This is a genomic window from Ruegeria sp. YTSA219, from assembly GCF_059609985.1.
Genome location: NZ_JBXWMT010000015.1, coordinates 55,763 through 96,292, shown reverse-complemented (window position 1 = coordinate 96,292; position 40,530 = coordinate 55,763). Strand labels below are relative to the sequence as shown.

Sequence of the window (40,530 nt, the reverse complement as noted above, 5' to 3'; positions counted from 1 at the left end):
TCCAGCCGCAGGCTGTCGCGCGCGCCCAGGCCCGCCGCCTCGCAATCCTCATGCGCCAGGAAGGCCTTGGTGATTTCTATCGCACGGTCCTCGGGGATCGAGATCTCGTACCCGTCCTCGCCGGTATAGCCCAGACGCGAGATCCGGCATTCGGCCCCCAGGATGTCGGCAACAACAGTTTCCATGAACTTCAGATCCCGCGCCGCAGGGCAAAGCGCACCCACCACATCCTCGGCCTTCGGTCCCTGCACCGCAACAAGCGCGCGGTCAAAGATCTCGATCACCTCAACCCCGTCCAGATTGGCGCGCATATGCGGAATATCCTGATGACGCAGCGCCGCGTTCACCACCACAAAGAAGTGATCCCCCGCATTCGACACGATCAGATCATCCATGATCCCGCCATCCGAATTGGTGAAAAATCCATACCGCGCCTTGCCAGGCTTCAGTGTCGCATAGGCCTGCGGGCACAGAGCCTCAAGCTTGGCACCAACATCCTCACCCCGCAGGATCACCTGACCCATATGAGACACATCAAACACCGCCGCCTTCTCACGACACTGCGCATGCTCACCCATAATCCCCAAAGGATACTGAACAGGCATCTCCCAGCCCGCAAAATCAACCAACTTCCCACCCAACTCAACATGCAAACCATGCAAAGGCGTGCGCTTAATATCCGTCATTTCAGGTACCTTTCGATCAGCGGGACTGGTCACGAACAACCATGACGGTGCAATGCGCATTGCGCACCACGCGTGCCAGGTTCGGACCAATTTCATAATTCGGGAAATCGCCCTTGGTCGACGCCATGACGATCATGTCGAAGCCCTCTTGATGAGCAAGCTTCAGAATTTCGCGATAGACGCTGCCCTCTTGGACATGGACAGCAACGCCCGCGGCGTCACCATTATCCAAGATGGCCTGAACCGCGTTGCGCACATGCTCTTTGGCACCGGCGCCATAATTGGCGGGCAGGTTCGGAAGCTGGATGATCTCGGGGATGACGGCGACCGCGTGCAGTTCGGCACCGTAGAATTTCGCCTGTTCCAATGCGACCGGCAATGCCTGTTTCCAGGAACGGTCGTCAGAGTGATCAATCGGCAGCAGGATTTTCGTGGCCATCACGCCTCTCCTCGAGATAGGAATTCTGTTTCAAGTCGGGGGGCCGGAATGGCCCCCCGTAGGTTTTCAGTGCCCGGATTATTCGGCAGGCGTGCCGCCCGGCTCTTCGGACTTACCACCGGAGGCAAAGAACTCTTTCGTCAATTTGAAGACGATTGGGCTCAGCAATGCCAAGGCGATTAGGTTCGGGATAGCCATCATGGCGTTCAGCGTATCTGCAAGCAGCCAGATAAAGCCCAGATCCGCGGTTGCGCCGAAGTAGATCATGATAATCCACAGAATGCGGTACGGCATCAGGGATTTGACACCCAGCAGGAATTCGACGCATTTCTCTCCGTAGAATGACCAGCCGAGGATGGTGGTGAAGGCGAAGATCGACAGCGCGATGGCGATCAAGTAGCCACCAATGCCCGGCAACGACATTTCGAAGGCGGCCGAAGTCAACGCGGCACCGGATTCACCCGTGGTCCATGCACCTGAGGCGATGATTGCCAAACCGGTGATCGAGCAGACGATGATAGTGTCGATGAACGTTCCCAGCATCGCGATCAGGCCCTGGTTTACCGGACCTTTGGTTTCGGCTGCTGCGTGCGCGATCGGGGCGGAACCCAGACCGGCTTCGTTCGAGAAGACACCGCGCGCCACACCAAAGCGGATGGCGGCCCAAACGGCTGCGCCCGCAAAACCACCTTCGGCGGCCGAGGGTGTGAAGGCGTAGGTGAAGACCAACGACACAGCATTGCCGATTTCACCGATATTGATCCGCAGAACCAGCAGACCCGCGATGATATAGGCAATCGCCATGAACGGAACCAGTTTACCGGCAACGGCACCGATACGCGTGATACCGCCCAGGATTACGGCTGCGGTCAGGACCATCAGCACCACACCGGTGACCGAGGTATTCAGGCCGAAATTGGCTTCGAGAACCTGTGCAACACCATTGGCTTGAACACCGTTGCCGATACCAAAGGCTGCAACTGCGCCGAACAGGGCAAATGCAACACCCAGCCAAGCCCATTTCGCACCCAGACCGTTCTTGATGTAGTACATCGGACCACCGACAAAGTTGCCCAGCTCGTCCTTCTCACGGTATTTCACCGCCAGAACAGCCTCGGCATATTTGGTGGCCATGCCCACCAGGGCGGTCATCCACATCCAGAACAAAGCGCCCGGACCGCCCAGGAAGACAGCAGTAGCCACACCGGCGATGTTACCCGTACCGATGGTCGCCGACAGCGACGTCATCAGAGCGTTAAACGGGCTGATCTGCCCATCGCCCTGACTTTCTCGACCGGCGAACAGCAGCTTAAAGCCCGTGCCGATACGCAGGATCGGCATGAATTTCAGCCCCACCTGCAGGAAGAAGCCAACGCCAAGAATGAGGACCAGCATCAGCGGCCCCCACACGACGCCATTGATGGCCCCTACGATTGAATTTAACGCTTCCATGGTATTCCTCCCTAGCGCGTTTGGATTATGCCCCGGCAGCAATCGCCCGTTGGCGAGCTTGCTTGAGGGCGGCAAAGTCTTCGTCCGCGTGGAACGACGAACGGGTCAGCGGCGTGGCTGACACGTGCAGAAAGCCCTTTGAGCGTGCGATCTGCTCAAGCTGGGCGAATTCTTCCGGTGTCCAGAACCGGTCAATCGGGTGATGTTTTGCGGTCGGCTGCAGATATTGCCCCACTGTCAGAAAATCGACATTCGCGGCGCGCAGGTCATCCATCACCTGCCGCACATCGCCAAGGCTTTCACCCAGCCCGACCATCAGGCCGGATTTGGTAAAGATCTCGGGGTTGGCGCGCTTGGCATCGTCCAACAGACGCAGCGAAGTGTAATACCGCGCGCCCGGACGCACTGTAGGATACAGATGCGGAACCGTTTCGAGATTGTGATTGAATACGTCGGGGGCGGCCGCAAATACCAGATCGGCCGCGTCCCCTTTGCCCAGAAAGTCGGGGGTCAGAACTTCTACCGTTGTGCCGGGATTCTGGTGGCGCACAGCACGGATGGTTTGGGCAATATGTTCAGCGCCGCCATCAGCCAGATCATCCCGGTCAACCGAAGTGATCACGACATGACGCAGGCCCAGCTTTTTCACCGCAACGGCCACACGGCCGGGTTCGAACTGGTCCAGAGCGTCGGGGCGGCCAGTGGCAACGTTGCAGAAGGAACAGCCGCGGGTACAGACCTCGCCCATGATCATCATGGTGGCGTGGCGCTTGGACCAGCATTCGCCGATATTTGGGCAAGCCGCCTCTTCGCAAACGGTAGCCAGATTATGGTCACGCATCAGGCGGCGGGTTTCGTAATACTCTGCGCTTTCAACCCGTTTCTTCCGAATCCATTTCGGTTTACGCGGAATGACACTGTCAGCCTTTTGGGCTTTTTCCGGGTGACGAGGTCGAAGCTGGATGGTCATCTGGCTGATCCTCGTTAAGCGTGAATCGCACGGCCCAGGGCGTCAAGGCAGGCCTCTTTGACCGCCTCGCCCATGGCAGGGTGCGCATGACAGGTTGCGGCAACTTCAGCAACTGTTGCGCCTTTGGTCATGGCCAGAACCAGCTCGGCAATCAGGTCGCCGCCATGCGCACCGCAGATATGCGCGCCCAGAATTTGACCGTCATCGCCAGCCAGAACCTTGACCGCACCATCCGTTTCACCGGTCGAACGCGCGCGCGAATTTGCCATGAAGGCGAACTTGCCGACCGCGTAGTCAGTGCCAGCCTCTTTCAGCGCCTCCTCGGTCAAACCGACCGAGGCGACCTCGGGGTCGGTGTAAACCACGCCCGGAACGGTGTTGTAATCCACATGCCCGGCCTGACCGGCCAGGATTTCGACACAGGCGACGCCGTCTTCTTCGGCCTTATGCGCCAGCATAGGTCCGGGCACACAGTCACCGATTGCATAGATGCCGGGGACCGAGGTTTGGAATGTGCCATCAACCTCGATGAAGCCGCGCGCGCTCAGGGCAACGCCAAGCGCGTCCAACCCCAGTCCGCGCGTCACAGGGCGGCGGCCTACAGCGATCAGGACCTTGTCGGCCTCGATCACTTCTTCCTTGTCCTTGCCAACTCGGTCCACGATCAGGGACAGGCCCACGTCGGTTTTCCCGACCGATTTCAGCGCCCTGCCCAGTTGGAATTTCAGCCCGCGCTTTGACAGGGCGCGCTGTGCCAGCTTGGCGATCTCTCCATCAATGCCGGGCAGAACACGGTCGAGATATTCAACCACCGTGACTTTGGCACCCAGACGCGCCCAGACCTGACCCAGTTCCAATCCGATGACACCGGCACCGATCACCACCAGATGATCCGGCACGGTGTCCAGCGCAATCGCCCCGGTCGAGCTGAGGATATCTTGCTCGTCAATCTCAATCCCCGGCAGCGAGGTCGGCTCGGATCCGGTGGCGATCAGGATGTTCTTTGCCTCATGGATCGTGTCGCCGACCTGAACCTGCCCTGCAGCCGGAATACTGGCCCAACCTTCGATCAGGTCGATACCGTTCTTTTTGAACAGGAATCCGATCCCTTTGGTCAGGTCACCAACGATCTTGTCCTTGCGCCCCATCATCGCGCCGATGTCGATGCTGGCCCCCTCGACCTCTATGCCATGGGAGGAGAGATGGCTGATCTCGGCATATTTGGCCGAGGAGGTCAGCAACGCTTTGGAGGGTATGCACCCCACATTCAGACAGGTCCCGCCAAGAGCACCCCGCCCCTCGACGCAAGCGACATTCATGCCCAGCTGAGCGGCACGAATGGCCGCTACATATCCGCCGGGGCCACCGCCAATAACGATCAGGTCATAGGTGCTCATGATTTAACCTCAGTAGATCGGATGGCTCGCGCAAAGGGCGCGGACTTTTTCACGAGTTTCTTTTTCGACGGTCGCATCCCCGTCAGACGACTGAGCCAAAGCGTCCAGCACGTTGCCAATCAGATGACCGATCGTTGTAAACTCTTCGGGGCCAAATCCACGGCTGCATCCGGCAGCGGTGCCCAGACGAATACCACTGGTAATCGTTGGCTTTTGCGGATCGCCGGGAACACTGTTTTTGTTGCAAGTAAAACCTGCACGCTCAAGCGCGGCCTCGGCATCTTTGCCAGTCACGCCGATGGGGCGCAGATCGACCAACATCAGATGGTTCTCAGTTCCGCCGGAAACGATGTCACAGCCTCGCGCCATCATCACATTCGCCAAAGCCGCCGCGCTGTCGACTACGCGCTGCATGTAGGTTTTGAACTCAGGCTTCAAAGCTTCACCAAAGGCTACAGCCTTGCCCGCGATCACATGCATCAGCGGGCCACCTTGCAGACCCGGAAACACTGCCGAGTTGATCTTTTTGGCGAGTGTTTCATCATTGGTCAGGATGATCCCACCGCGTGGTCCACGTAGGGTCTTATGAGTGGTCGACGTCACCACATGAGCGTGCCCAATAGGCGACGGATGCAGCCCAGTCGCCACCAGCCCCGCGATATGCGCCATATCTGCCAGCAGCCAGGCCCCAACCTTGTCAGCGATTGCCCGAAAGCGCGCAAAGTCGATTTTTTGCGAATAGGCCGATGCGCCCGCGATGATCAGCTTGGGCTTCTCAGCTTCTGCCAATGCCTCGACCTGATCATAATCAATCAGCCCGGCATCGTTCAGACCGTATTGCACCGGACGGAACCATTTGCCCGATTGCGCGGGTTTCGCGCCGTGGGTCAGGTGCCCGCCAGCATCCAGCGACATTCCCAATATCGTGTCACCGGGGCTAAGCAGCGCCAGCTTGACCGCTCCATTCGCCTGAGCGCCGGAATGAGGTTGAACGTTTGCGTATTCGCACCCAAACAGTTTCTTCAACCGCTCGATAGCTTCGGATTCGACCTCGTCGACATATTCGCAGCCACCGTAATACCGGCGACCGGGATACCCTTCGGCGTATTTGTTGGTCAGCACAGACCCCTGCGCATCAATCACCGCCTGCGAGACGGTGTTTTCAGATGCGATCAGTTCGATCTGATCCGCCTGACGGGCACCCTCACGGGAAATCGACGCAGAGATTACCGGATCGGCCTCAGCCAGCGACGTTTTAAACATGGTCTCCTCCCAAGGTTTCGAATCCAATTCGCGAAACTTTGTTTCCTATAGTGGAATTTTCATCCTTAAGGCAACATTTTTCTTACAATGGTGAATTTGATTTTGATTGGAAATTATGCAAGCATCGATAAAACAGGGGGATTTCACGTGGCAGAAGAGAATTTAACGGATGTTTCCGGAATGGACGAACAGGACGAGGGTATGGCTCTGGGCCGCTCGATCCGCGACGCGCGCCGTGCAAAAGGCTGGACTTTGGAAGAAGCCGGTCGTGCTGCCGGGATCGGTCGATCAACCCTGTCAAAAATCGAAAACAACCAGACAAAGCCCAGCTTTGATATTGTTCGGCGGCTCACACAGGCGCTTGACCTCAGCACACCGCAGCTGTTTCTACAGTCCGGTCAATCGGGTATATCAGGCCGTCGCGATTATACGCCCAAGGGCGACGGTGACATCAAGGACACCTCCACATATATCCATGAATTGCTGTGTTCAGAGCTGACCAGCAAACGGATGCTGCCCTATATCGCGACAATCAAGGCGCGCGACATTTCCGAATTTGAAAACTGGATTCGCCATTCTGGAGAAGAGTTCATGTTTGTCCTCAGCGGAGAGCTGACTTTTGTGTCGGAACACTACCGACCGCTGCCGATGAAAGCCGGGGACTCGCTCTATTATGACAGTGGAATGGGGCACGGCTGTATTTCAACCAGTACCGAAGATGCCCGTGTGCTTTGGGTATCGCTGGAATAGCCCACTAATAGAGTGACGTCACCCAACTTGCGAAAACCTGTACCTCGATGCGGTCTTCAGCGCCTTTGCGCTTAACCAGATAGTGCGAAGGTTGAATGGGCAGGCGGTAATCAAAAGGTGCCACCAGCAAACCCTGCTTAATGTACTCATGGGCAAAGCTTTCTAATACCATGGCCGCGCCCTGCCCCGCCGTGACGGCCTGCAAGGCCAAAAATGACGAATCCATTCGAAGCGTTCTGGAGGGCGCGCCCAAATTGAGCGTGTATTGATCAGACAATCTCATCCAGTCATTCTCGGACCCTTTGATTGCGACGACCCGGCCCTGGGCCAGATTTTGAATGCTCAGATCTGCGCCAAAAGATGCCGCATAATCGGGATGGCAGACCGGCACCGCACATTCATGGCCCAGATGCGAGACGATCCCGTCATCCCAGTCACCATAGCCGAACCGGATATCAATATCGCTTTCTTCCTCTCCAAACCGGTTCGCCCAGACGAAGGTGGAGAGGTCCACTTTGATGTCGGGGTGCAGGTTTTCAAACTCAACCAGTCTTGGTGCGATTACCAGCCCCGCACATGAGATGGAGGCCCGTATTTTGACCACCCGCCTGCGGGAATTGGTGAAAAGGCCGCTGGTTGCGTCTCTTAACTCGGAAAACGTCTTTTGAACCGGCATCGCATAGGCCCGCCCGATTTCGGTCAGGGCAACCCCGCGCGGCAAGCGTTCGAACAGGGATACGTTTAGGTGCTTCTCTAACAACCGTATCTGCTGACTGACGGCGGCTGATGTCAGCCCCAGCTCCTCTGCTGCCGCAGAGAAACTGTTGTGACGCGCGGCAACTTCAAAAGCCCGCAACCAGGTGACATGGGGCAGTTTCGCCATTTCTTACCTTCAATGAAAATTATGCCTAATGGGTAATATACATTGTTTGAATTGACAATCTTTGCGTGCAAATCATGGGGCCTATTACCCAAAACGGTTCGAGATGACGCAGACCTTCGACTATATCATCGTGGGCGCCGGATCTGCCGGCTGCGTGCTGGCAAACAAGCTGAGCGCGTGTGGCAGCCATAAAGTGTTGCTGATAGAAGCCGGTGGAACCGATCGCCGTTTCTGGATCAATGTACCGCTGGGATACGGCAAAACCTTCAACGATCCCAAGGTGAACTGGTGTTACTCTGCCCAGGCTGATCCCGGGTTGAACAACCGTCAGGCCTATTGGCCGCGCGGGCGGGTTATTGGCGGATCAAGCTCGATCAACGCCATGGCATATTTGCGAGGCCTCTCGCATGATTTTGATGACTGGGCCAAGGCAGGCGCAGAGGGTTGGAACTGGGAAACGGTTCGCCAGACATATGAGGCGATCGAGACCCATGTCGAAAGAGGCCAAACACCTTCGTCAACGGACGGACCCCTTGTGGTCAGTGATGTCAGTGAGGGCATGCACCCGTTTTCGCGCCACTTTCTGGAGGCCTCACGGCAGATGGGCTGGCATGTTTCGGACAATCTGAACGGTCAGGACGCCGAAGGGATGATGAACCTGCGCAGCACCGTCAAAAACGGCCGCCGCTGGTCATCAGCAGCCGCGTTCCTGCGCCCTGCGCTGAAACGCAGCAATCTGCGGGTGGTATCCAATGCTCTGGTGCAGAACGTCATTCTGGATCAGGGCAAAGCCACCGGTGTCCGCTATCACGTTGGAGGTCAGGTGGTTACGTCCTTCGCGATCCGTGAAGTCATCCTGTCTGCGGGAGCCGTAAACTCGCCACAGCTCTTGCAGCTTTCGGGGATCGGGCCTGCGAACCTGTTGAAAAGGCACGGCATCAAAGTGCGCCATAACCTGTCGCAGGTTGGACAGGGATTGCAGGATCATCTTGGCATATCCCATTTCTTTCATGCGACCGAGCCGACATTGAATAATACGCTTGGCAATCGGTTGGGACAGATGTTGTCCGGTATTCGTTATCTGCTGACCCGCAGCGGGCCACTCAGCGTCCCCGTCAACCAGGTCAGCGGCTTTGTGCGTTCGGACGAAACCGCCGAATTTGCTGATATGCAAATCTATTGCAATCCGATGTCCTATAAGACCGACACCAAAGGACAGCCGGGCGTTGATACCGAAGCAGGCTTTCTTCTGTGCGCCCAGCCCTGCAGGCCGACAAGCAGAGGGGAGATCAACATCCGTTCGGCAGATCCCATGGATGCACCCGCCATCCAACCGAATTCTCTCTCCACAAACCATGACTGCGACATGGCTATCAAAGCGGGTCGGGTGTTACAGAAGCTGGCGCAGACTGAGGCGATCCGCAGTGTTACGCGGACCCGGATAGAACCAGATGTTACGCGGATGAATGACGACCAGATGTTAGAGAATTTCCGCGCCAACGCCGGAACTATATTTCATCCAAGCTGTACATGTCGCATGGGGACATCGGAACAGGATTCAGTTCTGGATTCTCGACTGCGGGTGCATGGGGTGGCAGGCCTTAGGGTGGTCGACGCGTCCTCGTTTCCAAGCATCACCTCAGGCAACACAAATGCGCCTGTGATGATGCTGGCCGCGCGCGGCGCGGACCTCATTCTGGAAGATGCCACAAAGCGCATGAACGCTTGAAGCAGAGGGAAAGAAGACCGTCTTACAGAATATTTGGTCTGGAAAGGGGCCTCATTCCCTGATCAGGAAAAGTGCAACGCATAGACGTTGTTCAAATACTTCTGATCGTCGATCTGAAAGTGGGTCTCTCCAATGAACTCAAAACCCTTGGCCAGATAGAACTTGATGGCCGAGGTGTTCTCAGCATTGGTCATCAGCCAGACCACATCTGCCCCCTGATCCCGGCAATGTTCCAGCGCAGCTGCCAAAAGACGCCTTCCGATACCTTTTCCGTGATGGCGCGGCTGGACGTAGAATGTCGATATCTCCATGCCCCACCACCCGGAAACAGGGGCGATGCGTGCAGGGGAAACACGGATGAACCCGTCAATCCCCTGATTATTGTCGGACACCAGAATGAATTCATCCGGGTTTTGAATCTGTTCTAATACTTTGCTTGTTGTGAATTCCGACAAGGCGAAATCTGCAAAAATCCCACTGACACCATGTTTGAGGTAGGTTCCGATCCATACTTCAATCGAGATGGCAGCGATACTGGACGCATCTGACTTTTCTGCAGTTCGCAATGCCAAGGCGCTTAGGTATTAAACAAGAAGTGCATCACATCGCCATCCTTGACGACATAGCCCTTGCCTTCGGCGCGCATCTTGCCTGCCTCTTTGGCGCCTTGCTCTCCGTTTGCCGAAACATAGTCGTCATAGGCGATCGTTTCAGCACGGATGAAACCCTTTTCGAAATCGCCATGGATGACGCCAGCAGCCTGCGGCGCGGCGGTGCCGGTGCGGATGGTCCAGGCGCGGGCCTCTTTCGGGCCGACGGTGAAATAGGTTTCCAGCTTCAGCAGGTCGTAGCCTGCGCGGATCAGACGGTCGAGACCTGGCTCTTCCAGCCCCATTTCCTCGAGGAACATCTGCGCTTCGTCCTCTTCCAGCAGGCTAATCTCTTCTTCGATCTTGGCACTGATAATGACGTGCGAGTTGCCTTGCGCTGCGGCCATTTCAGCCACACGGGCTGAATATTCATTGCCCTCGGCAGCCTCTTCTTCCGAGACGTTACAGACATAGAGAACCGGTTTGGTGGTCAGCAGTTGCAGCATTTTCCACGCCTTGTCGTCTTCGTCGCTAACTTCGACCAGACGCGCGGGTTTGCCATCTTCCAGCATGGCCTGCGCTTCGGCAAGCAAACGTTCCTGTTGCTGTGCCTCTTTGTCGTTGCCCTTCAGCTTGCGCACCAGATTGGCACGGCGCTTTTCGATGCTTTCCAGATCGGCCAGCATCAGTTCGGTCTCAATCGTATCGGCATCCGCCACGGGATCGACGCGGCCATCGACATGGGTCACATCACCATCTTCGAAGCAGCGCAACACATGAGCGATGGCGTCAGTCTCACGGATGTTGGCCAGAAACTGGTTGCCCAACCCCTCGCCCTTTGACGCGCCCTTTACCAGGCCCGCGATATCCACAAACGTCATTCGCGTCGGGATGATCTGCTTTGAACTTGCAATCGCCGCCAGCTTGTCCAGCCGGTCATCGGGCACCGCCACATCACCCACATTGGGTTCAATGGTGCAGAACGGGAAATTCGCCGCCTGAGCAGCCGCTGTCTTGGTCAGCGCATTGAAGAGAGTCGACTTGCCCACATTCGGCAAACCCACGATTCCCATTTTAAAGCCCATCTCGGCCTCCTGAAGCGATACGACGGCGTCTTCTATTCACGTCCGGGCAAATGCGCAACCCGGACGGCGGCAACAGGTCGAGTCCCAGTTGCAACATCACTTATCTGTTAATCAAACGTGTACTTCGAATACTTGATTCTGCCACTGCCACGTCACCAACTGACAGGGAGTTGAGAAAACCAAGAAGTACCGAGATGAAAACACTTTTCTTAATGAGCACTTTGCTGGCCACCACGACCATGGCACACGGGCAGTCCATCGTATTGGGAGCAGGATATGCGGATTTCACCCACACCAGCAGCAATGATCAGGCGGTCGTGTCACTGGAATACCAGCACAGCCCGTTTCACGAAGCCACGCGCCTCAGTGCTGGCTGGGGTGTGGCTCTGACGGTGGATGCAGATGCCGACACGCATATTGGCGCCGGTTTGGTCGGTCTCTATACGATCTCTGACCGGTGGTTCGCAGAGGCCAGCGTGATGCCTGGCTACTACAACGCCTCAAACGATGACAATGATCTCGGCGGAAATTTCCAGATCCGCAGCCTTTTCGGAATTGGATATGCCCTGGAAAACGGAAACAAGCTCTCGCTGGCCATCACCCATAATTCGAACGCGAGCACGGACAGTTTCAATCCCGGCGTCAACTCAGTGTTCATGCGTTATCACTACGGGTTCTGAAGCAAACTGGCCCAGCGGGATTGATTTCCGGGCAAAGTTTCTGCACATCAGGTTCAAATCCGTATGCAAGGACCGCAGATGACCCGTATCGACGCCAAGTTCGCCGCCCTCAAGGCCGAGGGCAAAAAGGCCTTCGTATCCTACATCATGGCCGGTGACCCCGATTTCGACACCTCGCTTGAGATCGTCAGGGGCTTGCCCGGTGCCGGTGTCGACGTGATCGAACTTGGGCTGCCGTTCACCGACCCGATGGCGGATGGTCCGACCATCCAGGCAGCAGGACAACGCGCCCTAGAGGGCGGGATGACCCTGCAACGCACACTGGATCTTGCACGTGCTTTTCGGGAAACGGATGATACAACGCCTATTGTGCTAATGGGGTATTACAATCCCATCTACAGCCGCGGTGTGGAAAGGTTTCTGGCGGACGCTACTGAGGCTGGCATCGACGGCCTGATCGTCGTTGACCTGCCCCCCGAAGAAGATGACGAACTTTGTCTGCCTGCACAGGCGGCTGGATTGAATTTTATCCGCCTCGCCACGCCGACGACGGATGACAAACGGCTTCCGCGCGTTCTTCAGAACACTTCGGGATTTGTGTATTACGTCTCGATCACGGGGATCACAGGTGCAGCCGAAGCCCAGGCCACGAATGTAGGCCCCGAGGTCTCTCGGATCAAATCCGCCACGGATTTGCCAGTGATCGTGGGCTTTGGAATCAATACCCCGGAAAAATCGCGGGCAATCGCAACTGTTGCCGATGGCGCTGTGGTCGGCTCGGCCATTGTCAGCCAGATCGCCGCCGGGAAGTCGGTTGGTGAAGTTCTGGATTTTGTCAAATCGCTGGCAGATGGGGCACATTCGGCCTGATCCAACGACCGGTTTCGCAATCTTGACCGCAGTCGGCGCAACCCGGCTGCGGTTTTTCTATTGCACCTAACGTTGCGCACAGAAACGTGGCGTTGCGAGGCTTTCGAAAAATTGGTAAAGAAAAAGGACCAATCTTTCGAAAGCCGCATCTCATGCCCGTCATCACCAATATCCAAGACCTCAAACACATCTATGAACGACGCGTCCCGCGCATGTTCTTTGACTATGCCGAAAGCGGCAGCTGGACCGAGCAGACCTTTCGCGACAACAGCTCGGATTTCGAAGATATCCGCCTGCGCCAGCGAGTAGCGGTTGATATGACCGGGCGCACGACGGCGTCGCAGATGATCGGACAGGATGTTACCATGCCTGTTGCCCTTGCCCCCGTTGGTCTGACCGGCATGCAGCACGCGGATGGTGAGATCAAAGCCGCCAAAGCAGCCGAGGCTTTTGGCGTCCCCTTTACCCTGTCCACGATGTCAATCAATTCTATCGAGGAGGTGGCCGAGAACACCACTGCGCCCTTCTGGTTCCAACTCTACACCATGAAGGATCAGGACTATGTCTCTCGGCTGATCCAACGCGCCAAGGATGCAAAATGTTCGGCCCTTGTGATCACCCTGGACTTGCAAATACTCGGGCAGCGCCACAAGGACCTAAAGAATGGTCTGTCCGCGCCGCCGAAGCTGACGCCTAGGACCATCGCCAATCTGATGACAAAATGGACCTGGGGCATCGAAATGTTAGGCGCCAAACGGCGGAACTTCGGCAATATTGTTGGCCATGTTGATAATATCACTGATACAAGATCGCTGGGCACATGGACGGCGGAACAATTCGACCCCAGCCTGGATTGGGGCAAAGTTGAAAAGCTGATGGACCAATGGGGCGGCAAGGTGATCCTCAAGGGTATCCTGGATTCCGAGGATGCCAAGATGGCCGCCAAGCTGGGCGCCGATGCCATCGTGGTTTCAAACCACGGCGGACGCCAGTTGGACGGTGCGCTCAGTTCCATTCGTGTCCTGCCCGAGATTATGGACGCTGTCGGAAACGACATCGAAGTGCATCTGGACAGTGGCATCCGATCTGGCCAGGACGTTCTGAAAGCACTGGCACTTGGCGCGAAGGGCACCTTTATCGGGCGCGCCTTTGTTTACGGTCTTGGCGCAATGGGCCAGAAAGGCGTGACCACGGCACTTGAGATCATTCAGAAAGAACTTGATACGACCATGGCGCTTTGCGGTGAACGCAATGTGAGCGATCTGGGCCGGCACAATTTGCTTGTCCCGAAAGACTTCGGAGGGAGCTGGACAGATTGATCGCGCGCATGGGGGCTCTGTCCTTGTCGCCGATTGGCCGCCTCCCCCGAGATATTTAGAGCCAGTTGAAGAAAGGATTCCCTGCTTCATCTGGCCGAAAATACCTCGGAGCGCGGGACAGAGCCTCGCAAAATAGACGAGCTGCAAAAACCCCTTTCCAAACTCAATGAATCAAGCTAAGGACGCGGCTTCACGCGGGTATACAGCCTTGGAGGATACCCGCCCTAACATTGGAGAAATATCATGGCTGGAGAGATTCCCGATCTCGTAGCTCTGGAACGGACGGGGACAGGCAAGGGCGCCGCTCGTCAGGCACGCCGCGACGGCATGGTTCCGGGCATTGTTTTTGGTGGCGACAAAGAGCCGCTGCCGATCCAGATCCCGTTCAACGAACTGTTCAAGCGCCTGAAAGCGGGCCGGTTCAAGTCGACATTGTGGAACCTGAAGGTTGAAGGCCAGGAAGACGTTCGCGTCATCTGCCGCGACGTTCAGCGTGACGTTGTCAAAGACCTGCCGACCCACCTGGACCTGATGCGCCTGCGTCGGACCACCAAGATCGCACTGTTTATTCCGGTTGATTTCATCAACGAGGAAGAGGCCCCCGGCATCAAGAAAGGCGGCGTTCTGACCGTTGTCCGTCCTGAGGTCGAGCTGATGTGTACCGCTGGTGAGATTCCTGAGAAGATCACCGTTGATCTGACCGGTCTGAACATCAACGACGTTGTCACCATCTCGTCGGTCGATCTGCCTGCTGGCACCAAGCCGACCATCGACCGTGACTTTGTGATCGCCAACATCTCGGCCCCAACCGGCCTGGCTACAAGCGATGACGAAGAGGGCGAAGAGGGTGATGTTGCACCCGATGAAGTCGAAGTCGTCGGAAGCGAAGAAGAATAAGGCCGGACCCAAAGTTTCGGTTTTTGTGACGGGGCCCCATTGGGGTCCCGTTTTCTTTTGCCCGTTGGGCTGGAAAATCGGCCCCGATCCGTGCCATCAACCAGTTGCGATATCGCGCTTGAGACAAGGACATGACGATGAAGCTGTTTGTCGGCCTGGGAAATCCCGGATCAAAATATGCTCGAAACCGGCACAATATTGGCTTTATGGCCGTTGACCGGATCGCCGAGGATTGCGGCTTTGGTCCTTGGAAATCCAAATTTCAGGCCGAAATCGCCGAAGGGCGGCTTGGTCAAGAAAAGGTTTTGCTTATCAAGCCTCAGACCTTCATGAACCGGTCCGGTCAATCGGTGGGCGAGGCCATGCGGTTTTACAAGTTGGATTCGACCGACGTCACTGTCCTACATGATGAATTGGATCTGGCGCCGGGTAAGGTCCGCGTCAAGGCAGGCGGAGGCCATGCCGGTCACAACGGGCTTCGGTCGATCCACGAACATATCAGCCCAGCCTATGATCGGGTGCGCCTTGGGATCGGTCATCCCGGGCGGAAAGAATTGGTTTCGCCATATGTCTTGGGCGATTTCGCAAAGGCTGACAGCGACTGGTTGGAAGATGTCCTGCGCGGCGTTGCAGATGGCGCAAGGCACCTGGCCAATGGCGATGGCGGTAAGTTCATGAACGCCGTTGCCCTGCGAACGGCACCGCCGCGTTCGTCCAAGTCACCGTCCGAGCACCCAAAACCAGCGGCCCAGACCATTACCGAACCCGCCGGGGACAGCAGGTCTGCCATGCAGAAGCTGATGGACAAGTTCAAATAGCGCCCTTTGCCGTTGCCCCTACGTCCGGATTGCGGAATTTTCCCGGGCAGGCTCCAATACCGGCAATCATGGGAGGCGACAAATGAGAGCTTTGTTTAAATGGGTGCTGCGTATCGCGCTGATGCTTGTGCTGGCAGCCGCCGTTGTCGGGTTCTGGAAACGCGAGGAAATTCAACGCTTGATGGCGGTGAACTCATTGTTTTCCCCCGAAAAGATCGTTCACAATTTCTCGCATATGGATGCAGCTTTCAAAACCGTCAACTTGCCGCGCGGGGATGGGGCCACATGGGAATTGCCTTACGGGCCCGGGTTTGACCTGCCAGCAGGCACGGATCAATGGATCGAAGACCGGTCGGTCACATCCTTGCTTGTGATGCAGGGCGGGCAGATCCGGTTTGAGGAATACTATCTGGGCACCACACCAGACGATCGACGCATTTCGTGGTCGGTTGCCAAAAGCTATCTTTCTGCATTGTTCGGCATATTGCTGGACGAAGGCGCAATCGCCTCATTGGACGATCCTGTCGTGCAATACGTACCCAAACTGCAAGGCACGGCCTATGATGGTACGACGATCCGCAACGTGCTGAACATGGCCAGCGGTGTGACCTTCAACGAGGATTATCTGGATTACAATTCTGACATCAACCGGATGGGTCGAGTGGTCGCCTTAGGCCGAGAACTGGACGATTTTGCCGCCTCGCTGCAGGACAGTTTCGCAACACCCGGAGAAATCTGGAAATACGTGTCAATCGACACCCATGTTATCGGTATGGTGGTCCGAGGAGCAACCGGTCGCAGCGTGGCCGAACTGCTTACAGAGCGCATTGTACAGCCACTTGGGCTGGAGCGGGATGGCTATTACGTGACCGACGGGGCCGGAGTTGCCTTTGTTCTGGGGGGCTTGAATTTCACCACCCGCGATTATGCGCGTTTCGGTCAGATGATCCTGCAAAACGGGGTTCATGATGGGCAGCAACTGGTACCGGCTGAATGGATCGCCGCTTCGGTCCTGCCCAGTGCCCCGACCGCATCGGGCAAGATCGGCTATGGATATCAGTGGTGGATTCCCGTGGGCGCGCATGAGGGCGAGTTCATGGCCCGCGGCGTCTATGGTCAGTATATCTATTTCGACCAGCCGCGCGGGGTGCTGATCGTGTCCACCGGAGCCGATCGCAAGTTTCGAGACCCTGGCGTGAATGAGATCAACATAGAAATGTTCCGCAAGATTGCGCAAAGCCTGTAAGATGCTCTTATGCAGAAACAGGAAAGCATAAATGTTCTGGGGGGCGTGCTCGCCCCTTGCTCCCGCGATCCGCTGACCGGGTTCTTTCGCGATGGCGCCTGCAATACCTGCCCCGAGGATCAGGGCAGCCACACGGTTTGCGCGGTAATGACGGTCGAGTTTCTGGCCTATTCGAAATATGTCGGCAATGACCTCAGCACGCCGCGCCCCGAGTTTAATTTTCCCGGGCTGCGTGCCGGTGACAGCTGGTGTCTATGTGCGGGTCGCTTCCTGCAAGCCCATGACGAAGGGTGCGCGCCCAAGGTTCATCTTGAGGCGACACATCAACGGGCGCTGGACATCGTGCCTCTGCGCATTCTCAACCAACACGCGGTTCAGGACTAGGCAGACCGGCCCGGGATCACCCGGACCAGCCCTTATTCGGGATCAATCCCGCAATTTCACAAGGTCAGACATCAGACCCTCGGTTCCGTTATGAACCGTCAGCCGCTCGACCTTGCCGGCGATGGTTTCCAGCGCTTCCAGCTCTTTCAGTCGCAGCATCACCGGGTTTTCCGCCATCACTTTCGCGGTGTTCAGCAAAGACCGCGTGGCGTTGGTTTCTTCCCTCCGCCGGATGACGTTGGCCTCGGCCTGTTTCTCGGCAGCGACCACGGCGGTCAGGATTTCGCGCATCTCGCCGGGCAGGATGACGTCTTTCAACGCGATCTCACCCACTTCGATGCCGATCCCGGCCATTTGTGTCCGCACCCGATCCGCAGCCTCGGTGTCAACGCCCACCTTCTCGGCAAGTAGCCGGTCAAGCGTCATCGACCCAAGGGTCTTCCGGAACGCCAGTTGCAGGGCCCGGTGCAGGGCCTGATCAAAATCCTTCACCGCCCCCATCGCCTTGACCGGATCGACGACCCGGTAATCGGCGCTGAGGTTGACCCGGATGGTCACCCGGTCCTTGGTCAGGATCTCTTGACCCGTTACCTCATGGGTTCGTTGCCGCAGGTCGATCTGCTTGACCTCGACGTTCCGGCCCACCTTCCAGAAGGCATGGGCGCCGGGGTTCAGCCGATCCACCAGCACGCCATCCACGGTCAGCAAACCGACATGCCCTTCGGCAATCTCGACCCGCGTCAGGTGCATCTGCAGCCCCACCCGAACCAGCCGCTGCGCGACCGCTTTGGGCACAACCATGGACTCGGTCAGCGCGTGTTGCTCAACGGCCCAAGGGCCGGCAACCTTCCAAACCAGCGCCCGTACTTCGGGAATCAGCACTCGAGCGGGCACACCATCCCGAAGCAGAACCAGAACCTCGTCGGGCCCTGCCCGAAACTCGGTCAGGTGCGCCTCGGTCAGTTCGGGCCGGTTCTGCAGCAGCGCCCGCTCATAGGGCGACTCGAAAAAGAGAGCCTCCAGATCGTGCAGCTCGGTCAGCACATCCCTGCGTGGCAGCCGGTGTTTCCCGGGGCCGAGGATGGTGTCAATTACCCCCTTGCGCAAAACCAGCATCCGCTGGGTCTCGGTCAGGGTCAGCCGTTGATGACCGGTCAGCCGGTCGATCAGATCTTGGAATAGTGTCATTTCATTTCTCCTTTTCGTCTCGCTCTATCGTCGTCGCAAAAGCGAACTCCTTTTCATGTTTTCAGTGGGTTGCACCCCGATTGGGTGACAAGTGTGAAGCCTTCGGATAAAGGCTGTGAAAGACCGGGCATCCCCCGCGCCGTGCCCTTTTGCGAGAGGGTCAGAGAGAGGGGCGCGGGACCAATGCGCCGCCTGTTCCCAAGGGATCAAGCGGGGCGCCAATCCGGCGACACCGTCATCTGCCCTCCGGCCCAAGACCAGAGCAGCGAAGACCCCTGCCCCGCCCGGCCGAAGCCTGACGTAGCGCGGTGCCACCCCTGCTGGGGAACACCCGGACCTTAATGATTTGGACCGTTTTCACGGACCGGCGTTGAAGGCCGGTGCTGACCTAACAGCGTTTGTTCAAATGGCGGGACTCGAACCCGCTACACATCGATTAACAGTCGATTGCTCTAACCAGAATGAGCAACATTTGGAGCTTTGGAAGGTGTCGAACCTTCGCTCACAGACTTGCCATCCGCCGCTCTTCCACCTGAGCTACAAAGCATGTACCAATCCCCGGTTTCGGCCCTGGCATACGGTTTCGGCAGCGCCGTCCGCACCGAGAGAGTGATCACCTCTGCTCGCTAGGGTCCGGCCCGTTTTGACCGGTAACGGCGGGTTTAGGCGAAGGGGCAGGATTCGCTCAATGATATTCTGAGAGGTGGAAATGCACCTGTGGCGGGTGCGCAACAAAATTACCCAGCTGCGCAACATTCGAAAAGCCGCAGGCTGGAAACCAAAGCTGCACACCGTTCAAAGGCACACAGCTTTTGTCAGAAATTTCAAATTTTACCGCCTGGTCAATCGGCGCTGCGGCCTTCGGTATCCGACATGTCGAAGTTCAGATATTTCGCCACAGTCTGAACATCCTTGTCACCACGTCCACACATATTCATGCAGATCAGGTGATCCTTGGGCAGATCCGGCGCGATCTTCATCACATGAGCCAGCGCATGGCTAGGTTCAAGCGCCGGGATGATGCCTTCGGTTGCACAGCAAAGCTGGAACGCCTCAAGCGCCTCTTTGTCGGTGATCGACACATATTGCGCGCGGCCGATATCATTCAGCCATGAATGTTCAGGGCCAATGCCCGGGTAATCCAGACCAGCCGAGATCGAGTATCCTTCGAGGATTTGCCCGTCATCATCCTGCAGCAGATAGGTGCGGTTGCCATGCAGAACACCGGGGCGGCCGCCGGTCAGCGAGGCGCAATGTTCCATCTTGTCGTTCACGCCCTTACCACCGGCTTCGACTCCGATGATGTTGACGGATTTATCATCCAGGAACGGATAGAACAGACCCATTGCGTTCGATCCACCACCGATGGCGGCGATGAGCGTGTCGGGTAAACGGCCCTCAGCCTTGTGCATCTGTTCCTTTGCTTCCTTGCCGATAATCGACTGAAAGTCGCGCACCATCGCCGGATACGGGTGCGGGCCAGCAACTGTACCGATGCAATAAAACGTATCGCGCACGTTGGTCACCCAGTCACGTAACGCATCGTTCATCGCGTCTTTCAATGTGCCACGACCTGACGTCACAGGGATCACTTCGGCCCCTAGCAGGCGCATGCGGAACACGTTCGGGGCCTGTCGCTGCACATCATGCGCGCCCATATAGACCACGCATTTCAAACCGAACTTGGCGCAAACGGTGGCTGTGGCCACGCCATGCTGTCCGGCGCCGGTCTCGGCAATGATCCGGGTCTTGCCCATGCGCCGCGCCAGAATGATCTGGCCCAATACGTTATTGATCTTGTGTGCGCCGGTGTGGTTCAGCTCATCGCGCTTCAGATAGATTTTGGCGCCACCCAGATGCTCGGTCAGGCGCTCGGCATAATATAATGGCGAGGGGCGTCCCACATAGTTGGCCCACAGATCGTCCATCTCGGCCCAAAATGTGGCATCGTCCTTGGCCTTTTCATATTCCTCTTCCAGCGCCAGGATCAGCGGCATCAGCGTTTCGCTGACAAAACGCCCGCCGAAAATGCCGAAACGGCCCTGCTCGTCTGGGCCGGACATGAAGGAATTGAAAAGATCGTTGGCCATGGGTGTCTCCATCGTCGTACCCGTTGTTCATAGGAGGTAGCGGCGGGATTTGCCATGGTAAAACGCACATGGGAATCCTTAGATGTGATACCTCAGCCGGCCCGAATTGCAGCGTCTACAAACGCACGAACCATCGCGGCATCCTTGATGCCCGGTGCACTTTCCACGCCTGAGGCGACATCGACCTGACGCGCGCCCGTCATACGGATGGCCTCGGCCACATTTCCGGGGTTCAACCCACCGGCCAGCATCCAGGGCTTGCGCCAGTATTTGCGCCCAGCCAGTAAACGCCAGTCAAACGCCAGCCCGTTTCCACCCGGCAGAACCGAGCTCCTTGGCGCCTTGGCATCTATCAGCAACTGATCGGCAACATCGCAATAAGTATCAATGGCGGCCAGGTCTTCGGCATCTGCAACACCAACCACCTTGATAACAGGCAACCCATAGCGCGCCTTGATTTCCTGCACCCGCTCGACAGATTCTGAGCCATGCAGCTGCAACATGTCAAAAGGGGCGACTGCGGTGATACTGTCCAACAACTCATCCGTGGCGTTCACAACCAAGGCGACCTTTGCAACCCCAACGGGGACATGCTCGAACAAAGCTGCTGCCTGTTGAGGCGAAACATATCGAGGCGATTTCGGAAAGAAGTTGAAACCAAGATACCGTGCACCCGCATCAGCTGCTGCGCGCACGTGATCTTGTGCAGTCAGGCCGCAGATTTTAACCGCTACATCCGACATTCCGGGCCTCAGCTGGCCTCATCCAACAGGGCGAGAACTTCGTCCTGTCCTTCGTTCTGCGCTTTCTTGAGCTTCTTGACCTCACGCTCAAGCTTGCGCACTTCACCTTTGCTGGCGGTAGCATCGCGGCGGTGCTTGTGCTCGCGCAGCCATTCCCAAAGAAAGCCAATGACCAGGCCAGCGACGATGCCACCCAGAACCACCACGAACAGCGGCAACGAGGCGCTGAAATTGAAGCCAAGCAAATCGGCTATAGCCGAGGGAATAAGCGTCAGCTCAACCGCTTCGCGGTTGGCCAGAGAGACTGAAATCAAGACGATCCCGAGGACCGCGAGAAAAGCATATCGAAGGTAGCGCATCATGGCCTAGGCTTTACCGTTCAACCGGTCTCTTAGCAACTTGCCAGTTTTGAAAAACGGAACACATTTTTCTTCGACCTGCACAGTTTCGCCGGTACGCGGGTTACGACCCACACGGGCATCGCGCTGTTTCACTGAAAACGCCCCAAAGCCTCTCAGTTCAACCCGATCCCCTCGCGCCATCGCATTCGTTACTTCTTCGAACACGGTATTCACGATTCGCTCGACGTCACGCTGATAAAGATGCGGGTTCTCGTCGGCGATTTTCTGAATCAGTTCTGAACGGATCATGTGCGTTACCCTCCCAGGCGACCGGTTAACCATGCCTATTATTCTGAACAGTATAGGAAAAAACTGGGTTCGGGGGAACGTAAACTCTGCGGGCAAAGGTTGAAAATTACAGTTAAGTAACGCGATTTTTTGCCAGTTCATGTAATTTGCCTGACAAATGTATGAACCTAAGACCCAATTAGCCTGAAAATGCGAACATGTTGATTCGCAACAAAAACGGCCCCGCGCTTTCACACGGGGCCGTAAATTCGGCTTGACTGAGGCTCGGACTTAGTCGCCCGACTTCAGCGCTGCACCCAGGATATCGCCCAGCGATGCGCCCGAGTCGGAAGAACCGTACTGTTCCACGGCCTCTTTCTCTTCGGCGATCTCACGTGCCTTGATCGACAGACCCAGACGACGGGTCTTGCTGTCGACATTGGTGACGCGGACGTCGACCTTGTTACCGACCGAGAAACGCTCTGGGCGCTGTTCGGCACGGTCACGGCTCAGGTCGGAACGACGGATGAACGACTTCATACCTTCGTACTCGACCTCGATGCCGCCATCTTCGATCGCGGTGACCTCAACGGTGATGATCGAGCCACGCTTCACGCCGCCCACGGCTTCGGCGAACTTGTCACCGCCTAGGGCTTTGATCGACAGCGAGATACGCTCTTTCTCGACATCCACTTCAGACACAACGGCCTGTACCACGTCGTTCTTGTGGTAGTTCTGGATGGCATCCTCGCCACGCTCGTCCCAGGACAGATCGCTGAGGTGAACCATGCCGTCGATGTCGCCTTCGAGGCCAATGAACAGACCGAATTCGGTGATGTTCTTGACTTCGCCTTCGACTTCGGTGCCCTCGGGGTGTGTTTCTGCAAACACTTCCCACGGGTTGCGCTGAGTCTGCTTCAGGCCCAGAGACACGCGACGCTTGGCGCCATCGATTTCCAGAACCATGACGTCGACTTCCTGGCTGGTCGAAACGATCTTGCCGGGGTGGACGTTTTTCTTGGTCCAGGACATCTCGGACACGTGCACCAGACCTTCGACACCGGCTTCCAGCTCGACGAACGCGCCGTAGTCGGTGATGTTGGTGACGCGACCCTGATGAACCGAGCTCAGCGGATACTTGGCTGCAACCAGATCCCACGGATCTTCCTGCAGCTGCTTCATGCCCAGGCTGATGCGGTGGGTCTCTTTGTTGATCTTGATGACCTGAACGTTGATGGTCTCGCCGATCGTCAGGATCTCGGACGGGTGGTTCACACGGCGCCATGCCATGTCGGTGACGTGCAGCAGGCCGTCAACGCCGCCCAGGTCAACAAACGCACCGTATTCGGTGATGTTCTTGACGACGCCTTCGACGGTCTGACCTTCGGTCAGGTTGCCGATAACCTCGGCGCGCTGTTCGGCACGCGATTCTTCCAGGATTGCGCGGCGCGAAACAACGATGTTGCCACGGCGACGGTCCATTTTCAGAATCTGGAACGGCTGCTTCAGACCCATCAGAGGGCCAGCGTCGCGTACGGGGCGCACGTCAACCTGCGAGCCGGGCAGGAACGCAACTGCACCACCCAGATCGACGGTGAAGCCACCTTTGACGCGACCAAAGATTGCACCTTCGACGCGCTGGTCGTCGGCATATGCTTTTTCCAGACGGTCCCATGCCTCTTCACGGCGGGCCATCTCACGTGAGATGACAGCTTCGCCACGGGCGTTTTCTGCGGCGCGCAGGTAAACTTCAACCTCGTCACCAACAGTGATTTCAGGGGCTTCGCCAGGATTTGCGAATTCTTTCAGATCAACGCGGCCTTCCATTTTGTAGCCGACGTCGATGATGGCTTGGCCGGCTTCGATCGCCAGAACCTTACCTTTGACAACAGAACCCTCTTCGGGCGTGTCCATTTCGAAGCTTTCATTCAGGAGGGCTTCGAATTCCTCCATGGTTGTATCAGCCATCTGGCAGTGTTTTCCTTTACATACGTTTTTGCTGGCCGAGCGGTTGTCTCCGCCGGTCTTCGTGGATTGGTCAGACGACCTGACATATACCGCAAAACAAAGAGGGCCGGTTGGTCCGACCCTGCTCGTCTCATTGTTTTATGGCTCAAATCGCCTTGTCGACGCGCGCTCTATAACGGGTTCGCACAGGCGCTGCAAGTTTTACCGTGCGTATCACAAAATAACACGCAAACCCCAGCCTTGCATGGCTGAGGTCGGGTCGATTTGTATTCTTCTTCAGCTCCGAAAGGACAGAGCGCCTAAAACAGTTGCAGATCTTTTGAGCCGCTTTGGATTTCGGCAAAATTCGGCATGTTCTGGACCGCCAAAGGTACCGGGGCCGCGCCCGGCATCGCGACTGTTGGCTTCGCTGCTGCGGCCTTTCCAAAGGCCGGGCGCTCTAGCTCGCCCCGGATATCGCGCAGCAGGGTTTTGTGATCAGGCATTGATCTGAGTATCTGCGCAAGATCCACTTTCGCGCCTTTCCACCACTGGAACCAGATCGGTTTCTTCAACGGCCGCAAGCGATCGCGGATGCCGGCACCATAGCCCGTATCATAGACCTGCTTACCCAAAAGAACCGTTTGATAGACGCGGAAATCGAAAAGCGTTGCAAACTCGATATCTCGTTCCAAAGGCAGGCGGTGCTGCCACAGCTCAAGGTTCTCGGCCAGCCGATCCGGTATCTTCATTTCGGTCCGCGCGTCGATCCAATATTGATCATCCGTGCGGTTGCCCAAGCGGTAGTGCAGACAAATGAAATCCAGAACCTCGTCATAGAGCTTGTCCATTTGCTTGTTATATCTCGCCCGCAGCGACGGTTCGATGTCCCGCGTGGGCAGATGCTCGGCGAACCAGCGCACCGCATGATCAATCATGTGGATCGCTGTACTTTCCAGCGGTTCGATGAACCCTCCGGCCAGTCCGATCGCCACACAATTCTTGACCCAGGCATTGCGCACTCGTCCGATACGCATCGGGATCACACGCGGCGTCGCACCTTTGCCGCTATCGCCCAGCCATTCGAGGTATTCATCCGCCGCCTGTTCATCCGTGCGATGCGCGGATGAGTAGACATAGCCCGTGCCCACACGGTTAAAGAGCGGCACCCGCCAGGTCCACCCCGCACCAAGTGCGGTGGACCGTGTGACGCTTTCAATTTTTTCTGGATCCGGGTGCTCGATCTGCAACGCCATGGCGCGGTCGTTGGGCAGATAGTCAGAATAATCCATGAATGGCTCGCCCAGCGCCTTGTTGATAATCAAGCCGCGAAACCCGGTGCAATCCACGACCATCTCAATGTCATGGCGGCCTTTCTTTTCCAGCATCAGATGACTGACATTGCCCTGCTCATCCAGCTCGACCGATTTCACCTCGTCCTGGATGTGCTCAACGCCGCGCTTGGTGCAAACCCTGGTCAACATGCCTGCAAACTTCACAGCATCCAGATGATAGGCATAGCCGAACCGCTGCTCAAACTCTGGCTGACCCAGTGGCCGCCCACCTTTGCACAGGCGCGCCAGATCATCATGGGGCGAGATGGACTGCGTGAAATCCCTATCGCCATTGCCAAAGCGCAGGAAGTATTCTGCGGGCTCTAACCCCTCTAACAACTGGCCATGCGCAAAAGGGTTCACGTAATCAATGCGATTGCCCTTGGCGTCCTTGTTCCAATTACAAAACTTCACGCCCAGCTTGAACGAGGCGTTGGTCTCACGGAAGAAATCCCGCTCTGAAATGCCGGCCTGGCGCAGCGTGACCGGCATCCGTGGAACCGTGGCCTCGCCGACGCCCACAGTCGAGATATTGGGGCTTTCGATCAGGCAGATACGCGGGCGATCCTTGGGTGCTGACGTGCGTGAAAACACCATTTCCAGGATCAGCGCGGTCATCCAACCTGCCGTGCCGCCACCCACAATGGTGATCTTGCGCAAACGATTATTCATATTTTCTGTCCCTGTTGGTTTTGGGGTTTTTTAGCCGCCTGCCCTTTTTGATTTTGGGGCTTGTAAAGCAGCTTTCCCTTTTTGCCTGAGAGAAACTATAACAGCTTTCCTGCATCCAGCTAGGCACTATGACGGCCGAACCTGCATACATGCCGGGTCATCAGACCCGGCAACACAGGCCGCTCGCCACTGCGCGACTTTCTTTAGGATGGTGGATGCTGCGAGAAAGGAAATGCGCAAGTACCGGCCCTGCGTCAGATATCCTCGCCTTTTTTCAGAAGCTCTTCGATCAGAGCGCGCTGAAGATCATTGCTATCGCCGCCGCCAAATTCCGCAACTCCGCTGGAATACAAGGTGCCGTAGGTGTTGGCGATGTTCACCGTCTGGGCCAGCCCCGAGATCAACTGATCCCTTTCTAGCCGCGACAAGGGGTGGATGAACGCAGCCCACAAGGTGCCATTGGCAATCGCATATCGCGCATCCAGGGTACTGTCGAAATTCGCCTGCATCATCCGTTGCATGTCCTGAGCACTCAGATCTTCGACACTTTGGATCGACACCATGGCCCGCATCCGGTCCGCATTGACGTCGGTAATCACCAGAACGGGAACCTCCGCGATGGTAAGCTGAAAGCCCGGCCCAAGAGGCTCTGTCTCGGGGTCAAGCGCAAACAATATCTTGCCCAAACGCTCGTAGGTCATTGGCGGTTCTGCCTCTTGCGCTGAAAGCGCACTGGCGAGAAAGGTAAAAATCAAAATCAGGCGGAACATCGATTACCTCCGGCAGATGTCGATACAAAGGTAATCGACGCCTCGGGCGCTGGCCAAACAAAGCTTAGTGAACAAAGTTGTGTTTGCTCTGGCAAACGGCCCTAGGGCAGAACTGGTTCGATGACCTCAATCGCGCGGGCGAGAGCTGCGTCAATGCTCAGGTCCGAGGTATCCAGTATGACCGCATCCTCAGCTGGCTTCATAGGTGCCGTGCTGCGTTCGGCATCCCGAGCGTCCCGCTCACGCACATCGGCCAACACCTGTGAGCGTGTAACCTCATGGCCCTTGGCGTCCAGTTCCAGAAACCGTCTCTCAGCGCGCACTTCGGCGCTGGCGGTGACAAACAGTTTAACCTCGGCCCGCGGGCAAATAACGGTTCCGATGTCACGACCGTCCAACACTGCACCGCCCGCGCGGCGCGCAAAGGCGCGCTGAAAATCGACCAATGCAGCCCGCACCTCGGGGATAACTGCAACTTTCGAGGCCGCTTGCGCGATTTCAGCCGTGCGCAGATCACCCTGATCCAGGTCCTCGGCAGTCAGCGTTTGCGCGGCACTAACCGGGTCGGCACCTTCCAGCGTTCTGCGGCCAACCGCACGGTAAAGCAGGCCGGTATCGAGGTGCGCAAACCCGAAATGGGCGGCAACGGCATTGGAAATCGTGCCCTTCCCCGCTGCTGCCGGGCCATCGATTGCTATGGTGAAACTGGCAACTGCCATCGCATTTACCGGTTGTTTCGCTGCAGCCGCGCACCAAGGCCAGCCATCAACGGTTCGAAGATCGGGAAAGACGTTGCGATCGGGCCGCCATCGTCGACTCCGACCGGATTTTTCGCCCCCATACCCATAACCATAAAGGACATCGCGATCCGGTGATCCAGAAAGCTCTCACAGGTGCCGCCGCCGGGAACATTGCCAATTCCCAAACCATCCACAGACCACCAATCATCGCCCTCATCGACGGTGACGCCATTAACGCGCAGGCCGCGGGCCATCGCATCAATACGGTCGCTTTCCTTGACGCGCAGTTCTTTTACGCCACCCATCATTGTGGTGCCTGTGGCATTTGCCGCGACCACAGATAGAACCGGGTATTCGTCAATCATCGAGGCCGCTCGTTCCGGAGGAACCGAGATTCCTTTCATATCGGGGGAATACCGGGCACGTAGATCCGCGACCGGTTCACCACCCTCTTCGCGCTCATTTTCATAGGTCAAGTCAGCACCCATCTCACGCAGAGTGGTAAACAGACCCGCGCGGGTCGGGTTCAGGCCGATGCCTGGAACCAGAACATCAGATCCGGGCGTGATCAGCGCAGCACAGACCGGAAAGGCCGCGCTGGAGGGATCACGGGGCACAACGATGATCTGCGGTTTCAACTCAGGGCGACCGGTCAGGGTGATCACCCGCCCCTCATCGGTATCCTCGACCGTGATTTCAGCCCCGAATCCGGCCAGCATCCGCTCGGAATGGTCCCGGGTCGCTTCGGCCTCAATCACCACGGTCTTGCCCGGTGCGTTCAGACCTGCCAACAAAACGGCAGATTTCACCTGTGCGGAGGGAACAGGAACCTCGTACTTTACTGGGACAGGGTCTGCTGCACCCACAATCGTCATAGGTAGGCGCCCCCCGGTGCGTCCCACAGCTTGCGCACCAAACAACGCCAGAGGATCGGTTACCCGCGCCATAGGGCGTTTGTTGAGGCTGGCATCCCCCGTGAATGTCGCGGAAATCGCAGAGGTCGCCATCGCACCCATGATCAACCGAACGCCGGTGCCCGAGTTGCCGCAGTCAATAACCTGATCGGGTTCGGCAAAGCCACCGACGCCCACACCATGGACTGACCATTCGCCACCCCCGTGATCTGTCACCTCAGCCCCAAAGGCACGCATCGCCTTTGCGGTGTCCAGAACGTCCTCACCCTCCAACAGACCGGTGATCCGGGTTTCACCTACGGCCATCGCGCCCAGGATCAGCGATCGGTGCGAGATCGACTTGTCACCAGGCACCTCGGCCGCTCCGGTCAGCGGACCGCAAGGGTGCGAGGTCATCGGGATGGGCGTGCCGTGTCCGGACATGGGGGCTCCTGTTTTCGCTATCAGTTCCCAAGCCGATTAGCGAATTGGGGGCGCTTGGTCCAGCCGCAATCAGTCGTTGCGGCGGAAGGTCAGGTAATGCGGTGTCCGCCCTTCGCGCAGGGCCTTCTGCTCATAGCGCGTGGAAATCCAGTCTTCCCAAGGCTCACGCCAATCGGTGGGGCGTTCCGCCAACCATTCGAAACCAGCGCCCGGCACCTCTTCCAACGTTTGGCGGACATAGTCGGGAATATCTGTTGCAACGCGAAAGATCGCGCCCGGTTTCAACGACCGCGCCAACGGCTCCAGATGCTCTGGGGTCACGAACCGACGGCGGTGATGCCGGGTTTTGGGCCAGGGATCGGGGTACAGAAGAAAGGCGCGTGATATGCTGGCTTCGGGCAAGACATCAAAAAGATCGCGCGCATCGCCGGGATGCACCGCCAGATTCTCGACCCCAGCCTTGCGAATCTTGCCCAACAGCATGGCGACACCGTTGATATAGGGTTCTGCCCCAATGATACCGATATCGGGATTGCTAGCCGCCTGATGCACCAGATGCTCGCCGCCGCCAAAGCCGATCTCAAGCCAGACATCCTTGCCACCGAACAGGGCATTCAGATCCAGCGGACTGCGTTCAGGATTGCTTTCCCAGTCCACAGCACCCGGAGACAGCGCATCGAGGTCTTCGCTTAGATACGTCTTTTGGCTTTGCTTCAGGGTCTTGCCTTTGAAGCGGCCATAAAAGTTTCTGCGGGGGCGTTGGGGGGTCTGGGTGCTCATGGCGGTGCCCATACTGCGGGGACGGCTCAGAGGCAAGGGGCGGCGGCAGAGCAGAATAGCCGCCGCCTCTCATCCATTTCCCAAGAAATAGGCGCGCCCGCAAGGGCGCACCAATTGATAACAGTCAGATCAAACCGCCGCTTTCAACGCGTCTGCTAGATCTGTGCGCTCCCAGCTGAAACCTCCATCCGCTTCCGGCTGGCGGCCAAAATGGCCATAGGCTGCTGTGCGCTGATAGATCGGCTTGTTCAACTCCAGATGCTGACGGATGCCGCGTGGGGTCAGGTCCATCACCTGGCCGACGGCTTTTTCAATCCGATCATCCGCGATCTGCCCCGTGCCATGCGTATCCGCATAGATCGACAGAGGCCGGGAAACGCCAATGGCATAGCTCAGCTGGATCGTGCAACGCTCGGCCATTCCCGCGGCTACGACATTCTTGGCCAGATAGCGCGCGGCATAAGCCGCCGAACGGTCCACCTTGGTCGGGTCTTTACCCGAAAACGCTCCGCCACCATGTGGCGCTGCACCACCATAAGTGTCCACGATGATCTTACGACCGGTCAGACCCGCATCTCCGTCCGGACCGCCAATGACGAACTTGCCGGTTGGGTTGACGTGCCAATCGGTCTGATCGGTCAGCCAACCCTCGGGCAGAGTTTCGGTGATATACGGCTCAACAATGGCACGAATATCGGCCGAGCTCAGCGTCTCATCCAGATGCTGGGTCGACAGAACGATCGAGCTGACGCCAACCGGCTTGCCATCCTGGTAGATCACTGACAGCTGCGATTTCGCATCCGGGCCCAGCGCAGGCTCGGTCCCGTTCTTGCGCACCTCGGCCAGACGGCGCAGGATTGCGTGGGAATACTGGATCGGCGCAGGCATAAGCGCGGGTGTCTCGGTGGTAGCATAGCCGAACATGATGCCCTGATCACCAGCACCTTCGTCCTTGTCACCCGACGCATCTACGCCCTGCGCAATATGTGCAGATTGCTCATGCAGCAGGTTCGTAACTTCTACCGTCTCGTGGTGGAACTTATCCTGCTCATAGCCGATATCCTTGATACAGGCGCGGGCGATCTCGTCGATGCGGCCCATATAGTCATGCAGCTTGTCCTGATCAGACAGCCCCACTTCGCCGCCGATCACCACGCGATCCGTTGTCGCAAAGGTCTCGCACGCAACGCGTGCCTCGGGTTCTTCGTTCAGAAATGCGTCTAGTACGGCGTCGGAAATACGGTCACAAACCTTATCCGGATGCCCTTCGGAAACGGATTCCGAAGTAAAGGTATAGTTCTGTCGGGACATACAAGTGCTCCATTAAGATTACCCCGTCACGCCAGGAAGCCGTTGTGATGGGCACAAGAGGGGATAAGCCCCCCGAAACCGAGGGTCAATGCGAAATCATAGGTTTCGCCGCCGCAGCCCGTACCATAACAGGCTAAACAGCACCAATAACACGGCAAAGACAGGATTATCCCCCATTCGGGAATATGCTGTCGCCGACTGAGGCGCCGGAAGTCCGGCATCAATATAGCCCGCCTGCCCAAGCGGCAGGGCCTCGGTGATCCGGCCCAGCGGGTCAATCATGGCGGAGACGCCGGTATTGGCCGAACGCATCATGGGCAGCCCCTGCTCGATGGCGCGCATCTGTGCCTGAGCCAGGTGCTGATACGGTCCCGAGCGCGTTCCGAACCACGCATCATTGGTGATTTGCAGAAGGAAATCAGCGCGCCCCGGCGCGGATAGGACATCCTGGGTGAACACAGCTTCGTAGCAGATCAACGGCAGCGCTTTACCCAATGGGCCTGCATCCAGCAGCGCCGCCCCCGACCCTGCGCTGAACCCATGTCCGGTGGTTGCAGCCATGCCATAGATCCCGAACCACGCCATCACGTCGCCAAACGGAACATATTCGCCAAAAGGCGCCAGATGATGTTTGTCGTACAGCCCCTGCTGAGCCCCATCCACATCAAGGTAGATCATCGAGTTGTAGATACGCGGCCCGTCGCCTCGTTGAATTCCCAGAACAACCGGCGTGCCTCGCGCCGCCTCGGCGATGGCATCCAGATACGGCTGCGCGCTTCCCAACCAGGCGGGAACCGAGGTTTCAGGCCAAACGATCAGGTCAGGCTGTGGTTCGGCGGCAGTAAACTCGATCTGACGTGCGAAGAACAGAGGTGCAAACTCTGGATCCCATTTCTGATGTTGCAACGCATTGGGCTGAACCAAGCGAACGATATGTCCCGTTTCGACCACAGCGGGCCGCGTCCCCGCATAGCCCAAAGCCAATGCGACCGATGCCACGCTGATGCCCAAGGGCACGAATACTCCGGAACGCAGCGCCAAAGCCGCCCCTAGTGGCAGCGTCGCCACCAAGGTCAGCGCCCCAAGCCCGTAAGGCCCGAACAAAGACAGCAGTTGCGCAGCCGGAGTTTCGACCCAGACCTGCGCCAGCCCGGCCCAGGGGAACCCGGTCAGAACATAACCGCGGGCACATTCCGCCAACGAGATTGCCAAGGCGAGAAACAACGCCTGTGAAACCCCGCGCGTGCCGGGCCTGCGAGCAACCCAGAATGCCAGCGCCCAGAACAGCGCCAAACCACCAGCCATGAAGACCAAAGCAAACGGAGCCATCCAAGCGTGACGATCGGCGTCCACCAGAAACGGCTCGACAATCCAGCTGAGTGCATGGGCGAAATACCCGGCCCCAAACGCCCAACCGATCCACGCCGCACGCGCACGTGTCTCGGTGCTCTGAAATATCGGTGCGACCAACACCAACGCCAATACAGAAGCCACCCAATACCCAAAGGGAGCCAGACCAAATGCAGCCAGCCCTCCCAACAAACCAGAAAGGACAAATCTAAGCCAAATGGGCCAAGCCCGTATCAGGTTCATGCAACGATATCCGGCAGCATGACACGCAGCCGTTTGATGCGCCGCGGATCCGCATCAATCACTTCAAATTCAGGCCCTTCCGGATGCAGAACAACCTCTCCTCGTGCTGGAACCCGTCCGGACAACATGAAGACCAACCCGCCAAGCGTGTCGATCTCTTCCTCATCGACATCCTCGTGGCTGGTTAGGGATCGCCCGATCTCGGCTTCGAAATCTTCAAGGGGTATCCGCGCCTGCACCACATAACATCCAGGTTTTTCCTGAACCCAAAGTTGGCTTTCATCCGCGTCATGTTCGTCCGCGATCTCACCAACAACCTGTTCGATCAGGTCTTCGATCGTCAGCAACCCGTCGACACCACCATATTCGTCGATCACCAATGCCATGTGGCGGCGCTCGGTTTGCATTTTGGTCATCAGCACACCGATCGGCATCGATGGCGGCACGAACAGCAATGTCCGCAACATCGACACCAGATCAAACTCAGTCGAGCCGCCGTTGAACCCGTGCGTCAAAGCGAAATCTTTCAGGTGGATAAAGCCCAAAGGCGTATCCAGCGTTCCTTCATATACAGGTATCCTGGACAGACCGCTTTCCCGGAAAACCTGGGCCAGCTCATCTTTAGATATCGTCGACGGTACTGACACGATCTCGACCGTAGGAATCGCCACGTCCTCGACCCGCATCCGGCGCAGGTTAATCATGCCGCGAGGTTGAGCCGGATCGACCTCTTGCCCATTGACCTCAGAAGCCGAGTCTTCACTCTGCGTTGAGAACGCATCCACTATTCGAGAGAAAAGTCCTGGTCTCTCAGTGACATTTTCGTTGCCGTCCTTCGGTTGCGCGCCCTGCGCCGCCATAGAACTGCCGTCTGTTTCGCCCATTTTCCCATTCCAAATGATAAGCCGAAAGGCTCGCTCTAAGCATTATATGGGTCATCAATACCCAGTTTGCCAAGTATCTCCACCTCAACACCCTCCATCAGCGTGGCGTCGAGATCACGAATGTGATCATAACCCAGCAAATGCAACAGGCCGTGAACGATCAGATGTGTGACATGATCATCCATGTTTTTCCCTGCCTCCGCCGCCTCGCGAGCACAAGTATCATAAGAAATCGCGATATCGCCCAGAGCAATTTCCCCTGAGAAATCGGGTTCAGGGAGTATCGGAGTCTGCCCGGCGGAATCCGCAGCCAAATCTTCGGCTGGCCAGCTAAGCACATTGGTCGGTGACGCCTTTTCGCGGAATTCCGTGTTCAACTGGGCGATCCGTGCATCGTCGCATCCCAGCAGGCTAACCTCACACTGGTCCGCATCAAGATCGCAATGATCCAAAACCGCCCTTGTGGCGCGCTCTGCCAAAAATTCGAGCCCGTCCCAGCGCGGGTCTTCAACCGATAGTTCCAGGTTCATGCCACCATGTCCAAAATCCCGATACCGGGACCCAGAAGATCAACCCGTTTCACGGCCCGTATCGGCCTCATACGCTTCGATGATCGCGGCGACAAGTGGGTGCCGGACAACATCCTTGGAGGTGAAATAGTTGAAGCTGATATTTGGTATCGTGCTCAACAGCCGTTCTGCATCCGCCAATCCCGACTGAACTCCGCGCGGCAGGTCAACCTGTGACCGGTCGCCTGTTATGACCATGCGGCTGCCTTCGCCCAAACGGGTCAGGAACATTTTCATCTGCATGGTCGTGGCGTTCTGCGCCTCATCCAGCACAACGAAGGCGTTCGCGAGCGTACGGCCACGCATGAACGCCAGAGGTGCAATCTCGATGCGCTTTTCCTCGATCAGCTTGGCCAGTTGTTTCCCGGGCAAAAAATCATTCAGCGCATCATAGAGCGGCTGCATATAGGGATCGACCTTGTCCTTCATGTCGCCAGGTAGATATCCCAGCTTTTCGCCCGCTTCGACGGCGGGACGACTGAGGATGATGCGGTCGACATGCCCGCCGATAAACATCGATACGCCAACGGCCACGGCCAGATAGGTCTTACCTGTGCCCGCCGGACCTATGCCAAAGGCCAGCTCATTGTTGAACAAGGACTGAACATAGACCTTCTGGGCGTCAGTACGCGGCTCGACCAGCTTTTTGCGGGTTTTGATCTCAACCGAACCACCCTTAAACATCTCAAGCTGATCGCCATCCCGGCTGCCGGTTCCTGTCTCCGACCCGCCCATGCGAAGTTCGCGGTCTACATCCGCTGCTTCTACGTCACGACCACCTTCCAGGCGGGTATACAGCGCTTGCAGAACTTCGATCGCCTGTTTTTGGGATTCGTCGTCACCCATGACAACCAGTTGGTTGCCACGGCGCACGATCTGCACGGTCAGCTTCTGTTCGATTTCGGTCAGGTTGCGGTCATATTCGCCGCAAAGATCTATCAATAACCGATTGTCTGGAAATTCAACAAACGCTTCCCGCTGGGGCGTTTCATTTTGCGGTGGGTTCAGGGCACCAATGGCCAATCCGCTCTCCTGTCTGGGCGTTTCACCCCAAGCGTAGACAACATTTCTTGGTGGGCGCAAGCCAGAGATTCAAATTTTCCGTACAGAATGGTAAAACCGCCGATCAAGTTGGAGGCACCGCGAACGTTCCATACAGGCAAACCTAGAACTGATAGTTCAGGCCAAACCGCAAACCACGGTAACGGGGCGTCGATTTGGTCGTAAACCCGTTGTCAAATTCGACGGTTTCAGAATCGAACCGGACGTATTCATATTCCCCAGTGATCGACCAGTTCTCATTCAGTTTGCGCTCGGCGCCAATGCTGGCCGAGAACCCTTTTCGACTGTCTTTATCCTGAAAGGACTGGGTTGTTGCCCCGGATGTAATCGAACTGGTCGTGGTTATATCGCCATGCACGTAACCAACGGAAATAAAGTATAACACTCTGCCACTTGGGTTTGTCAGACCGTTCCGGAAGCGAATTGAGATGACATCCGAAATCTCTGAACCGCCATTGACGACTGAGGTTCCGATCTGCGTCGACACTTCATCGTCCAGAGATCCGAAATCATAGCCCAACTCGACCCCATAGACGTAGTCACGCCCGCCTTTTGCGGGCAGAAGACCGCGCCAACCGCCCCGAATACCACCGTAACTGCCGGTGAGGTCCAATTCGCCGACAGCAAACGTATCTGTAGGCGTCGTCAGGCCAAAGCGGTCCGAGCCGCTGGTCGAATAGCCGGCTGTCAAGCCCAGATAGAAGGCGCTAACATCGCTGCCATAACGTGCTGACGATATTACCGGCGGTTCAGATAAATCCGGATCCAGATTCCCTGCGGCAGCGGAATTGAGTACCAGAAACAACGCGGCCATTGCGGGAAGGGCAACCCTGATATTAGACCCTGCACTAAATCTCAAATTTTTCACTCGCACCCTCCGTCATCCCGATCCGACACCAGGATCAGCACTGATATGCCGTTTCAGGAGGCGTTAGCCTAGGCCCCGAAAAAACCTGACTTTTCTCGGAACATAATTCCAAGTGATAAATCAAGGGTAAATCTTGGAAACAAATACCAGCGATGGTATCCGCATCACAGATAAAGGACGGGTCAGAGCAACCGCCCCGCCAGAGAATTCGCACCTGATCCGATGATCAAAACGTCCCGCAACGCGCCGATTTCCACATCCGCATCAGAGACGTGAACCGAATGAAGATATTCAGATTTTCCCACCATCTGTCCCGGCAACCGGCCGGTTTTTTCGAACAGAACGCGGACTTTGCGTCCAACCATGGCATCCTGAATTTCGCGCTGATGACGCGTGATCAATCCCTGCAGCCGCTGTAGGCGGTCATCCGCCACCCCAGGATCAACCTGAGACCGCTCGGCTGCGGGCGTTCCCGGGCGCGTCGAATACTTGAACGAATAGGCGTAGCCGTATTTGACCTGCTCGACCAAATCCATGGTGGCCTGAAAATCTTCGTCGGTTTCTTCAGGGAACCCAACGATGAAATCACCAGACATGACAATATCCGGACGCGCAGCGCGGATACGCTCGATCAGACGCAAATAGCTTTCGGCTGTGTGACTGCGGTTCATCCGCTTCAGAATGCGATCCGAACCCGACTGGACCGGTAAATGAAGATAGGGCATCAGTTTTTCGCAGGTGCCGTGCGCCTCGATCAGGTCGTCGGCCATGTCATTCGGGTGCGACGTGGTAAAGCGGATGCGCTCTAGCCCGTCGACCTTGTTCAACTCCCAGATCAGTCCCGCCAGCGTCATGTCGCCGTTCGGTCCAGCACCGTGATAGGCGTTGACGTTCTGACCCAGCAGAGTGATCTCACGCACGCCACGTTCGACCAAATCCTGTGCCTCGCGGACGATACGGTCCACCGGACGGCTGACTTCGGCGCCTCGGGTATAGGGCACGACACAGAAGGCACAGAATTTATCGCAGCCTTCCTGAACGGTCAGAAAAGCGGTGGGGCCACGTTTGGCTTTGGGACGATTCTTGAGCTTTTCGAACTTGTCCTCTTCGGGGAAATCCGTGTCCAGTGCCTTGGCGCCTTCGCGCGTCTTGGCTTCCATCTCAGGCAGACGGTGATAGCTTTGCGGGCCAACCACCAGATCGACCAGGGGCTGGCGGCGCATGATTTCTTCGCCCTCGGCCTGCGCGACGCAGCCTGCGACCCCGATCTTGAGATCGGGTTTTTCGGCTTTCAACCCTTTGAAACGCCCCAGCTCGGAATAGACCTTTTCGGCTGCTTTTTCCCGGATGTGACAGGTGTTCAGCAGAATCATATCCGCGTCATCCGGGCTCTGGGTTTCGACATAGCCCTGCCCCCCCAGGGTCTCGGCCATACGCTCGCTGTCATAGACGTTCATCTGGCAACCATAGGTCTTGATGTACAGCTTTTTGGGTTCTGACATGGGGTTGGGCCTTTGCGTTCGCGGGATCGGCGTCATCTATACCCAACGAACGCCGCTTGCAATGCCAGCGCGATTACCCGATTTTGGCCGAAAACTCCAGATGGACGGGGCCGGACAGGCAATGCAGTACGACAGTCTCACTTCTTTCCTTCAATCCGGCAAGGCCGCGTTGGCCAAAGGTCCGGTTGCGATGATCTTCGCCGAAGACGATGTCGAGATCGACGGTACCATCCGGCACCATCTGAACCTTGGCTTCAAGTCACTGATCGTGTTCATGCCCGAAGCCTTTACGCTGGATCCTGAACTGACCGAGCGTATCCACAGAGTGACACTGACCTGCGCACCAAGAACCGTCGTCTTTGACACGGTTAATCAGGTCATCCAGGCCGCTCCTGACCTTTGGATGTATTACTGCTATAACGCTGAATACCTGTTCTTCCCCTTCTGCGAAACGCGCACGATTGGCGAGTTGCTGGCCTTTCACACCGAAGAACGCCGAAACGCCATGCTAACCCATGTGATCGACCTGTATGCTGATGACTTGGGCGCCTTTCCAAACGGGGTTGCCCCTGACCAAGCCATGCTGGACAGCACCGGGTATTACGCACATGCCCGACACAACGCTGAAGGACACCCGCTGGAAAGACAGCTGGACATATCCGGCGGATTGCGCTGGCGGTTCGAAGATCACATCCCCTATGAACGCCGCCGCATCGACAGAATCGGGTTGTTCAAATCGCGAAATGATCTGTTGTTACTGCCCGACCACACGTTCAATGAGCCCGAGTACAACACCTATTCCTGCCCCTGGCACCACAATCTGACGGCGGCGATCTGCTCCTTCCGCGCAGCCAAGGCGCTTAAAAGCAACGCGGGGTCGACCTTCGACATCCCCAGTTTCCGCTGGCGCAACTCGGCTCGGTTCCAGTGGTCATCTCAGCAGCTGTTGGAACTGGGGCTCATCGAATCGGGGCAGTGGTTCTAGGCAGCTCAGCGTCGCAGCAGAACCGGGAACCAATCTTCCCGCAAACGCTGCCCGGGCTGCATGTCGTGGCCCGGAAACGGAGGCGAAGTGCGCCCCGGACGTTCCACATATCGCGCATCCTCCCCAACCAACCGCAAGGAAAAAGCACGGCGGCGGCTGTCAGACTGGTTTCCACGCGCGCCATGCAGCGTACGGTAGTTGAAGGCAACCGCGTCACCGGGTTCCATCTCGAATTCAACCACCCTCATACCTTCGGCATCGGGGTCGGGAATGGGGATGTACTGGCCTTCATCCGCGAAAAACCCTTCTTCCGAGACCCAACGCGTGGGCAGAACCTCTTTCTCCCATCTATGTGAACCTGCCACACAACGAAGGGTGGCCTGTGTCACCGGGTCCAATGGCGACCAGAAACTGATCGTCTGACTGCCCTCGACGAAATAGTATGGCCCATCCTGGTGCCACGGCGTTGCCATCGACGTGCCTGGTTCTTTCACCAGAACATGGTCATGGAACATTTGTACGGTTTGCGACTGCATCAGATCCGCTGCGACCTCGGCTGCCGGTGAATTGTGGATCACGTTCTGGAACTGTTCGATACGCGACCAGTTGCAGTAATCATCAAAGAACAGACCGGTTTCGCCCTGTTTTTGGTTGTCAGACGCATATGGTCCGGGTTCAGCCATATTGGCCGCGATGCCGTCACGCAGCGTATCCACGTAGTCGGCGAACAAACCTTTGATCAGAACCACGCCGTCCTGTTGGTATGTGTCAATCATCTCTTGCGTAACCAGGGGGTGTGCCATCTGCGCCTCCGTTCGAATTTAACCTGAATTTGCTCATGAAATTTTCATCTATTCAAATAATATCTTTGAAATGTATAGTTAACCTTATGTTATACGTTACCCTACGCCAATATGAATATGTCTGCGCCATCGGACGGCATGGCAGCCTGTCTGCTGCAGCGTTGCATCTAAATGTTTCGCAGCCAGCCCTGTCGAATGCGCTAACCCGGGTCGAAGACCAGTTGGGCTATCCGCTGTTTATCCGAAAGCGCGGAGCGGCTATGGCGCTGACACCGCAGGGACGCAGCTTTATTGAAAACGCCGAGGCCCTGCTGACACGTGCCGCACGTTTGGAAAATTCTGGAACAGACGGGACCGCAACCACGCGCCTGCGTCTGGGCTGTTTCGACGACCTCGCGCCTTTCCTGCTGGCAAAGGCTTTGCATAGCCTGCGACAGAACATGCCCGAAGTTGATATCACATATCGCGTAGACGAATTTCAGGGCCTGATTTCCGGCCTCGTCAATGGTGAGATCGACCTTGCCTTGACTTATGGCCTGACACTGGATGCGGCCTTTTCCACGACCACCTTGTTCACCAATCGACCAATCGCGGTTATGACAAAAGGCCACCCCTTGGCCAATCGGGCGCAGGTATCATTGCAGGATGTAGTGGCCTACCCCCTGATCCTATCGAACGAGGGACTATCTGCGCAGCATTTCCTGAGTCTCTTCCGTCAACTTGGGCAGAACCCCAATGTCGCACATCGGGCCGCGTCGCCCGAGATCCAACGCAGCCTCGCGGCGCATGGCGAAGGCGTTGCCATCAGCTATGCTAACATTCCTGCCAAGACCAGCTATGACGGGATGCCGTTGGTCAGCATACCTGTGTCAGATGAAATCGCAGCAGAACCCGTTGTTGTGGCACGGCATGGAACAGGCCCTTTGGATCCGCATAGCGAAAAGGCACAGCACATCCTGACCGGACTGATGACGTAAGTTTACTTTTTACGCAGACGGATCACAACGTCGACTGACGCGATCTCAACCCCTTCAGGCGCGTCGGGCAGACGCTGGATGACCAGCTGTTCGGACGGAGCATCGCTGAGCCGGCCCTCATCTTCCCAATAGAAATGCGGATGATCATGCGTGTTGGTGTCGAAATAGCTTTTCGATCCGTCAACGGTAATTTCTTGCAGAACCCCGGCATCGCAAAAGGCGCGCAACGTGTTGTAAACCGTCGCCAGAGAAACAGCATCTCCGTTCTGTTTGGCCGATTCAAACAGG

At 57.0% G+C, this 40,530-nt stretch carries 40 protein-coding genes, 1 tRNA gene and 1 riboswitch (1 of these 42 running past the window's edge); of the genes, 11 read left to right on the top strand and 30 right to left on the bottom strand.

Annotated features, from left to right (window positions below):
• From AC2FFB_RS17475 to glyA, 6 genes are all read right to left on the bottom strand, one after another.
• A partial coding sequence (locus AC2FFB_RS17475) for an aminomethyltransferase family protein (RefSeq protein WP_496875231.1) occupies window positions 1-686 on the bottom strand: 686 nt, incomplete at its 3' end.
• Between the two features lie 16 nt (window positions 687-702).
• Window positions 703-1,125 (bottom strand): universal stress protein, encoded by a 423-nt coding sequence (locus tag AC2FFB_RS17470; protein ID WP_496875230.1) that lies wholly within the window; start codon window positions 1,123-1,125, stop codon window positions 703-705.
• Between the two features lie 78 nt (window positions 1,126-1,203).
• Entirely contained in the window at window positions 1,204-2,577 is a 1,374-nt protein-coding gene (locus AC2FFB_RS17465) for an alanine/glycine:cation symporter family protein (RefSeq protein ID WP_281995888.1), read from the bottom strand.
• A 25-nt stretch (window positions 2,578-2,602) separates the two neighbouring features.
• Window positions 2,603-3,547 carry a lipoyl synthase gene (lipA, locus tag AC2FFB_RS17460; RefSeq protein WP_496875229.1) on the bottom strand — a complete coding sequence of 315 codons (945 nt, stop codon included), beginning with the start codon at window positions 3,545-3,547 and terminating at the stop codon, window positions 2,603-2,605.
• A gap of 14 nt (window positions 3,548-3,561) precedes the next feature.
• Window positions 3,562-4,944, bottom strand: coding sequence for a dihydrolipoyl dehydrogenase (lpdA, locus tag AC2FFB_RS17455; protein ID WP_496875228.1), 1,383 nt, complete (start codon window positions 4,942-4,944; stop codon window positions 3,562-3,564).
• Between the two features lie 9 nt (window positions 4,945-4,953).
• Window positions 4,954-6,207 (bottom strand): serine hydroxymethyltransferase, encoded by a 1,254-nt coding sequence (gene glyA / locus AC2FFB_RS17450; protein WP_496875227.1) that lies wholly within the window; start codon window positions 6,205-6,207, stop codon window positions 4,954-4,956.
• A 180-nt stretch (window positions 6,208-6,387) separates the two neighbouring features.
• Here glyA and AC2FFB_RS17445 point away from each other — a divergent pair, with 180 nt between their 5' ends.
• Complete coding sequence (locus AC2FFB_RS17445) at window positions 6,388-6,957, top strand: helix-turn-helix domain-containing protein (protein WP_496824562.1); 570 nt, start codon at window positions 6,388-6,390, stop codon at window positions 6,955-6,957.
• A gap of 4 nt (window positions 6,958-6,961) precedes the next feature.
• Here AC2FFB_RS17445 and AC2FFB_RS17440 read toward each other — a convergent pair whose 3' ends face one another.
• Window positions 6,962-7,840 carry a LysR substrate-binding domain-containing protein gene (locus AC2FFB_RS17440; RefSeq protein ID WP_142639477.1) on the bottom strand — a complete coding sequence of 293 codons (879 nt, stop codon included), beginning with the start codon at window positions 7,838-7,840 and terminating at the stop codon, window positions 6,962-6,964.
• 103 nt (window positions 7,841-7,943) lie between these two features.
• Between AC2FFB_RS17440 and AC2FFB_RS17435 the strand changes: the two genes are divergently transcribed.
• Window positions 7,944-9,569 carry a GMC family oxidoreductase gene (locus tag AC2FFB_RS17435; RefSeq protein ID WP_281995924.1) on the top strand — a complete coding sequence of 542 codons (1,626 nt, stop codon included), beginning with the start codon at window positions 7,944-7,946 and terminating at the stop codon, window positions 9,567-9,569.
• A gap of 62 nt (window positions 9,570-9,631) precedes the next feature.
• On the opposite strand, the gene AC2FFB_RS17430 is transcribed toward AC2FFB_RS17435, so the two are convergent.
• Window positions 9,632-10,141: a GNAT family N-acetyltransferase gene (locus tag AC2FFB_RS17430; protein WP_142639475.1), complete on the bottom strand. Its 510-nt coding sequence runs from the start codon at window positions 10,139-10,141 to the stop codon at window positions 9,632-9,634.
• Window positions 10,142-10,146: 5 nt separating this feature from the next.
• Window positions 10,147-11,244: a redox-regulated ATPase YchF gene (gene ychF / locus AC2FFB_RS17425; RefSeq protein ID WP_281995894.1), complete on the bottom strand. Its 1,098-nt coding sequence runs from the start codon at window positions 11,242-11,244 to the stop codon at window positions 10,147-10,149.
• 194 nt (window positions 11,245-11,438) lie between these two features.
• Between ychF and AC2FFB_RS17420 the strand changes: the two genes are divergently transcribed.
• The 7 genes from AC2FFB_RS17420 (at window position 11,439) to AC2FFB_RS17390 (ending at window position 17,458) form a co-directional block, all read left to right on the top strand.
• Window positions 11,439-11,924, top strand: a complete 486-nt coding sequence (locus AC2FFB_RS17420) for an acyloxyacyl hydrolase (RefSeq protein WP_142639471.1) — start codon at window positions 11,439-11,441, stop codon at window positions 11,922-11,924.
• Window positions 11,925-12,002: 78 nt separating this feature from the next.
• Window positions 12,003-12,794 carry a tryptophan synthase subunit alpha gene (trpA, locus tag AC2FFB_RS17415; protein ID WP_142639469.1) on the top strand — a complete coding sequence of 264 codons (792 nt, stop codon included), beginning with the start codon at window positions 12,003-12,005 and terminating at the stop codon, window positions 12,792-12,794.
• Between the two features lie 152 nt (window positions 12,795-12,946).
• The gene (locus AC2FFB_RS17410) at window positions 12,947-14,113 is read left to right on the top strand and encodes an alpha-hydroxy acid oxidase (RefSeq protein WP_142639467.1); all 1,167 of its coding nucleotides are present in this window, start codon (window positions 12,947-12,949) and stop codon (window positions 14,111-14,113) included.
• Between the two features lie 243 nt (window positions 14,114-14,356).
• Window positions 14,357-15,010 (top strand): 50S ribosomal protein L25/general stress protein Ctc, encoded by a 654-nt coding sequence (locus AC2FFB_RS17405; RefSeq protein ID WP_142639464.1) that lies wholly within the window; start codon window positions 14,357-14,359, stop codon window positions 15,008-15,010.
• 137 nt (window positions 15,011-15,147) lie between these two features.
• Complete coding sequence (gene pth / locus AC2FFB_RS17400; RefSeq protein ID WP_142639462.1) at window positions 15,148-15,828, top strand: aminoacyl-tRNA hydrolase; 681 nt, start codon at window positions 15,148-15,150, stop codon at window positions 15,826-15,828.
• 82 nt (window positions 15,829-15,910) lie between these two features.
• Window positions 15,911-17,074 (top strand): serine hydrolase domain-containing protein, encoded by a 1,164-nt coding sequence (locus AC2FFB_RS17395; protein ID WP_142639460.1) that lies wholly within the window; start codon window positions 15,911-15,913, stop codon window positions 17,072-17,074.
• 9 nt (window positions 17,075-17,083) lie between these two features.
• On the top strand, window positions 17,084-17,458 hold the full coding sequence (locus tag AC2FFB_RS17390) for a DUF2237 family protein (RefSeq protein ID WP_142639459.1): 375 nt from the start codon (window positions 17,084-17,086) through the stop codon (window positions 17,456-17,458).
• Window positions 17,459-17,500: 42 nt separating this feature from the next.
• Here AC2FFB_RS17390 and AC2FFB_RS17385 read toward each other — a convergent pair whose 3' ends face one another.
• The 19 genes from AC2FFB_RS17385 to miaB all read right to left on the bottom strand — a co-directional run bounded on the left by AC2FFB_RS17385 (window position 17,501) and on the right by miaB (window position 37,477).
• Window positions 17,501-18,646: a slipin family protein gene (locus AC2FFB_RS17385; RefSeq protein WP_496875226.1), complete on the bottom strand. Its 1,146-nt coding sequence runs from the start codon at window positions 18,644-18,646 to the stop codon at window positions 17,501-17,503.
• Window positions 18,647-19,047: 401 nt separating this feature from the next.
• Window positions 19,048-19,122: transfer RNA gene (locus AC2FFB_RS17380), tRNA-Asn, on the bottom strand.
• Between the two features lie 366 nt (window positions 19,123-19,488).
• A complete protein-coding gene (gene trpB / locus AC2FFB_RS17375) occupies window positions 19,489-20,736 on the bottom strand; it encodes a tryptophan synthase subunit beta (RefSeq protein WP_281973469.1) in 1,248 nt (415 codons plus the stop codon).
• A gap of 92 nt (window positions 20,737-20,828) precedes the next feature.
• On the bottom strand, window positions 20,829-21,479 hold the full coding sequence (locus AC2FFB_RS17370) for a phosphoribosylanthranilate isomerase (RefSeq protein WP_496690361.1): 651 nt from the start codon (window positions 21,477-21,479) through the stop codon (window positions 20,829-20,831).
• 8 nt (window positions 21,480-21,487) lie between these two features.
• Window positions 21,488-21,838, bottom strand: a complete 351-nt coding sequence (locus tag AC2FFB_RS17365) for a lipopolysaccharide assembly protein LapA domain-containing protein (RefSeq protein WP_271951622.1) — start codon at window positions 21,836-21,838, stop codon at window positions 21,488-21,490.
• A gap of 6 nt (window positions 21,839-21,844) precedes the next feature.
• The gene (gene ihfB / locus AC2FFB_RS17360) at window positions 21,845-22,129 is read right to left on the bottom strand and encodes an integration host factor subunit beta (protein WP_271951590.1); all 285 of its coding nucleotides are present in this window, start codon (window positions 22,127-22,129) and stop codon (window positions 21,845-21,847) included.
• A 270-nt stretch (window positions 22,130-22,399) separates the two neighbouring features.
• On the bottom strand, window positions 22,400-24,076 hold the full coding sequence (gene rpsA / locus AC2FFB_RS17355) for a 30S ribosomal protein S1 (protein WP_142639449.1): 1,677 nt from the start codon (window positions 24,074-24,076) through the stop codon (window positions 22,400-22,402).
• Between the two features lie 299 nt (window positions 24,077-24,375).
• Window positions 24,376-26,061 (bottom strand): tryptophan halogenase family protein, encoded by a 1,686-nt coding sequence (locus tag AC2FFB_RS17350; RefSeq protein ID WP_142639447.1) that lies wholly within the window; start codon window positions 26,059-26,061, stop codon window positions 24,376-24,378.
• A 254-nt stretch (window positions 26,062-26,315) separates the two neighbouring features.
• On the bottom strand, window positions 26,316-26,831 hold the full coding sequence (locus AC2FFB_RS17345; protein ID WP_271951586.1) for a hypothetical protein: 516 nt from the start codon (window positions 26,829-26,831) through the stop codon (window positions 26,316-26,318).
• Window positions 26,832-26,932: 101 nt separating this feature from the next.
• Window positions 26,933-27,550, bottom strand: coding sequence for a (d)CMP kinase (locus tag AC2FFB_RS17340; RefSeq protein ID WP_142639443.1), 618 nt, complete (start codon window positions 27,548-27,550; stop codon window positions 26,933-26,935).
• 5 nt (window positions 27,551-27,555) lie between these two features.
• Complete coding sequence (aroA, locus tag AC2FFB_RS17335; protein ID WP_496690362.1) at window positions 27,556-28,908, bottom strand: 3-phosphoshikimate 1-carboxyvinyltransferase; 1,353 nt, start codon at window positions 28,906-28,908, stop codon at window positions 27,556-27,558.
• A gap of 69 nt (window positions 28,909-28,977) precedes the next feature.
• On the bottom strand, window positions 28,978-29,688 hold the full coding sequence (trmB, locus tag AC2FFB_RS17330) for a tRNA (guanine(46)-N(7))-methyltransferase TrmB (RefSeq protein ID WP_496690363.1): 711 nt from the start codon (window positions 29,686-29,688) through the stop codon (window positions 28,978-28,980).
• A gap of 129 nt (window positions 29,689-29,817) precedes the next feature.
• Window positions 29,818-30,999, bottom strand: a complete 1,182-nt coding sequence (metK, locus tag AC2FFB_RS17325) for a methionine adenosyltransferase (protein ID WP_142639436.1) — start codon at window positions 30,997-30,999, stop codon at window positions 29,818-29,820.
• A gap of 5 nt (window positions 31,000-31,004) precedes the next feature.
• Window positions 31,005-31,053, bottom strand: a riboswitch (SAM-SAH riboswitch).
• A gap of 42 nt (window positions 31,054-31,095) precedes the next feature.
• On the bottom strand, window positions 31,096-32,592 hold the full coding sequence (lnt, locus tag AC2FFB_RS17320) for an apolipoprotein N-acyltransferase (protein WP_496875225.1): 1,497 nt from the start codon (window positions 32,590-32,592) through the stop codon (window positions 31,096-31,098).
• Window positions 32,589-33,476, bottom strand: coding sequence for a hemolysin family protein (locus AC2FFB_RS17315; RefSeq protein WP_142639432.1), 888 nt, complete (start codon window positions 33,474-33,476; stop codon window positions 32,589-32,591). The genes lnt and AC2FFB_RS17315 overlap by 4 nt, the downstream gene beginning before the upstream one ends.
• A gap of 35 nt (window positions 33,477-33,511) precedes the next feature.
• A complete protein-coding gene (gene ybeY, locus AC2FFB_RS17310; protein ID WP_142639430.1) occupies window positions 33,512-34,006 on the bottom strand; it encodes an rRNA maturation RNase YbeY in 495 nt (164 codons plus the stop codon).
• A gap of 39 nt (window positions 34,007-34,045) precedes the next feature.
• On the bottom strand, window positions 34,046-35,068 hold the full coding sequence (locus tag AC2FFB_RS17305; RefSeq protein ID WP_142639428.1) for a PhoH family protein: 1,023 nt from the start codon (window positions 35,066-35,068) through the stop codon (window positions 34,046-34,048).
• A 142-nt stretch (window positions 35,069-35,210) separates the two neighbouring features.
• Window positions 35,211-35,921, bottom strand: coding sequence for an outer membrane protein (locus tag AC2FFB_RS17300; RefSeq protein ID WP_496875224.1), 711 nt, complete (start codon window positions 35,919-35,921; stop codon window positions 35,211-35,213).
• Between the two features lie 236 nt (window positions 35,922-36,157).
• Window positions 36,158-37,477 carry a tRNA (N6-isopentenyl adenosine(37)-C2)-methylthiotransferase MiaB gene (miaB, locus tag AC2FFB_RS17295; protein ID WP_496694533.1) on the bottom strand — a complete coding sequence of 440 codons (1,320 nt, stop codon included), beginning with the start codon at window positions 37,475-37,477 and terminating at the stop codon, window positions 36,158-36,160.
• A gap of 121 nt (window positions 37,478-37,598) precedes the next feature.
• Here miaB and AC2FFB_RS17290 point away from each other — a divergent pair, with 121 nt between their 5' ends.
• Window positions 37,599-38,462, top strand: a complete 864-nt coding sequence (locus tag AC2FFB_RS17290) for a glycosyltransferase family protein (protein ID WP_271951621.1) — start codon at window positions 37,599-37,601, stop codon at window positions 38,460-38,462.
• A 5-nt stretch (window positions 38,463-38,467) separates the two neighbouring features.
• Here AC2FFB_RS17290 and AC2FFB_RS17285 read toward each other — a convergent pair whose 3' ends face one another.
• A complete protein-coding gene (locus tag AC2FFB_RS17285; RefSeq protein ID WP_271951572.1) occupies window positions 38,468-39,265 on the bottom strand; it encodes a phytanoyl-CoA dioxygenase family protein in 798 nt (265 codons plus the stop codon).
• A gap of 86 nt (window positions 39,266-39,351) precedes the next feature.
• Between AC2FFB_RS17285 and AC2FFB_RS17280 the strand changes: the two genes are divergently transcribed.
• The gene (locus AC2FFB_RS17280; RefSeq protein ID WP_281995897.1) at window positions 39,352-40,242 is read left to right on the top strand and encodes a LysR family transcriptional regulator; all 891 of its coding nucleotides are present in this window, start codon (window positions 39,352-39,354) and stop codon (window positions 40,240-40,242) included.
• A 2-nt stretch (window positions 40,243-40,244) separates the two neighbouring features.
• Here the strand turns inward: AC2FFB_RS17280 and irrA are convergent, their stop codons facing one another.
• Window positions 40,245-40,530, bottom strand: the 3' portion of a protein-coding gene (gene irrA / locus AC2FFB_RS17275) for an iron response transcriptional regulator IrrA (protein ID WP_142639421.1). The gene runs 131 nt beyond the window's last position; only the last 286 of its 417 coding nucleotides appear in the window; the start codon falls outside the window, past its right edge; the stop codon is at window positions 40,245-40,247.

What these genes read in the sequence shown, in the direction of transcription:
- AC2FFB_RS17385 (WP_496875226.1), bottom strand. Translation starts at nt 18,646, where the DNA reads ATGACACTATTCCAAGATCTGATCGACCGGCTGACCGGTCATCAACGG.
- ybeY (WP_142639430.1), bottom strand. Translation starts at nt 34,006, where the DNA reads ATGAACCTGGAACTATCGGTTGAAGACCCGCGCTGGGACGGGCTCGAA.
- trmB (WP_496690363.1), bottom strand. Translation starts at nt 29,688, where the DNA reads ATGAGCACCCAGACCCCCCAACGCCCCCGCAGAAACTTTTATGGCCGC.
- miaB (WP_496694533.1), bottom strand. Translation starts at nt 37,477, where the DNA reads ATGTCAGAACCCAAAAAGCTGTACATCAAGACCTATGGTTGCCAGATG.
- AC2FFB_RS17370 (WP_496690361.1), bottom strand. Translation starts at nt 21,479, where the DNA reads ATGTCGGATGTAGCGGTTAAAATCTGCGGCCTGACTGCACAAGATCAC.
- AC2FFB_RS17405 (WP_142639464.1), top strand. Translation starts at nt 14,357, where the DNA reads ATGGCTGGAGAGATTCCCGATCTCGTAGCTCTGGAACGGACGGGGACA.
- AC2FFB_RS17280 (WP_281995897.1), top strand. Translation starts at nt 39,352, where the DNA reads ATGTTATACGTTACCCTACGCCAATATGAATATGTCTGCGCCATCGGA.
- AC2FFB_RS17440 (WP_142639477.1), bottom strand. Translation starts at nt 7,840, where the DNA reads ATGGCGAAACTGCCCCATGTCACCTGGTTGCGGGCTTTTGAAGTTGCC.
- lnt (WP_496875225.1), bottom strand. Translation starts at nt 32,592, where the DNA reads ATGAACCTGATACGGGCTTGGCCCATTTGGCTTAGATTTGTCCTTTCT.
- lipA (WP_496875229.1), bottom strand. Translation starts at nt 3,547, where the DNA reads ATGACCATCCAGCTTCGACCTCGTCACCCGGAAAAAGCCCAAAAGGCT.
- AC2FFB_RS17445 (WP_496824562.1), top strand. Translation starts at nt 6,388, where the DNA reads ATGGACGAACAGGACGAGGGTATGGCTCTGGGCCGCTCGATCCGCGAC.
- AC2FFB_RS17395 (WP_142639460.1), top strand. Translation starts at nt 15,911, where the DNA reads ATGAGAGCTTTGTTTAAATGGGTGCTGCGTATCGCGCTGATGCTTGTG.
- lpdA (WP_496875228.1), bottom strand. Translation starts at nt 4,944, where the DNA reads ATGAGCACCTATGACCTGATCGTTATTGGCGGTGGCCCCGGCGGATAT.
- AC2FFB_RS17300 (WP_496875224.1), bottom strand. Translation starts at nt 35,921, where the DNA reads ATGGCCGCGTTGTTTCTGGTACTCAATTCCGCTGCCGCAGGGAATCTG.
- pth (WP_142639462.1), top strand. Translation starts at nt 15,148, where the DNA reads ATGAAGCTGTTTGTCGGCCTGGGAAATCCCGGATCAAAATATGCTCGA.
- AC2FFB_RS17465 (WP_281995888.1), bottom strand. Translation starts at nt 2,577, where the DNA reads ATGGAAGCGTTAAATTCAATCGTAGGGGCCATCAATGGCGTCGTGTGG.
- AC2FFB_RS17365 (WP_271951622.1), bottom strand. Translation starts at nt 21,838, where the DNA reads ATGCGCTACCTTCGATATGCTTTTCTCGCGGTCCTCGGGATCGTCTTG.
- AC2FFB_RS17340 (WP_142639443.1), bottom strand. Translation starts at nt 27,550, where the DNA reads ATGGCAGTTGCCAGTTTCACCATAGCAATCGATGGCCCGGCAGCAGCG.
- AC2FFB_RS17390 (WP_142639459.1), top strand. Translation starts at nt 17,084, where the DNA reads ATGCAGAAACAGGAAAGCATAAATGTTCTGGGGGGCGTGCTCGCCCCT.
- aroA (WP_496690362.1), bottom strand. Translation starts at nt 28,908, where the DNA reads ATGTCCGGACACGGCACGCCCATCCCGATGACCTCGCACCCTTGCGGT.
- ihfB (WP_271951590.1), bottom strand. Translation starts at nt 22,129, where the DNA reads ATGATCCGTTCAGAACTGATTCAGAAAATCGCCGACGAGAACCCGCAT.
- AC2FFB_RS17290 (WP_271951621.1), top strand. Translation starts at nt 37,599, where the DNA reads ATGCAGTACGACAGTCTCACTTCTTTCCTTCAATCCGGCAAGGCCGCG.
- AC2FFB_RS17315 (WP_142639432.1), bottom strand. Translation starts at nt 33,476, where the DNA reads ATGGGCGAAACAGACGGCAGTTCTATGGCGGCGCAGGGCGCGCAACCG.
- trpB (WP_281973469.1), bottom strand. Translation starts at nt 20,736, where the DNA reads ATGGCCAACGATCTTTTCAATTCCTTCATGTCCGGCCCAGACGAGCAG.
- AC2FFB_RS17350 (WP_142639447.1), bottom strand. Translation starts at nt 26,061, where the DNA reads ATGAATAATCGTTTGCGCAAGATCACCATTGTGGGTGGCGGCACGGCA.
- AC2FFB_RS17435 (WP_281995924.1), top strand. Translation starts at nt 7,944, where the DNA reads ATGACGCAGACCTTCGACTATATCATCGTGGGCGCCGGATCTGCCGGC.
- AC2FFB_RS17345 (WP_271951586.1), bottom strand. Translation starts at nt 26,831, where the DNA reads ATGTTCCGCCTGATTTTGATTTTTACCTTTCTCGCCAGTGCGCTTTCA.
- AC2FFB_RS17410 (WP_142639467.1), top strand. Translation starts at nt 12,947, where the DNA reads ATGCCCGTCATCACCAATATCCAAGACCTCAAACACATCTATGAACGA.
- trpA (WP_142639469.1), top strand. Translation starts at nt 12,003, where the DNA reads ATGACCCGTATCGACGCCAAGTTCGCCGCCCTCAAGGCCGAGGGCAAA.
- AC2FFB_RS17285 (WP_271951572.1), bottom strand. Translation starts at nt 39,265, where the DNA reads ATGGCACACCCCCTGGTTACGCAAGAGATGATTGACACATACCAACAG.
- rpsA (WP_142639449.1), bottom strand. Translation starts at nt 24,076, where the DNA reads ATGGCTGATACAACCATGGAGGAATTCGAAGCCCTCCTGAATGAAAGC.
- ychF (WP_281995894.1), bottom strand. Translation starts at nt 11,244, where the DNA reads ATGGGCTTTAAAATGGGAATCGTGGGTTTGCCGAATGTGGGCAAGTCG.
- metK (WP_142639436.1), bottom strand. Translation starts at nt 30,999, where the DNA reads ATGTCCCGACAGAACTATACCTTTACTTCGGAATCCGTTTCCGAAGGG.
- AC2FFB_RS17470 (WP_496875230.1), bottom strand. Translation starts at nt 1,125, where the DNA reads ATGGCCACGAAAATCCTGCTGCCGATTGATCACTCTGACGACCGTTCC.
- glyA (WP_496875227.1), bottom strand. Translation starts at nt 6,207, where the DNA reads ATGTTTAAAACGTCGCTGGCTGAGGCCGATCCGGTAATCTCTGCGTCG.
- AC2FFB_RS17420 (WP_142639471.1), top strand. Translation starts at nt 11,439, where the DNA reads ATGAAAACACTTTTCTTAATGAGCACTTTGCTGGCCACCACGACCATG.